Raw genomic sequence first — 57,671 nt, forward strand, 5'->3', positions numbered from 1 at the left:
TGAGTTTAATAACATCCTCCGGTGAATACGGTCTTTCTACCCCTTGAAAGCGGCTGCTTTGCCACTCCTGTGTTAACGTTTCTGCCTGCTGATTTGTCTTTGTCATCTTTTCCATCTCCCTTTTGTATTAATACAATATTGATATTTAATTAATGTTATATAACAGTTCCACCAAAAAAATTAATCTACGTCTGCACAGCACTCGATCGCAGCTTTGAATGATTCATGCTCCATTCCACAGGCACGGCAGCTATTGTAAGGAATCGTCTCTGCAGGCTGTCTGAAAACAACGACCTCCGAGATTTCTTCCGGTACAATTTCAAGTTCTCCTGTCGGATGGTGATGCAGGCGATGTGCTTCATTCCCATACACGAAAAGCGTTCCAGCCATTTCTTCATGCCGCTTACCCTGAAGAAACTGCTGCGTCATCCACTTTTCAATCAGTTCACGATTGGTTGTTCCCATGATTTGTGTTGTCATGTAAATCCCTCCAATTTGTTTGATTGATATTAATATATAACAGATTATATTTATATGCAACTGTTTTATAACAGTTGCATATATTTTTTTTAAAAACCGCCCTTTTTTCAATAATCAGGCTTATCTTTTAGCTGATAAAAGACTCTTTCGCTTAAACTCCAGTCTTTTGCGATGAAGAACCGGCTCCGTATAACCGGACGGCTGATTTGTTCCATTAAATACAAGCTCACAAGCTGCCTGAAAAGCCACTGATTCATCAAATCGGCCCGCCATTGGAAGATATTCAGGATCACCGCTGTTTTGCTGATCCACAACCTCCGCCATTTTTTCAAGCACTTCCAATACCTGCATCCTTGAACAAACGCCATGCTCAAGCCAGTTTGCAAGATGCTGGCTTGAGATTCTCAGCGTCGCACGGTCTTCCATCAAACCGACGTTATAAATATCCGGCACCTTCGAACAACCCACACCGTGTTCCACCCAGCGGACTACGTAACCCAGCAGCCCCTGTGCATTATTTTCAAGCTCCTGCTGAATCTCTTCTTTTGACCATTCATTAGCTGCTAAAGGAAGCGTAAGCAAAGCTGACTTGCGGTCTGATCGTTGATTCTTCAGCTCCTCCTGAACAGACTTCACATGAATCTGATGATAGTGCAGCGCATGCAACGTTGCGGCCGTTGGTGACGGAACCCACGCTGTATTCCCGCCTGCATGAAGATGTGCTGACTTTTGCTCCATCATTTCTTTCATCCGGTCAGGCATCGCCCACATACCCTTTCCAATCTGAGCACGCCCCTGTAAACCGGATACAAGTCCATTATCGACATTGGATTTCTCATAAGCCTGCAGCCAGACAGACTGCTTCATTTCACCTTTCCGGATCACCGGCCCCGCCTGCATGGACGTATGGATTTCATCACCCGTACGGTCCAGAAAACCTGTATTAATAAACACGATCCGATTTTGCACTTCCCTGATACAATTTTTCAGATTTAATGATGTCCGGCGCTCTTCATCCATCACACCAATTTTAATCGTATACCGGTTTAATCCCAGCAGGTCCTCCACCCGGTTGAACAACTCATTGGCAAAAGCCACTTCCTCCGAGCCATGCATTTTCGGTTTAACAATATAAATCGATCCTTTGTCAGAATTCGGCTGCAGCTCTTTTTCACTGCGATCATGCAGCGCAACGAGGGTTGTAATCACAGCATCCGCAATCCCTTCGTACACCTCCTGGCCATTCTCATCAAGCAGCATTGGATTCGTCATCAAATGTCCGACATTTCGAATCAGCAAAAGCGATCGGCCCTTTAATGTGACGGGCTCACCATCAGGCTTAATGAGGGTCCGGTCTTCTGCCAGCTTGCGTGTCATCGTTCTGCCGTTCTTTTCAAAAGATGCTTCCAACGTGCCATTCATTAAACCGAGCCAGTTGCGATAAACCGCCACTTTATCTTCTGCATCCACCGCTGTAACTGAATCCTCACAGTCCATAATCGTTGTGACAGCCGATTCAAGCAGGATATCCTTAATCCCCGCCGCATCTGAACTGCCAATTGGATGACTACGATCAATTTGAATTTCCGCATAAAGATCATGGTGTTGTATTAGTACAGCATCCGGATGATCAGGAGCACCACGATATCCGGCAAACAGCCCCGGGTCCTGCAGAGTCGTATAAAACGATCCTGTATTCACTAACAGTTCTCCGTCCTGAATGAAGTATTGCTCGGCTTTCTCATGAGATCCTTTCGATAAAGGGATCACTTCATCAAGAAATTCCTTTGCAAAAGCAATGACCTTACGCCCGCGCTCAGGGTTATAGCTACCGCCTTTTTCCGCACCGTCCTCTTCACTAATCACATCCGTACCATATAAAGCATCATACAAACTCCCCCACCTGGCATTCGCGGCATTTACGGCATAGCGTGCATTATTAACAGGCACTACAAGCTGGGGGCCCGCTTTCAAGGCGATCTCGTCATCTACTGACTCCGTTTGAACCTGAAAGTGGTCTGTTTCTTTTTCCAAATATCCGATTTCACGGAGAAAGTCCTCATAGGCTTCTCTTTCTGTTTGCCAATCATGGCCCCGGTGCCACTCATCAATCTGCTGCTGTAGCCACTCACGCTTTTCAAGCAGCTTCGTATTCTGAGGGGTAAGCTCATGCACCAGATCACTGAAACCACGCCAAAATCCTTTTGCGTCAAGTCCCGTCCCCGGCAAAACCTCCGTTTCAATGAACTCAACTAAAAGCGGATCAGCCAGTAACTTTTCTTTTTGAATCATGCCAGTCACTCCTTTTTGTTATATAACAGTAAGATAAATATAAAATTATTATATAACAAAATTGTCGTGAAGCAACCTTTTTCTTCACTTTTTATGGAAAAAGCTATTCAAAGTAAAAAGCATTGTGTAAACTTATATTTGATTAAAGTTAACCTATTTAGGAGGAATGAAGATGTCGTCCAGTCGTTTAAGAATGTTATTATTCAGCAGTATGATGGCTGCAGTCACAGCCATTCTGGCACAGGTGGAAATCCCCCTGCCACTCGTTCCAATCAGTGGCCAAACACTGGCAGTCGGAATCGCCGCCACTATTTTAGGAAGCCGTTATGGGGCATTTGCTATGATCATTTATATGTTTCTCGGCATGACGGGACTTCCGGTTTTCGCAGGCTTTGCAGGTGGCGCACACGTTGTCGCAGGACCAACAGGCGGATACATAATCGGATTCATTGCAGCTGCCTACCTTACAGGACTGTTTCTTGAAAAAACATCCTTTACCATCAAAATGGCCATCATCGCCAACCTGATCGGCATGATCGTCACACTAACCTTCGGAGCCATTTGGCTTAAGGTGTTACTCGATCTGTCCTGGCCGGCAGCAATGGCCGCTGGTGTATATCCATTTTTGGTTGTAGGTGTAATGAAAGCACTGATGGCTGCGTGGATCGGGATTGCGGTGCGGAATCGTCTGGGGAGATCGCAGATGCGGTTTGGGGAGGCGGCTTAGAGCCGGTACTTTTATCAAAAGCACAGACTCTTGTTATTCATCTTCAGAGTCTGTGCTTTTTAATGTGATCAGGTTAATTTCTGGCGGGTTGAAGAGGCGGAAGTTCAGGAAGGATACGGCATTACTGCTTCCAAGTCCTGCACTGACGTACTGTTTATACCCCTTGTATTCCCAAAATCCTTTCACCCGGTTTTGTGGAGGGAAAAGAGGTGAAGGATACCATGCTTCAGGAACAACAAGCGCTCCAATAAAGGGCAGTCTGATTTGTCCTCCGTGATAATGCCCCGCAATAATTAGATCGTAGTTACGCATTACATATCTATCCGGGTGCTCCTCTAGATAATCAATCTGTGGATCTGCTACAGGATAGTGAGTAACCGAAATTAGGACTCCTTCAAATGTTCTGAGTGTTTCAGCTAACTCATTCAGCTGTTGCTGTTTATAAAGCTTATAACTTTGCATATTCTCGTAGGGCATTTTAGGCTTTCCCTCTACGTAAGTGAAGGGCTGATCCGGGTTTAAAACGGACAATTCATGATCAGTTAACACAACGTCCTGTCCGTTTAGTTTAAATTGATCTGAACTCTCAAGGAATCTCACCCCATGCTTTTCCATCACCTTGATATATGGAGCTTTCTCAACTGAATCGTCTGTTACATCGTATGGATAAGGGTCAGTGTTTCCAATGACAAAATAAGCATTGGCGTTGTTTTCAATGCCCTGGATTAAGTCGAAAAACGGACCCGTATCACCATGATCAATCGAATTCATCATGTCTCCTGTAAACAGGATAATGTCGTATTCAAGCTGGTTAATTCGTTTAATTAATTTGGATTGACGGGCTCCAAAATCCTTCTCATGGAAATCAGTGATTTGCAGAATCCGGATTTCTTGTCCGGCAGACATTTTATCTAAATAAATATCCTGTTCTATTACAATAATTCGCTGATTATCCCACAACACATACATGATCAGGATGAAGATTAAAAGAAGTGAAAATAACAAGAAACGTTTCATTACTCTCTTCAATTCCTTCACCCCATTTAACTATTTAAACGCTCCAGTTAGCCGCTTATAGTAAAGAGCACGAATACCTTTAAAATAAGAAACGGCTTTATACTTTAGTTCTGTATTCAGATCTGATTTACTTGGAAAGAGCCATCTTTTAATTTCGTATAATGAATGGAGCGGCCGGTCATAGCTGAAAAACTGATAATTAAAGAAGGCACGATAAGATCCTTCAGGTGGAAGTTTTTGATGGATCTTAAACTGCTTCAATTTATTTTCGTTTAAAATAAATGGGGCAGCTTGGGACAAACGGTTCAATACAAATTTAATTCTTTTATAAGTTTGATCGTTTCGTGCACGTTCAAGTAAACGCTCCAATTGAATCGAGTGTGGAGATGCTGCCAGAATTTGAATCAGATCCAGATAATATTTAACAGAGTCCATATTGTGCCGCCAGCCATGAAGACACATGAAATAAAAAGCATCTTCATCTGATAGGCGATATAAGCATGGAACATCCTCCCGTTCAGCATGATCCCAAAAATCCTGTATATCAATATTTGCCGTATCTTCTCTCATCATTCCCCAATGCACCTCAACACTGAAGGGAATTTCCGAGCCGGGGATAGATCTATAGAATGCCGTATGGAAATGCCCTTCGATCTCTTCGTCTGTCCTTACAAACCCAACAGAAATTAGATATTGTTCAGCTCGAATAAAATCATGCTGATGGATAAGAATATCAAGATCTGAAGTCGATCGTGCGCAAACATCTCCAAAATATTGCCTGGCAAATGTTCCCCCTTTTAAAGGAATTATTTTTATTGCTTGATCACTAAGCTCTTTCATGATTTTTTGACTCTCTAATGACAGCCATTTTAAAAGGAAAATATGTTTTTTAACTCTATTTTCAAAGTCAATCTTTATATAAGCCGGAAGTGCTGCCCATTTTTCAGAATACCTGAGCAGAAAATAGACCTGAGGCAGTACACCTTCTGCTTCTGAAAACTGCACTAGATCGATATATGATTTCTCTTCTACCTGCAGTTCTGTATATAACAGCTGCAATAATTCCGAACGGTTCATGATCCTGCCCCTCCCCTCTTAAATCACATGCTTTTCACTATGATTTCTTCGCGTAAAAAGGTCAGCTTCAATCAGCTCTTTATAAAGCCCTTCATTCTTTAGATCCTGATGCATACCTGACTGAACTAACTGCCCTTCCTTAAAAACAAAGATGACATCAGCATGGCGAATCGTAGAAAGCCTGTGAGCAATCATAATCGTTGTCCTTCCCTCCATTAGACGCTGTAGGGCTGTTTTCACAAGCATTTCTGTTTCGCTATCCAGTGCAGACGTCGCTTCATCAAGCAGCAAGATAGGAGCATCCTTTAAAAGCGCCCTTGCAATCGCAATACGCTGACGCTGCCCACCCGATAAGCGGATTCCTCTCTCGCCAAGCTCCGTTTGATAACGCTCCGGGAGGGTGATTATAAAATCATGAATGTTGGCATCTTTAGCAGCCTGCACCATTTTCTCATAGGGTATATCCACTGCTCCTAGTGTTAAATTCTCAGCAACCGTGCCACTAAAAAGAAACGTATCCTGCGGAACATATGAGATCGCACTTCTTAACTCAGCAAGATCCCAATCACTAATTGAACGTCCCTCAATTTTAATTGCCCCTTTTTGGACATCATAGAACCTCATCAATAATTGAAAAAGTGTTGATTTTCCTGCTCCACTTGGACCAACGAATGCTGATACTTTTCCCGCCGGCAGTGTCAATGAAAGATCTTGAAACAATCGGTTATTTTTCTCGTAGGAAAAGTCTACTTTTTCAATCTTTATATCTTCCTTTAGTTGTATCGTGTCTTTTTTGTAAGGAAGCTCATCTGTTGTTTTTGATTGATCAAACACTTTAACCACTCGTTCAAGCGCTGTAATAGACCTTTGGTAACCTGCCCATTGCCCTGCAAAGCCTGTTAGCGGTGTGACAAGTAGATTTACGAGGTTAACAAATGTAAGCAGCATCCCTGCTGTTATGGCTCCCTGGCCTACAAAATACGCACCCATCAGCAAACTGATCAAAAATGTCAAACTTGCAATGGCTTGTCCACCAGCAAAAAAAGTGCCTTGTATTTTTGCTTCTTTCAGTTCTAATTTATATAAGTCTTCCGTTTGCTTTCGATATTGAGTGTTAAATAGATTCTCCAGAGTAAATGACCTTATCACTGTCATTCCGTGAAACGTGTCATTTAATTTTTTCGTCAGTTCACTTATTGTTTCATGAATTTTAGCACCATTATTTTTCAGTAAAAGTCCAAATACTCCTCCGGCAACTAATGCAATTGGAGCAACAGATAGAGTTATTAATGATAGTTTCCAACTGATTGACATTAGATAAATTAATGCGGCTGTAATCATAATAGGAAATTGAATAAGGTTTAATAAACCACGACCTACGACCGCATTTACACTTTGAATATCATTTGTAAAATGAGACATCCATTCACCTGAATGAGCACGATTCAAATCATGGGGTGAAAGCGTTAATATATGCTTGTAAAGATCCTGATTCAAATCTTTCTTAATATTATTCATTGATGTTGTTTCTACATAAATCCAGATGAAATTCGATATAATCCGATACCCTGAGATAAGCAGACCAATGACAATAAGATTACTTAATCTCTCAAAATCCCCACTTATTGCAGCATCAATGACATTCCCCATAAACCAGGCAAATATTAGAGTAACCCCTATTCCTGTCAGTAATAGCAGTACCATTACTGCATAAGACTTTTTGTACTTCCACACATAAGGAGCGAGAAGCTGAAAGATCTTATTGAATTCTTTTATAGAAAGATATTGTTTGATCTCCTGCATTCTTTCAGCTGTTATCCACTTCATGGTATCCCCTCCTTATGCAGTACGTTTTGAAAATCGAACGTTTATTTTTCTGAACGCTTTGCTTGTCATTAGTAATTTTCCGAATGAGCGCCAGGGAAATGATGAAGGATTCACCCACTTATGGTTTTTCTTCACTCTGACCAACTTTGCAAGCACCTCATCTATTTTCACAGCGGGATCTACACCTAAGTTTGCATCTCCTTTGAAAAATAAAAGTTCTCCGCTCTGACCAATCAGCCTGTGCGTAATGAGACGATTTTCTCCATCTCTGTACAAATAGATATCTCCAACTTTAACATTGACATCCATTAAAATGGTAAATAAACACATTTCTCCTTCCCTAATCAGAGGGTGCATGCTCGTTCCTTTACCCTTCATTTCAAGTGTCCCACTCATTTCAAGCACTCTTTTTACTGCCTGAAAGCCTGCTTCATTCAGATGCATTTTTGACCAATCCCTTTCGCTCCAAATCCTGCATAAAATCTATTAAATCTTGGTTGATCTGTTCAGGTGGAGCATCATATCTGACATAAAGTAATGTCCTGATTTCTTCAAAAGATTTTCCTTGATTCAAAAGTTCCCAGCAATATAGTCCTGTGTCATTTAATGTTGTAACTGTGAATTGCTCAGCATGTAATATAACTGCTTCATCGTTGAATGACATTTTTTCCTGCTCACCTGTTAAAGAATATTGTCTCATGAGCTCATCATCTCCCAAAAAGTAGGATCTTTTTTAAAATGCAGGTGATATACATCTGTATTTTGAATCACTTGTTGAAGAATTTTAGAAATTATTTGTACATCTTTTTTATTCATTGACCAGTAAAATACTTTGTCCATCAACAAAAGAAACGCCTCAGCCTTTCCCATTTTCGATCTGCGGTTATCCAGTGATTGATGCAGAAGATTTAGACTTTCAAGCTTAAATGGTCCCTCTCCTCCCGATTCCATCATTTCACTCCTAAATGGGGAATGGTAAACCACTACTCCTTTTTCAGGGTCAACTCTAATAATCGACGCTTCATCAGAAAGCAATGGTCTTGGTGCTGAAAGCTGAGCAGCCGTAGACTTTCCCGCACCAGATCTGCCAGTGAAAATATGAGCAGCTTCACCTTCAAGTACACAGGAAGAATGAAGCAGGATTCCCCATTCTTGATGGGTAATCAAACCACTAAACAAGGTCATAATTGAGTGTTTTAGTGCCAGAGAATTATGGACGGTGATTGAGGCTTTTTCATAGTGTTCATCCGTAATAATGTAAAAGTCTTCCCGATTGTAAACGACACCTTTGTCATTTTTTGATACTTGAACCTGGTAGGAAGTGAACGGTTTTTCTACACCTCTTATGAGATTGATATGCAGGTCTGCTCTTTTAGGACGAACCTGATTAAACGAAAAAAGAGATTTGCATTCAGCGATCAATGCATCATCCGATGAAGTGATACAAACTGTGTGGGCCCCTATCTTTGACAGGATCTCCATTAGTCGCCCCTCCTTAATAAAAAAATAGCCGGTTTCCTTCGTCGCCAAAAATGCTCGGGGGCAACCGGCTTACTATAAAAAGTTTTTCTATCTGTTTTGTCCAGGAGGAGTACCAGGACCACCCGGACCATCCCCAGGGCCGCCATTTGGATTACATGCGTTCTCAGGGAAGTTGCTTCCATTACCATTGTTTGGCGGTACTCTTCCTTCACCACAGTTCCAGCTTTGTGCCGTTTCAAATTGAATCATTTGATGCTCTTTTACTTCCGGTGCTGCATAGGCCATCTTCATCTCTTTCACCTCCTTTCATATTTTCTTAATATTCAATTGTCCTTTATTAAGAACAACCGGATATGAATTAAGAAACACCCATTTGCTTTTGGAGCAAATGACTAAAAAGATTGCTTTTTTCCTGTGATAGTTGTTTAAACCCTCCCTGCTGGACCACCCGTCCCTGATCAAGCACAATCACCTGATCTGCGTTTCGGATGGTCGACAGTCTATGTGCAATTACCAGGATTGTCATTTTACCTTTTAATTGTTCAATAGCCTTTTGGATACTCGCCTCACTTTCACTGTCAAGTGAGCTTGTCGCTTCATCTAAAACCAATACTGATGGCTTCCTTAAAATGGCTCTTGCCAATACAAGACGCTGTCTTTCTCCTCCTGATAGCTTAATCCCCCTGTCTCCAATCAGCGTATCGAGTCCATCAGGCAGGCGTTTGATAAAATCGGTAGCCGCTGCAAACGATAAAGCTTCCCATAGATCGTCATCATTAGCATCCTCCTTTACGAGCAACAAATTATTACGAATCGTTGTATTAAATAGAAAAGGATCCTGAGGAACATAGCTCATTTTTTTTCTCAGTGATTGAATTTTTTCTGCTGTCAGCTTTTCCTGATCAACCAGAATTTCACCATGATCTGGAAGGTTCAATCCCATCAGCAGATCAACAAGAGTACTTTTCCCTGCCCCGGACCTTCCAACAAACGCAGTCATTTCATTAGCATTAATTTGTATTGAGATGTTCTTTAACGTGAATTCACTGTTTTCAGATTGATACTTAAAGGAAATATTGTTACATGTGATTCCTTCAGTTACTGGTACTGCTGGCATATGACCTGTAGCATTTCTGATCTCTGCGTTCGCTTTGCACTCCTCCTGGAGCCTCTGAATCCCCGTAAAAGACGGCAGTACCGTGGCAATTTGCTCAAGAGAGGATTGAATACCTGCCACCCTTGGCCATAGCCTTGAAAAAATCAGCATAATTAAAGCCAATTGAGCCAGTTGAGCATTAAACATCATAATGGCTATATAAATGAATCCCGCAATCAGAATAGCTGAAGCCAGTTTATAGTACAGTTGAGATGTGGCTTTCATTGCTGTATATTCTGTCTGCTCATTTTTCATCTTTTCTGTTAGATCAGAAAACCAGCTAATTCTTGAAGTTTCCAATGAATTGCTCTTAATCTCCTTCATTCCATTAATCTGATCTGTAATCCCTGCCATATACGCGCGCTGAAGATCATAATTTCTTTTCCCCAGAAACAGGGATTTTCTTAAGAATTTCCGATTAAAAAATACGAGTGCTCCTCCAAAAACGAGTACGAAGGTTGTAATGACAGGTGCTAAGATAAATGCAAGTGTGATTTGGAAAATAGTCGTAATGAGTGAAGAGGCAAACTGTAAAACAGCCTGCGTTCCCGCGCTTGCTCTCATAACCTCACCTGCCAACGCATTAACAAGGTCCGATCTCCTGTTTCCAATAAAGAAAAGCCAGTTGGATCTGATTAAAGCTTCATACGTATTGGTTCTCAGGTGACGCAGAAAGCCCTGATGGATCACTGCATTTCTGATACTGACTTTGCGATGAAGGATATATTGTAATGCCGCTATTCCCACGAACATACCTAACACCATAAGAAGGGACCACTGGATATTCATTTCACCCAAAAAAGCGAAAGAAGTAGCGAAAGGGATTTCTGACGTGTCAAATGAGATAATGCCCGTCAGAGCAATCATTGGGATTAACAAAACAACTGCCGCTCCCTCAAGTAACCCAATCAAAATCATCGCTGAAAGATTCAGATATAAAGTCCTTCCTGCAAACTGGTTCATTTGTTTGATAAAATAGAGCATTGCTTTCATATTTTCACCTCGTCTGTCAGCACCTGCCCTCTACTTTTCCTCCAGATCCACAAAGCGGGTCTAAGAGGAAAATAAAGCACGTGTAATGATTTAGGAAGTGGCAATGTACGTGCATCTTCCGGGTAAGGATACAATGTACTTACAGCAAAAAACAGTTTCTCTGATCTCGACATTAGTGAATACAAGTGTTTTTTATGATAAGAAGAAACTTCTTTTTCCAATGGCAAGTCATGAAGGTTAATCATTCTTTCCAGATAAAACATGGTATCATCAGCTAGTTTTATTGGCTGTCTACCTCTTGTAAAAGACAACGTTTCTTTTGGAAGTTTTGTATGAAATAGACGCTGAACCAACGTAAGTGCCTGCCCTGCTATGATTGGTGAATAATGCTGATATTCCTTCGTTTTCATCTTTGTCCAGTCCGGCTGCTTTTCAATAAACCTTTGGATATCCAGTAGCCATCTAAGCCTTGACCATCCGTGCCTGGCTCCATGATGCACCAGAAAATAAAAATAGTCTTCTTTTCCCAGGAAATGAGTACAATGATTTTCCGAACACTTTCGGGACCATAACCTTTCAAATCCAGGCTCTTTAGAAGGACCCGGATTCAGCCTCCAATGAAGTTCTACTTTGATTTTCTTAGCCGGGTGAAGATACGCAACATGATGGTGTCGCCATTTCCAGTCGCCCAGAACTGTTTCAATATAGTCATCTTTTTCATATCCCATAGAAGACAACAGCACTTCGGCCTGCTTAAGCTTTTCGATCGGTACCATAATATCCAGATCACCAGACGTTCGTAATGACAGGTCGCCGTATAAGTATTTTCCCATCTCCGGCCCTTTCAATTGCATCATCCGAATCTTATTCTCATGAAACAATTGATTCAGCTGATTCATTTCTGCTGCAAGATGAAGCATCTTGAATACGTTTTGTTTGTACCACAATTCCAATTTTAGTAACACATGATCAGGAATATCTTTTCTTTGCTGATTCATTATTTCTACATACAAAATGGGATATACCCTGTGATGCCTTGCTTCCTTTAAAAAAAGTGACCAATCCACTTTGTTTGCTAAAGCAGAAGAGTCACGGTTAATAATCGATAGCATAAAGATAAATTCCGTTGTCAATCTGTTACTATTGTTCATCGCACCCGACTCCTTTTCCGAAGATCAGGCAGCTCTTTCGCAAACATTCCAACAACCGTATATCTGCTTCTTCCCTTCGCACCGGTAATGATGAAGGGACCGCTGCGAAGCCAGGCGTGCGCAGCCAGTTTGCCGGATTCATCTTTTCCTGTGCCAAGATACAATGTACTTGGAATGTCTCTGCGAGAGAGCATATTCATTGCGGCTACTGCCTGAACAAGACACATACTTTCCCACGGGGTATAACGGCTCATAATTTGAACGGCTTGCGAAACAGCTGCCAGTGTTTGACGATCCTGATCTTTCAGTTCATGTGACGTTTCCTTCATTCGTTCTCCAAGTTTTAATGACGCTTTTTCAAATGGAAGAGCCTTAAATAGTCTTCCATAGGCTAGCTGAATGTATGCTTCACCAAGCATCCATTTGAATTGGGGATCCATCTCACGAAATAGCTGAAGTCTTGCTATCATCGCTCTGCCTCCTTTCACTCATGTTGAATCAGATTTTCCTTTAATAGTTCGTTAATAAAATGGAGGACTTCTTTTTCGCATTGCGCCCGTTCCACTTCATACCGGATTGTCAACTCATCAACCATGCCAGAAACTGTGATAGGAGAGGACATCAGTGTCCAGATTTCCCCACCAATCGAACCAAGGTTATAGTACTTTCCATTCTGAATACTTAACATGACTTTCTCACCGTTCATATCACTTACCATATGCCCGGGCTGTTGTGAAACAACTGAATTTATTGTTAGTTCATTTTGCTTTTGCATAACTGGATCTCTCCTTTTGAGCGGTTTTTGTTACGTAATCAGCCAGTTCTTCTGCAGTAATTTTATGCTGCGGACGATTAAGCTTATAGATTTGAACCGAAGCTGCTAATTGAGCCGTTACATTAAAATGCCATTCGGTGAGTCCCATACGTTCAAGAAATGACTTACGGTACGTATGTTGAAACAGAACCGGAAAAGTCTGCAGTCCATTAATTTCTATTAGTGTAATGTCAGTTCTTTCAGATTTCGATAACTCAAAAATACCAGCAAGTTCGACCTCCCCGTCATAAAAGTGATGGCCAGCCGGGACGTTGTATTTCGTTTCGCGCGCCATGATGGATTCATATGGTTCTGTATCCATTTTGAAAAGATCCAGGCTTTCCACCCACAATTTTTGCTGCGCGTAAGAGGATGTAATGTAAGGCACACCTTCTTTAAATTGAATGGGAAGGATGTCATCACTGATCAGCTTATATCCTCTTTTCATTAAAGCTCTGGCCAGCGTGGATTTACCGGCTCCTGACTCTCCCACAACTGCATAAGCGAGGCCACCGATGATCACTGCGCTGCCATGAAGAGGAAGCACTTTTCTTTGCATCAAAATAGCTCCCATACACGTTCCGAGTAAAAAGAGTTTGAGCTGACGATTTTCAATCATTGGAAACGGGTCATATAAAATCGTTTGCCCTCCTCTCACTCTGAACACTCCAACATTTTTGATTTCAAAGAAAAGCTCTTCTTCAGAAACAAGAAAACGGCGATTTCCAGGTTTGATATGAAACCACTCATCGATTAAATCAGCACGCATAATACTGACATCACTTATCTGGTTCGACTTTGTCAATTCTTTCATTTCGATATCACTTGTAATCCCCATACCAAAGGCACGATAAAAGTGTTTATTTGTTGTCATAATCAACCCTCCTTTTTAAAAAGAGCCCTTATACCATAGCTCGCATATAAGGGCGGCGATAAGTATCATGGTTTAGCTGAAGTGATCTGCTTCTTCTTCATCTGGATCATCGTTAAATTCATCAGGTGTTCTTAGCCCCGGACCTGCAAAAGTTTCTTCCACATCAAGGCTGTTCAGCCATGGAGTTGACCAGTTCTTCTTCATTCATTTCACCTCCTTTCAATGGTTTAAGATAAAGCGTGAAGCGATCAAGCTTCGCATCAGCACTTTAAATTCATAATCGGTTACAAGAGAAGGAATCGGTTGATCAGGCAGGTTATGTGCGATCTTCTTCAGTTTGTTAAGATCAATATATTTTTCAAGTATCGGGTTTCCGGACAGACCTGTTAATTCATTTTTCAGCTCTGGCCAGTTTCTTTGAAGCCTGAAAGATGTATCCGCACTCTGCAGCCCTCTAACCTTATAGTTGAGCCTGACTTCATCTGGAAGGATCCCTTGCATTGAGCGTCTGATCAGTGCGCGATCCATTCCTTTTTTCACAAATTGATTCTGAGGAATAGATAAACAATAATTAATAATTCTAAGATCATTTGTTGGATCTCTTGTCCAAATTCCATATTTCAAAGATAACTTTCCGGCAACAGCCGCATTCCCCATATAGAAGAGGTGTCGGAAATAGTTCTGCCTTTTTTCGTGATTATTGGCCACAATAAAATCATGTCGCATAAGAGGATATTGACTAAGTGTTTCTTCAACTTTTGTTTTGTCAGCCAGACTGTCACTGATCAACACTTCCATTGCAGGTGCAGCTTTTTGTGAGCTGAATGCGCTTCTTCCTATCTGCTGGATGATTTTTTTGCGCCCTTTACCAGTCATGAGATGATAATGCTGTACTTCCATTCCCAACTTGATTAGATGCCCCTTTTTCAACAAGTCAGCATAATAACTAAGTGCGTTGCCCCATGACACTGTATGATTCCCTCGACCTCCACTCAGCAAAATGCCGGCTCCCATGGATGATGCCTTTTCATTAATCCCCCTGATCCAGTGGGAGTTCTCGAAAAATTTATAAGGTGACTCCATAATATCAAGCCATTCGTCGATTCCTGTAAAGCTGTTTTGATCAGGGAATGATTCAAAATATCCCTCCATATTTCCGGAAAAATCAATGGTGTGTTTGATAAATTCACTTTCATCCGCAATTCGGCTTCCCTTTATCCAATTTTGAAAGCCTGGAACCGGAACTGAACTGAATGTTAATAGCTTTTTTTGCTGGATCTTTAACTCTCGTGCTGCGATTGATGCGACAGATCCCGAGTCGAGGCCACCACTCAAGTAAGAGCTCACCCGTTTAAAGGTTCGAAGCCGGTCCTTTATGGCACGTCTATAGATTTCAAGGAAAGCTTCTTCATATTCTTCGTCTTTTTTAAACTTTATTTGCTTCTGTTGAGGAAGCGTAATGTATTGAGTAAGTTTTACATTTCCATCCTTCACTGTGATTGAGTGAGCGGGTGGAACCTGATAAATATGTTGATAAGCTGTTTCTCCTATACTCACTGCCGGAACAAATTCCGGAATAGCAAGAAATTCAGCAAGCCAGTGATCATTTAACTGTTTAGGTACATCTGGTATTGCATGTAGCGAAGCGATCGTACTGCCAAAATAAAATCGTTCCACGCTGCGTGCATAATAGAGCGTTCTAAGTCCCGAAAAATCTCTAGCACCAAATAGACGTCTTTTATTCTCATCCCAAATCATAAAAGCAAAGTCACCAATTAAATGAGCCGGTAAGTCCTCTCCCCATTTCAGGTAAGCTTCAACGATCAGGCGGCTATCCGTCATTTCCTTTCTTAATCCAGGATCGATACCCAACTCATTGAAAAGTTCAGAACGATTATCAATAATCGCGTCTGCTGTGATAACAACTCCAGATTTCGGACATCGATAAGGCTGTATCTCTCCGATCGATTCCGGTGTAATCCATTGAGCATGATTTCCGAAGAAGAGTGATTTTTCCTGAAACACGCGCTGATCATCATAAGGGAATCTTTCCAGCGATTGCATCATCCTAAGACTATATTCAACAGGGATGGTGCGATGCTGCAGATCAATCATTCCAACAATAGCGCTCATCAGGCTCACCTCCTCTTTTTGTTCTTTAAAAAGAACAAACGCTTTATAAAAATAGAGACACCGATATAATTTTTTGGTATCCCAATCCATTTGTTCTTTATAAAGAACTTCATAATTTGATTTTACTCCTTTTTTTCAACAAGTCAATACTTTTTTTACTAATTAAAAATTTTGTTTAAAAATATCTAAATTTGGATATTTATTTACTTCCAGCGACTTTAAATACGCCTCTCTATCAAGCGGAAATGAAAAATGATTCACTGAAAGTGTAGTCTTGTTTATCTCTAAAACTGCAAAATGGCCCTTGCTGCTTTGATCCAAGGGCAAACCAATACTCCCGGTGTTAATAATGTGTTTTTTATTGACCTTGCGATAGAAAGGATCATGAATATGTCCATAAACATAAATGTTTGAATTGTTGTCATTCATATCGAAACTCTCATTAAATTGCTCATAAGATGACGATGCCGGAACAACATCAAATAGATTGACTGGTGTTGCATGAAAAAAATTCAGTTTATACCCTTCAGCATCCAGGCTTCCGGTAGTAGGTAACTGTTGTAAAAAAGAAAGGTCCTGATGGGTCAATTGAGATAACACCCAATCCCTCTCCATTTCCATCAAACTACGCGTACTTTCATTTATTTCTCCTTTGTTGAACCCCCTTACGATCCATTCATCAGCATTTCCTTTAATCACTATATCAGGCTTCAGGTCATGAAGAATTTCGAGCACTTTGGACGGATCAGCACCCCGGAAACACAGATCACCTAAAACAATAATTTTGTCAGGTTTTATTGTTTTGATGATGCCGATTGATTGTTCAAGAGCTTGTGCATTACCATGAATATCAGATAAAAAGACAATTTTCATTCATATTCCACCTTTCACGGTCCAACCTGCTTACATTGCTGACTTAACTCCACCTTTGTGAGTATTGACAAGCTTTCCATCATTCATTGTAAACTTGATATCACAACTCTCGATAGTTGATAACCGATGGGCAATCATGATCAGTGTTTTTTCACCCTTCAGCTTATAAATAGCTTCCATAATTTCTTTCTCAGTTTCATGATCCAATGCGGATGTTGCTTCATCCATGAACAACACCTCAGGGTTATAGTATAAAGCCCTTGCGATTCCTATTCTCTGGCGCTGACCTCCCGATAGCCTTACTCCTCTTTCTCCTACCATGGTATCAAGCTGATCAGGTAAGCTTAAAACAAAGTCTTTTAACTGTGCTTTTTCCAGTGCATTCCAGACCATTTCATCCCTGATTTCTTTTTCATCCAGACCAAATGCTACGTTGGATCTGATCGTATCGTCAGACAAAAAAATCACCTGAGGAATATAACCGATTGTTTTTTGCCAGTGGTCTTTCTGGTGCTCAAACGGTAAGCCGTTTATTTTCAGGGTTCCATTGGAAGGTTGCAAAAGACCCAGAATAATGTCGACAATCGTTGTTTTTCCTGCACCGGACGCACCGATAAACGCAACGGATTTTCCAGCAGGAATGGTCAGGGATACATCCTGTATCGTTGCTTTTGTCTGATTAGGGTAAAAGAATGAGACATTTTCAAGTGTAATTTCATCAATTTTACGTTCGTACTGAGACCCTGTTTCCTTATTGTTCCGTACTTCAACCGATAGTTCCACCTCAAATAAGTCCTCATACACCGCATCTAATGAAGGCTGACTGTATCGAATTGTTGTAATTAGAGCAACAACTCTGGTAATAGACGGCATAAGTCTGAATGCAGCCATTGCGAATAGAGCCATTGTCGAGATAAGCTCTGCTGTATTTTTCCCTTGAAACACAATAATCATTAATGTGACGAGCACCACGATCACGAGCATCGTCTCAATAAAGAGCCGCGGAACCTGCTCAAGTACCTTCATATACCTGCTGTTATTTGCCTTGACCTGACTTTGGCTCGTATATTTACGAACAAAAAATTGTTCTTTACCTGACACCTTAACCTCTTTGGCCGCCCCCAGTCCCTGATTCACCCATTTTATTAATTGCCCTGACACCTCTCTTTGTTCCTTTCCGAGACTGCTCACCTTATGGCGGAATATATAATGAAAAATGCTCATACTTCCACCGAGTAGCACGGCAGCCGTCAGGGTTGCGATTGGAGATGTGTAAAACAACAAAGTCAGGATACAAATAATGACCAGCACTTCAGTAGCAAGCTGAAAAGCAGATAACAGTATTCCCTGTAACACTTTTGGAACTTCTTCATTCACATTTCTTAATAAGCCTGAAGTATTTCTCTGAAGATGAAAAGTGTAAGGTTTTGTTAAATATACATTAAACAAGTCTCTGGAAAGTTTAACCTGATGATTCAAAACAACTTTAAACTGCACGTACTGATATAAAAGAAGGTAGGTGTTCTTAAAAAAGAACAAAGAAAGCATAAAAATAACTGCTGCAAAAACAAATTGATTGTAAGCAGTGAATCCAAACTGAGAATACACTGAGCTGATGATTTCATTTTGTTCAATGATATCCGGCTGTGTGATTATGCCGATCAAAGGTACGATTAACCCTATTCCCAGTGTTTCAAGGAATGCTGCAATGACCATCATTCCCAGCAGAACCATAAATTTTTTCCGCTCTTTAGAAGTAAGCATATGATTAATTTTTTTTATCGATTGAATCATTTATGTCGCCTCCTGTTTTAACTCTGTCGTGACATTCTTTTCTTTCCACAGCGCTTCCACTCTTTCACAGACTGTATCGATGAATTCCTCTGTATCTGTGTTTGAGACGATTTGGCCTTGTCCATAAGGGTTTAATTGTTCCTTTGCGCCTGTAAAGTCAGTAGCAATGATCGGAACATTAAACACTTTAGCTTCTGATAGCGTAATACAAAACCCTTCATGCTTTGATGGTTGCACATATAAATCACACTCTCTCATGAAAGGATAGGGATTCAATTTTGCCCCTAACAGGATCGCCTGATTTTCAAGACCATATTTTTTTATCTGAGCCTCATATGTTTTTCGCTCCGGACCTTCCCCAATAAAATACCACTTCACAGGTATGTTACGGCTCACTAATCTATTTAAAACAGGAAATGCTCTATCCTGTCCTTTTTCATTACTTAAGCGCCCGACTGTAAGTATTCTGATTCCTTTGAAATCAGTTAAAAAACCTGTTTCTTCTCCTAAATGTTTAATCAGCTCGGGCGACAGTCTATTTTCGCTCACATCCAGCTTCTTTTCAAGAAATGGAAAACGAGAGGTCATTTTGGCTTTTCCTTCTTTTGAAACTGTATAGATTTTTGTAAAAGATGGATAGATCGTCTCCACTATAGAAGTGCTGAATCCTATTTTATCGACATCAAAATGAATCCACTGATATTTTGTTTTAGCATCCACTTTCTCAGCAATATAAAATGAAATAAAGTCCATCGGCCCCGCGTAGGCCACGGCTACATCATAGACCTCCTGACATTGACTGACCTGTTCAGCATAAAATTTCATTTTAAACTTGTCATTTCCAGTGATTTTAGTCGCAATAGATGCGGCAGTATAGTGAAGTAAATCTTTAAATTTATTTGACTTGATAAGGACTTTAACATTACTTTTTATTCCCTGCTGTATATATGGCTTTATTGTCTTATATCCTTCAAGAGACTCGATTTTTACGTGATGCGGTACCTCACTGAGCAGTAATCCGCTTTTTTCCAACAATAGAAGGGTAATATCATGTTCTTCCTTATTGAGGCCGTGAAGAAGATTTAACAGCGATTTTTCTGTACCTCCTAGATTCATATTGATCGCCATAAATAACATTTTCTTTTTCAACCTTCACGCCTCCTTTAACTGATTAGTTCATATATTTTCTCTATTTCTTCTATATTTCCTTTTTTTTCATTCCAAAGATTTTTTACGATTTCATTTCTCAATTCCGGGTTGGCAGCCAGCTTTAAAATTCCATTTGCAACAGCTTCTCCACTCATCTCGACTACAAGTCCATTTTCTCCATGTATCATTTGATCGTATACCGCATCAAATTCTGTTGTAACAACTGGTATATTGAGCATTCTGGCTTCAGCAATGGCTAATCCAAACCCCTCAAATCTTGAAGTTTGAACATACAGATCAGCCTCTTTAATATATGGATAAGGATTAGCATGTACGCCCAATAAAATAAAATGCTCCTCTAATTCATTCACTTTAATCATGTTTTTAATATCAGCTTCAAGCGGTCCCTTGCCAAGTGCATACCAGCGGAATTTCAATCCTGATTGCTTTAGTTTTCTGCAGGCTTCGATGGCAATATCATAACCTTTTTGTTTAGCAAGCCTGCCAATCGTCAGGATACGAAGTCCGTCGAACTGATCATCATAGGCAACACCGTTCTCAGCCATTTTAGAAATGAATTCAGGGTGATTGATATCATAAATCAATCTCATTTTGCCTTCAAACTCAGGATAGTTTTGTAGAAAGATTTCTTTAGATGATTCTGAAACGGCAACGATTTGATCCATTTTTTCATAGTACTGACGTTGAAATACATGGTCTTGACCTTCCAGCTTATAGCTGACATTCACCCATGCGATTTTTTTTGCTGCCTTGACTTTATCAGCTGTAAAAAACGTTGGCACACCTTGCGCATAAGCAATCGCCACATCATAGGTTTTCGGAAGATTTTCAATCACCTTACCAATAGTTTGCCAATAGAGCCTCGCTTTTTTTATATTTCCCGCCTTCTGATTTCTCAACTTGAAAGAATAAGCGGATCTGGCACTTAAAAACCGCACTTCTCTAGCAGTTCTCGTATTTTTAATCATAGATGTTAATGGCAACTCCGCATATTTCGAATAAGCCAGCGGCGGAAGGATCGTCACTTCTCTTGGTACCAGCGTCTCAAGTTCATGCCCATGGGAGAACAGCATTAGGTCCACTTCCACTATTGTATAGTCCAGTAATCCCAACAGAGTCACGAGACTTTTTTCGGCTCCTGCACATGCAAGAGAATCAATAGTAAATAACAATTTCTTTTTCATCGCACTGACCTCCTTTCACAAAATTTCTATTTTCTTTTTCACAATCGTCGAAGAAACATGTGGCGTGTATGGAAAATATACAACCTGAACACCGAACTCACGAAACTGCATCTCCGTTTTCAGGAATAAACTATTTCCTTTCCAATCATCTCCGACAAACATGACATCAAAACCCAGTTCATGCCACGCTGCTAATTTATCACGTGTCACTTGTGGAACTACTTCATCCACATACTTAATACTCTGGACAATCGCCATACGATCCTCATGTGTAATCACAGGCGTTTTGTTTTTATATTGCTGCACGAGTTCGTCTGTACTGACGCCAACAATCAGGTGATCACATTGTTCCTTTGCTTGCCGTAAGATGTTCAAATGCCCTACATGAAACAAGTCAAATACACCCGTTGTATATCCAATCTTATACTGCTTCATCCAATTCCCTCCTCTTCGATTCAAAACAGATCTTTTCAATCCGCTCATACAACTTTTCATTGGCAATCCCTTCATCAAATGAACCAATGCTTGTGGTAAAATCTTTGATCTTTTTCTGATACAGTTGATCATCGAATTGATCAATCTGTATTAGCAGGTGCCGCATATCTCCAGCTGCCGGGAAAGGAAGCTGGTCCAGTTTGAAGTAGAGTGATCTTTCTTTAAGTTGATATTGTTCAGCATCCGGTACAAATAAAAAACACGGTTTCTTCGTCACCATGTAATCGAACATGAGAGAAGAATAATCCGTGATTAAAAAGTCGGAAATATTTAAGAGTTCTTGAATATCTGGATAGGCTGTTACGTCTTTCACCTGGTACTCTCCTAAAATAGAAGAGGAAAACGGCAGTAAATGTGGATGCAATCTTGCTAAAACAACCCATTCACCCGAATAACGTTTCTTCAGTGCATATTTTAATCTGAGAAAATCCAGCGCATAAATTTCAGGTGACAGTTCCTTTCTAAAAGTAGGTGCATATAACACGACCTTTTGTCCTTCTGACAGCCCGAGGCGAAGCATTGTTTCTTTTTTCTTTGTATTTTGTCTGCTTAATAATAAGTCGTTTCTGGGCATTCCATGTTCAAAAATTTCTCCTTCATACCAGAATGCTCTCTTGATCGTTTCTGAACTGAATTGACTGCCTGATAATATAAGGTCCGTATGATTGGAATCTCTTCTTGCCATTTTCAAATAACCTGCAGGAAGGAATTCTTCAGCATCCTGTTCAACCTGTTTCAATCTCAACGAGCTATGCCACGTTTGAATATAATACTGGTTTTCTCTTTTTACAAAGTAAGTCGGCATTCGATAATTTGTAATAATGATTTTTGATGTTGCGATCGCATAAATTGCACTTAAAGAGAAAAGCTTAACTTTTTTTATTTTCGGATGAACTGGCACTTCGTTCATGGATCTGGTGAACCCCCAGATCAATTCAAATCGACCTTCTTTATCTTTTTTTCTGATAAATTCACTGATATATTTAGGATTACAGCCATATTGCTGGCCATAATAGCTGATGAAAAAAATACGGTTATGCTTTACAGGAAATACTCTGAAACAAATCAAAAGCAGCCTGACTAAAACATCTTTCATCTTCATTCCCTTCACCCTTTCCCCGGTTCTGCCGGTTGCAGCCCTTCAGGAGAAGGGATCAGCTTGAGCTTTCGAAACCCTTTTCTCAGTCCAAGAAAACATAGATTTAAAAAGGGATGATAATGAAAAAATTTGAGTTGACGATATAAGTGTGGCTCATCTGATGCTGCCTGTTCAAAAGACGAAAAGCGTTCATCAATAAATCGTCTCAACTCTTTCCGATGATAGCCTTTCTCATCTTTTTTACGATGAAAAAATAGCAGATGATAATGTAAAAGACTTGCTCTCAACAGCTCCCGATTTGAAGCATCCGCAAGCCCCGGATAGTTTACTTTCATCATCTCATGTCTTTCGGTCAGCCCTTTTATAAAGTCTAAATTTCTTGGTGTATAATCCGCAGTGATACTCGTGCTGCGCTGCATGTAATAATATAAAGGCTCTGAAACCAGCACAAGAAGTGATACATTCTCCATAACGCGATATGCCCAGACAACATCTTCAAATAATCGTCCTTCTTGAAAAGGGATGTTTTTGATAAGCGTTGTCCGATACATTTTCCCCCACGCAAAGTTTTTAACTTTTTTATTTGAAACAAGCTCACGTACCGCCTCTTCATTGGACAGCACTGTTGGGGACCGTTCTTTTTGCAAAAAACGATAATCAACCATATTTCTGTTTTCATATGCGTAATAGAAGTTTGATTGAACGATATCCGCCTTCGTTTCGAGAGCTAAATGTAACATTTTTTCGACAGCATTAATTTCAATCCAGTCATCACTGTCTACATACATGCTGTAAAAGCCATGTGCATATTGAATGCCTGTGTTTCTGGCCCCTGAGAGCCCTTGATTGAGTTGATGCACCACTTCAATCCGGGAATCAAGTCGTGCATACTCTTCTGCAATTTCCCCACTTTGATCTGGTGAACCGTCATTGACAACTATAATTTGAAGATGAGGGTATGTTTGATTACTCAAACTGTCCAGACATCTTCGAATATACGCTTCCACCTTATAGACCGGAACAACAATACTGACAGTTACCGGTTCATTCATCGCTGTTCCTCCTATACAAGTTGGTAGAGTTTATTAAGTTCATGACTGTTTCCGTAATCTGTTTGCAGACAGTTACGAATAAGAGACTTCCGGATGTCCGGATTGTGATACAGATGTAATACAGCCTCTGTCATTCCTTCAATTGACTGTGGACAAATCCAGCCATCTATGTGATTACTTACCTGACTTTCTGCTGTTGGATAATTTGTAATCAAAACAGGCTTGCCAAGAATTTGAGCTTCTCCTACTGTGACCGCTTTCCCCTCATATCTGGAAGGCTGAACGTATAAGTCTCCCGCCTGTATAAACGGATAGGGATTCAGCTGCTTGCCGAGCAGATGAAAGGACTGTTGCAGTTTGTATTTTTCAATGAGCGACCTGACTAATCCCTCATCTCCCCCGTAACCGACTACATACCAGGAGATGTTTTTGTAGCCATTTTGATGAATCTGATGAAGTACTTCTACCGCACGATCAATCCCTTTAGCATGTGACAGTCTTGCCACTGTTATCAGCTTGAACGATGGATCTGACACCATTATGTCCGCAGAGCCAGTTGCTGCCAGTGACTTAACCATTTCCGGTGATGTGATATTTTCAATCAGCATGACAGACTTTGTGAGTGAAGGATACTTAGCTATAAATGCTTCAGCACAGCTTTCTGAAATGGCAGCGATCGTTTGATAGGTGCTCCAAATTCGGAGATCTTCTTTTTCATCAGTTGGAATAGATGAGAAGTCAGTATGAATCCAGGCTATTTTATGTCTGGCTTTTACTTTTTTTGCTACAAAATGATGAGGCCATAAATAGCTGATCGCAAGGTCATATTCACCTTGTAAATCCGGGAGAAAAGGAGAAGCATATCGCCACATATATTGCATTTGACGGACGCCTTTCTCTTCTCCCGGCTTCAGAAGCGCCCTCAGACGGGCAAAACCCCTGGCCACAGCAAGAGCAACGTGGCCTTTTTCAGCTGTTTCCCTGACAGACATACGAAAAGTTTTATATAGTGGGTTTTCATCAAGTAACCTGATCGTATCTGGAAGCATACTGAGAAATTCTCCCTTATGACTGTAAAGCATCAGGTCCACTTCGAATTTTGTATAATCGAGCTTTTCCAGTAAGCTGATTAAGCTTCTTTCCACTCCGCCTATTTCCAAATCATACGTAGCGATTAATAGCTTTTTCATGAGAATCCTCCTTTCCTTCCTGATATACGTCCAGTAGCATTTGCATCGCATGCTCTTCTGTATAGTGCCTTTTTTGAAATGACTGATTAATGGATGCAGCATTCGCTTCTGTCATTCTGTTACTCTGAATAATCTTGTGGACCCATTTTATTTTTGGTGCATGCAGCGCAACAGGGTGAACTTTCTTCATACCAAGATCAGCTTCAGGCTGGATGGCTTCAGATACGACACAGGTAAGTCCTGCTGCCTGAGCTTCAAGGAGCACGAGCCCTAATCCTTCATATAAGGATGGCAGAACAAATACGTCCATTGCCTGAAATACTCTTTCCATATCCATACGCAGTCCTGCAAAAAGAATCAGTGCTTCGACTCCTTCAGAACGCGCAAACTCTTCCATTTCCTTTCTTGTATCTCCGTCTCCTATTAATAATAGTCGGGCGTCAGGCTTTACTTTGTGTATCTCTCTCATTAGTTCAATTAAGAAACGCTGGTTTTTAGCAGGAATAAATCTGCCTGCATGACCAATTACGAAAAATGATTCTAATCCAAACTCCTTCCTGACCTCTTGTCTTACTGCTTCATTCGGAAGAAATTCATGAAAGGGGATTGTATTAGGCAAAAATAAAAAAGGTGTTTTCGAACCAAATAAATAGTCCGCAGCACCTTTACTGCAAGCCATAAGATGAGTGGATTGAGAAACAATCGCTTTTCTCATGGTTCTAATATAAGTCTTTTTAATAAAAGAACGTTCACTATCCGAAGTCGTGTGAGCATGGGAGATGCGAATCGAAATTCCAGCCATACGAGCTGCTGTGATCGCAATGCCACAATGAAACAATGTATGGGCATGGATCGCTTCAAATGGACCATATGTTTTATAAATCTGGACATGTTCTTTGATGGAAGAAGCATGATTGATGCGAAATACTCTCCCTCCCATAGACAGGATCTCTTTTTCGTAATCCGCTTCTTCTTGACTATAGAAAATAAAGTCAAACTGCCATTGTGTTTTGTCTATTTTTCTATAGAGGTTCATCAGCATGGTCTCTGTGCCAGCCCGATTCATCATACCCGTCACATGCAAGATCCTTTTTATCGCCATGAAATTCGCCTCATTCTTTTAAGATTCCGTACCATTGCGCTGTTCATTTTTCCATTTAATGTATTCCAAAATCATCCGGTATTCTTTAAGCTGATTCTTATCAACACCGTGATCCTTCAGCTCCTGAATGAACTCTGTCCATTCTTTGTTTTCTTTTGAGGAAGACGGCATATTTAGCAGTCTTTTCACATCAACCTCAAGTACTTTGGCAATTTTTTCAATGACTTGAATGGATGGGTTTTGTTTAAGATTACGTTCAATGTTGCTTAGATAAGATTTGGATACCCCTGACCGTTCTGCAAGCTCTGATAATGTCATGCCTTTTTCCCGTCTGATTTTGTAAATGTTTTCTCCTATCATCATCGCTCCCTCGTCTCTTCCATTTACAGGACTCTTTTATTCATTACCAATGAAGGTAATGCACGTCTGATTGTATTTAATACTCTGTGCTGTTCCTCAGTTGTTAAACCCGAACCGGATGGGAGACAGATCCCCTGATTAAAGAGTTCAGTTGAAACATCCTGATCTTCAAAATGCGGATAGTATTGTGCATCTTTAAATAATGGCTGTAAATGCAACGGCTTCCATACTCTTCTGGCTTCAATATTCTCTTTCTCAAGGATGTTAATTAAGTTTTGAGCAGACACTCCAGTTTTTGAATCGTCTATGGTTAAAGCTGTCAGCCAGCGATTCGAACGGGTTCCTGTTAACTCAGGCATCATGTCAAACCCTTCAACCTGTGAAAGCTCCTGTTCATATTTTTCAAACACTTTTCTTCTTGCTGCGACTCTTAATTCGAGTACTTCCAGCTGAGCTCTGCCAACCCCGGCTAAAATATTGCTCATCCGGTAATTGTATCCCTTCAAAGAATGCTGATAATAAGGTGCTGGGTCTTTCGCCTGGGTTGCATAAAAGCGAGCTTTTTCTATGGCTTTCTCATCATCAGATACAATCATGCCCCCTCCTGAGGTTGTAATAATTTTATTACCGTTGAAGGAGTAAATGCCAAAAGCTCCGTGAGTTCCACTTGGCTTATAATGATACAGTGAACCGAGTGACTCAGCAGCGTCCTCTACTAGCGGTACACCGTATTGATCTGCCAGCCGCTTAATTTCTCTAACTCTTGCAGGCTGCCCATAAAGATGAACCACAATAATCGCTTTTGGAAGTTTATACTGTTGGTCCGCTTCTTTTAATGCTCTTTCCAAAGCAATAGGTGACATATTCCAAGTATCAGGTTCAGAATCAATGAAAACCGGTGTGGCCCCCTGGTAAAGAATTGGATTAGCACTCGCTACGAAGGTGAGTGAGGAACAAAAAACAGTATCCTCCTTTCCGACGCCGAGCAATTCCAGTGCCAAATGAATAGCAGCCGTCCCTGACTGAACAGCTAATGCTGCCTGGACACCGAGCAACCTGGCTGCTTCTTTTTCAAATGCGTCAACATTAGGGCCGTTAGGTGCAATCCAATTTGTCCGAAAAGCTTCTTCAATATAAGTTTCCTCTTTACCAGTCATGTGAGGCGGCGATAAATAAATTCTTGATTGCACCGTCACTCCCCCTTATTTATTGGATTTTTCTGAAAGGATGTAGTACCCTTGCCGGATTTCCCACCACTGTCTGATTTGATTCAACAGAATGAATAACCACCGCTCCTGCTCCAACGGTACACCAGTTTCTAATTTTAACTCCCGGTATGACTACTGAAGATGCTCCCATATGCGTCCCTTCTCCAACCATGACGTTACCCGTTGTTACAGCATGAGGCGACATATGAACAAATGAACTGATTTTATTATCATGTTCGACGATTGATCCGGAATTTAATATGACATGATGGCCAATATCCGTCCCCTGATTCACAATTACTTTTGCTAAAATCACCGTTCCGGCACCGATGCTGGCCGTCGTACTAATTTCAGCAGAGGGATGTTTGATCACTGCATATTGATCTTCAGCTAACTGAAACTGTTCTGTCAGTTGTCTTCGGATCCGATTATCACCTATTGCCACAACCACCTTCACATCATTCTGTAAATAGTGTTTCAGCATCCGGATAGGAGCGAAGCTGATTTGTTCCTGAAGAAAAGGGACTTGGTATTGATCATCAAGAACAGCATGAATTGTCCACCCCTCTGCTTCTGCTGCTTCTTTGACGACTTTTCCATGTCCTCCGTCTCCTATAATGATCAGTTTCACTTTGCCACCTCGTTTCCCGCTCTCGTAAATTTCTCTACCGTGGCATATCCTTCCTGACAGATACCATCTCTTCCTGCCACTCTCAGTACCGTAAGCCAAATGATTTTCAAATCAATCAGGAGGTTTCGGTGTTTGACGTACCAGACATCTAATTCGAATTTTTGTTCCCAGGACAGCTGATTCCGTCCATTTACCTGCGCCCAGCCAGTCATACCCGGCCTGACCTGATGACGTTTCATTTGTTCTTTTGTGTAGAAAGGAAGATATTCACTTAATAAAGGGCGAGGCCCAATGAGACTCATATCTCCTTTAATGATATTAATCAGTTGAGGAAGTTCATCCAGGCTCAGACTTCTCAGCATATGTCCAAACCGGGTCATTCTTTCTTCATCAGGCAGTAAATTGCCTTCATCATCTTTTTCAGATGTCATCGTTCTGAATTTATAAAGCATAAAGGGTGTCCCGTGTAACCCTGCTCTTTCCTGAATAAAGAAAGCAGGCGCGCCAAGTTTTACAACAATAGCCGCCCATAGGATGATAAAGAACGGAAATAAAATGATGAAGGCAGCTACAGCAATCACAAGATCAATTGACCTCTTCATTATGTCATCTCCTCTCACATGATCATTAAGCTCCTGATGCTTTTTTTGTTTTCATTTTACTTTGAGGATGATAGCCAAAAGGATTGCTGCTCTGCCATCTCCAGGTATCTCTACACATATCGCTCAGCGTACGCACTGCCTTCCATTCAAGATGCTTCTCAGCTTTCTTCGGATTAGCAAAGCATTCAGCAATATCTCCCGCGCGCCTGTCGACGATCTGATATGGGATAGGAATTCCGGTCACCTGCTGGAAAACATGTATCATCTCAAGTACGCTGTACCCTTTTCCTGTGCCAAGGTTAAATGTGTGACAGCCTTCATTATTTTCTAAAAATTGAAGTGCTTTTACATGTCCCGCTGCCAGATCCATAATATGAATGTAATCTCTGACTCCCGTTCCGTCTTTTGTAGGGTAATCACAACCAAAAACGGATAAGTGAGTACGTTGACCAACTGCTACCTGAGATAAATAAGGCATCAGATTATTTGGCACTCCACCTGGATCTTCTCCAATTTTTCCACTTTCGTGTGCTCCCACAGGGTTAAAATAGCGAAGGATAACCGATTTCCACTCACGGTTTGACGCCGAGAGATCTTCAAGTATTTTTTCCGCCATCAACTTTGTCTGCCCATAAGGATTTACTGCTCCGGTGTGTGTCTCCTCTTTTAAGGGAGAGCGTCCGTTATCTCCATAAACAGTTGCTGAGGAACTGAATACAATTTGCTGAACACTGTACTGATCCATAACATCTAATATATTCAGAAGAGAAATAAGATTATTCTGATAGTAAAGCAGGGATTTTGTCACTGATTCTCCTACTGCTTTAAGAGCGGCAAAATGAATGACCGCTTGTATGTTAAATTGCTTGAAAATATCTTCAACATCTTCCCGATTTCTCAGATCCACTTCAATGACAGGAAAAATTTTACCCGTTATCTCTGAAACTCTTTTCAAAGATTCAGGCTGACTATTAGAGAAATTATCAATGACGACAATTTCATAATCTTTTTCCAAGAGCTCTACACACGTATGACTGCCAATATATCCAGCTCCCCCTGTTACTAAAACAGCCATTGTATCCCTCCTTTTATTTCCATATAATAAAAAAGCACGGCTAGCTAAGCTGTGCTTTCTCATTCCATCATTAAAAAATTAAATAGTCACTCTTATAAATGATATTGAGGCTGACCACATTTTCGTAGTAATAATAAAACAGATAGCAAATCAGGATCAGGTAATAAATCAATTTTTCATCCTTTTCCCTGAACAATTTAATAACCCATGACAGCAAAATCAGCTGATAAAGCGAAAAGTAAAGTGAGAATCTTGCAAAAATCCAGCTTTGTGTAGATACGATAAGAAATACAAGACCTAACAGTGTCATATTAATGATTACATCACTGCCAGGCATAATTTTCTTTAATTTTCCCCTTCCGAGATAAGCTATGATTAATGGCGGTAACGCAACCGCTACACGCAGCATATTCGCTCCGCCTTCATTGAATTCTTTATAATCAGCGTACTGTGTATCTTCAATCGCCGTAAATAAAATAGAGGTGAACTGTTCGAAACTAAATACAATAACCACTGCGATTAATATTAAGCCCACTGTTGCTTTTGACCATGCCCTTGCCCCAACAATAAAATATATGGGCAACATCACCAGTGCGGTCTGATGAAAAAATGAAGCGAAAACAATGATTAGTGCATAGGGTAAAAAGCGTCGCTCGATCAGAAACTTGGTTGCTGTGAACATAATGGCAGCTGCCAGTGTCTGTCTGATGCCGTTCATAGAGACAAGATAAAATCCTCCTGTTATATACACGAACAGGCTGATTTCAATCATTCTGGAATATTTGAACAGAATAAGCACGATCAGAATATTAGTGATGATTCCTGTTGTGAACAAAAGGATTTGAGGATCCTCAGATAGCAGTTTTAAATACCTTTGCAAAATACCAAATCCGTAATCCTTCTCACTGAAGATATATTCCCATGTGAAATCATTACGTTCATATATATCCTTATAATTAAATGTATCTCCAATATTTGAACGTAACCCCGATACGAGTGCTAAAATCAATGCTGCAATCGCAATCAGAAAACGATTTGGGATGACCGGAACAGGAGTATAATGAATACCTCCTGCTGGCACAGCCGCGTATCGTGCAAAAAAACCAAGGATAAAAACGGATGCCAGTGTCAGCCAAAAAATCGTCATTCTGATCTCACCCTTTCTAGCCGGTTGATAAAGTTTTTCTTCTAATGTAAATACTCAAGCCGATCCCAAAAGGTAATGCAGCTAAGGTCATACATTTTTTTGGTGTTTCTCTAAGAAACTGTTTATTACGGCTGATCATACTGCTTGATACATAATGGATGGCCTGCCTGTACTTAAATACCGGACTGGCAAATGGCAACTTCATTAATTCCTTACGATAAAAAGCGAAGCCCTGGGGATTACTCAAATACTGATGAAGCATATTGGCAGATGATCCATCCGGCATATATTCAACGACACATAATACCTCATTCATTAAAAGCATTTTGTAGTCACGGTCCAAACAATAATATTTGTATGCCAGTCCCACATAGCGTTCCCCCTTAAAAACCGGATAAGGGAATCGTTTCGTCAGTTCCGTCCGATATACAAGCTTTTTATCCCCCTTGACTTTATATTGTTCATACAGGTCAAATAATGTTGATTCTTTCAAGCTTTCAGGCATTTTCGTTCCAACGATCTCTCCATTTCTGAATGCATCTAATCCGATAAGACCACTGACTTTTTCATTACCATGTTTTCTCCAAAACGCAATGATTTTTTCGACCGCATGATCTGCCATTTCATCATCTGAATCGATACAGACATTTAATTCAGTTTTCATCAGACGGTAAGCGGTGTTATGCGCGCCATGCATACCCTGATTCTCTTGATAATGGTAGTGTATTAAGACTCTGTCTTCTTCCTTCCATCGGCTGACGAGTTCGGCTGTATGATCCGTAGATCCATCATCAATAATGAGCCAGATAAAATCCTGACTGGTCTGCTTCTTCAGGCTTTCATATACTCTTCCAAGACAGTAGGCGCGGTTATAGGTTGGTGTAAAAACAGTCAGCGTTTTCATCCTGTACCTCCCAGTTGCAAATATATCGTTGCTGTTTGTTCAGCGGTATCCCGAATGTCATATCCCTGTTTTTTGATCTGATCAAGGTCAGAATTTCTGACTCTTTCCATTTGATGAATATGAATCAATTGATCTATCCACTCTTCTGTTGTTTCTATTGAAAGAAATGAAACGAGGTTCATACCGAGATCCACTTCTGTTGAAATCCGGTTAGAAATCAGACAGGGTATCCCTGTACTTTGAGCTTCAACAAGTGTGACTGGTAAACCCTCGTGAAATGATGGAAAAACAAAGACATCCATCGCCTGCAGGAGTTCATTCACATTTGAGCGTACACCTAGAAACGTCACATTTTCTCTTACACCTGCTTCAGTAAAAAGCTGCTCTGTTGCCTGTCTGAGATCTCCATCTCCAACCAATAACAAATGAAACCTCGGATCAACCTGTATAAGATCTTTAAGAAGCTTGACCAAAAACGCATGATTTTTTTGCTTTTGAAAGCGCCCAATATGCCCAAGAACAAAGTGGTTGGGCTTCAGACCGAGGTCCTTTCTTATCGATTCCCTGGTCCATTCTGAATACTTAAAAAGGTGCGCTTCCACACCATTTTTGATGACCAGTGCCTGATGTGATGTTTTCTTGAAAAGCCATCGTGAAGCTTCACTTGAGCAGGCAAAGCGATGAGTTACACTGCGTTCAATGAAAAGTCCTGCTAATTCCTTGTAAAGCCTGGCAGCAAACCCTCCTTCACTGCTCGTATTATGGCTGTGTGCAATACGAATAGGCACTCCGTATTTTTTTGCTGCATGTAATACAAATCCACTCATTTTATCCATATGTGCATGGACAACTGAATAACAATTTTTCTGAAAAAACGCTCTTAGTTCCTTTTGATATTGAAGGTGACCTACATCGGTCATATACGGAATCCGATGAACCTTTCCTCCGAGTTTCTCTATTTCCTCATCAAATTCACCAGGCTTCGAAGTTAAAAAATCAAATTGAATCAATTTCCTGTCCATATTACGATACAAGTTCATAATGAGCGTTTCCGCGCCGCCTCTATTCATGTTGACGACGGCATGAAGAATTCTCAGCGGGCGATCCATTCAAACGCCTCCGTCTCTGTCATAAAACTTTTATAGATTTCTGTTTTTTCCTGTAAAACACGTTGAACACTATAAGTATTGATGATTTTTTCTCTGGCGTTAAACCCAAGCAGCTCTCTGCGTCCCGTTTCTTTTTCAAGGTAAATAACCTTACCTGCAAATTCTTTTACCTGATCAGATGATAGTAAAAATCCTGTTTTTCCATTTTCGATTAATTCATTATGGCCCCTGTTTTTAATGGCAATCACAGGAAGACCTGCTGCCATCATTTCCATCACATTAACCGGCAGCCCCTCTCTTAAACTTGAAGCAACGCCAACATCAGAGGCCTGGACCAGCTCTTTGATATCTTTTCTAAATCCCAGAAATGCGACACTGTCTGAAAGATTTAATTTTTCAACAAGAGCCCTGCATTCCTTTTGACCATCCCCTTCTCCGGCTAAAAGCAGCTTTGCATGTGGTACTTTTTCTTTGACGAGAGCAAAAGCATTAATTAGAAATGATTGATTTTTATTACGGTTAAATTCTGCTGCGTAAAAACACAAAAAATCGCCTGGCTTAAAACCAAACGATTTCTTTAAACTGTCCTTTTCATGTTTTGCCGGAGGATGGAAGTACGCTGTGTCTACTCCTACTCCATGCACCTTCAAAATCTTTGCTGCATGAAACTGATTTTTCGATAGCTGATAATCCTCTTTATTTATGGTAATGATGGCATCCGTTAAAAACGACATGCCCCATTCAAGAGGGTAGTAGATCAGCCAGTTCATAAAGGGAGCACCTTTACAAAAATGGTAGCCATGAGCTGTATATAAAACCTTCGTCCCTTTTTTACGTGCGTTTAAGGCTGCTATTCTTCCTAGCATTCCTCCTACAGGCGTGTGACAGTGAATCAAATCATAGTCAAATGTGTCAATCAGCTTTTTCAACTGAAAATAAGCTCTTACATTTTGTGTTGAAAAAGGAGATCGCTCAATAGGTAGAACATGCTTGTAATCTGTATACGGTAATGATCGGTCACCGGACGCAGCCACATGAACCTCCCAGCCCTGCTCTTTGAACCATTTTAAATAAGGCAAATGAAAAGCTTTAAAATGATAGTCAACGGTTGCGCAAAACAGTATCCTTTTATTCATTTCACACTCCCTCCTATTGTTTAGCAATCTGATACTCATTAACTTTCTGAACAAGATACTCCAGCAAACCATCGTGCAATTCTTCGTTTTTCAGTGCAAAGTCAATGGTCGTTTGAATAAAGCCCATTTTTTCACCCACGTCATAGCGTGTGCCCTCAAATTCGTAGGCATAGACTGCTTCAGATTTATTTAAAGCAGCAATGGCATCCGTCAATTGAATTTCATTGCCTGCCCCAGGCTTTTGCTCACTGAGCAGATCCATAATGCCCGGTGTCAGTATGTACCGGCCAAGGATCGCAAGGTTTGATGGTGCCAGGTGAATTTCAGGTTTTTCAACAAGTTCTTCGATATAAAATAACCTGTCATTCACTGGTCTTCCGTCTACTATGCCGTACCTCGAGACTTCCTGTTCCTTTACTTTCTGCACGCCTACAATAGAGGCATTGTACCTTGCGTACACATCCAGAAGTTGCTTTAAGCAAGGCGTTTGGGCCTGTACAATGTCATCTCCCAGCAAGACTGCAAATGGTTCATTTCCAATAAACTTTCTCGCACACCAGATGGCATGACCAAGCCCTTTTGGTTCCTTTTGACGAATATAATGAATATCAACGAGTCTTGAGGAATGCTGAACGACATCTAAAAGATCGAACTTACCCTTTTCATATAGATTTTGTTCAAGCTCAAATGAATGATCAAAATGATCCTCAATTGCTCTTTTACCTTTGCCTGTGACGATGATAATATCTTCAATCCCGGCTGCGATTGCCTCCTCCACAATGTACTGAATGGTTGGCTTATCAACAATTGGAAGCATTTCTTTGGGCATCGCTTTAGTTGCGGGTAAGAACCTGGTTCCCAATCCGGCTGCCGGAATAATAGCTTTTCTCACTTTCAATTCCATCCACCCCTATCCTGATATTGGCAAACTCGAAATTTTACGGTTAGAAATTTCAAGTAGTGCATGTCTGATTGCATCCGGATGCATCGTTTCATAATGCAATATCAACTGATTAATTTCTGTAAGATACAATCCTGACGTTTTCCCCGTATAGATTTTCGGGTAGACTTGATCCGGATTCACTTCATCTTCATTTAACAGTTCTTCGTAAAGCTTTTCACCCGGTCTTATTCCAATGAACTCAATTCCAATCTCTTCTATTGAATAACCGGAGAGCTTAATCATATTTCTTGCCAAATCTACAATTTTAACCGGATCGCCCATATCAAGAACAAATATTTCTCCACCTTTGGCTAATGCTCCAGATTGGATAACGAGCCTTGAGGCCTCAGGGATGGTCATAAAATATCGAATCATATCAGGGTGAGTAACTGTCACCGGCCCTCCCTGTTCAATTTGTTGCTTAAAATGCGGAATGACACTACCTCTGCTTCCAAGAACATTTCCAAAGCGGACAGCGGCAAAGATGGTTTCACTTCCCTGATTCATTTGCTGTACGATCATTTCTGCAAGTCTTTTTGAAGCACCCATTACACTTGTTGGATTCACTGCTTTATCAGTTGAAATCATAATAAATATTTCAACACCTGCCTGGTGAGCTGCCTGCGCTGTATTTTTTGTACCTATGATATTGTTTTTTACAGCTTCCTCCGGATTTTTTTCCATAAGTGGAACATGTTTGTGCGCTGCAGCATGATATACGATGTCTGGACGATAATGGTTCATGATATGCAATATCCGTTTAAAGTCCTGCACGTCTGCAATCTCAGTGTAAAGCTGAATACCCGAAACCCTTAATGAACCAATCATTTCCATTTCGATTTTGTAAATACTGTTTTCACCATGTCCAAGAAGAATGATGGTGTCTGGTTGAAACTTCGCTACCTGGCGGACAATCTCTGATCCGATTGAACCACCTGCGCCCGTAACCAATACCGTTTTTCCATTTAATTTGGAAGAAATTTTCTCCAAGTCAAGTTCCACAGGGTCTCTTCCGAGTAAATCTTCCACCTGAACATCCCGGGCCTGATAAACAGATACTTTCCCCGAAACGAGATCTTCAATCATAGGTAAAATCTTAGTTTCTGCTTCGGTTTTTGCACACTGCTCGAAGATGACGTTCAACTGCCTCTTACTCAGTGAAGGAATGGCAATAATAATATTATCGATCATATATTCTCTCACGTTTTTTTCAATATCAGCTACGCATCCTACAACCGGAATTCCCAAAATGTCTAGATTCTGTTTTCTTGGATTGTCATCAATAAAAGCAACAGGGAGCATATCTCCGTCCTGACTTTGGATAAGCTGTCTTGCGATCATTGTACCTGCTGAGCCTGCTCCGATGATTAACGTCCGTTTTTTATCATCATGTCGGCGAATGACACGATCACGAAACAATCTCCAAGCAAACCTTGAACCACCGATAAAAAACAAGTGAAGTAACAAAGTCACTGCAAGCATTCTGAAAAACATTTCCTGAAACACAAATTGCTGTATCCCCCCAGCCAAAATGACTGAAAAAAATACAGTTTTACATATCGCAGAAAGTTCACCAATACTGGCATATTCCCAAGCTTTCTTATACAAATGGTAACGAAATGAAAAGATTAAGTGACCGCTTACAAGAACCACAGCTGTTAATACGATAGGTGCCGTCAGCACTTCAATACTGGCATTCACCAAAAAACCACTGAAGAATACTGACATTAAAACAATGGTCGTATCAACTAATATAAACAGTGAAAGTCTCTGTTTATAAGACATACTATTCCTCCTTTCCCGTCCATAAAAATAGAAGGATAATGACCGGATCATCACACTATCCTTCTATTTTTATATTTATAAATTGAAATAAATCGGGCATTTAACCCACCCTCACTCCATGCCAACGACGACTTGCGTCTAAGGTGTGTTTCAACCCACAGCATGATCGAGTGCCTCCATTGATAACAGTCAGGAGACATCACTGTTATTTCTTCCGTTACAACATAATTCTTAATAAAGAACAATTTATTCAAAAAAATTCATCGCTCATTCATAATGGCACCTATCACATTTGCATGTGCCAGATTCAGAATCCTTTTGACTTCCAGCGCATCCTGAAAGATAACCTTTCCTCTTCTGACAACGAGCAGAACGCCATCTGCAAGGTTAGTTAAAATCCGGGTTTCTGTGTAATCAAGTACATTAGGGGCATCAATAATAATGGCATCATATTCTTTTGAGACTTTATCAAGCAGTTGTTTCATCTGCTCACTGCCTAACAGTTCAGCTGGATTATATTCGTCCGGTCCGCTTGTGAGAATATCCAGCCTGCTGATTTCTCCTTTATGCATTACTTCAGCTAGAGACCGCCTGGATTTTAAGACAGTGGTGAGGCCGTGATGGTTGTCCAGATGAAAATACTGGTGAATGACCGGCTTTCTCAAATTAGCATCAATGAGAAGTACTCTTTCTTTTTGTTGAGATAATAAAGTAGCCAGGTTTACCGCTGCTGTAGACTTTCCTTCCCCTTTGGTTGAAGAAGTAAGAACAAATATTTTCATTGGCTGATCGGTCATCAGAAATTTAATATTGGTCCGTATCGTATGAAATTCATCAGCAAGCGCAGAGTCAGGATGTGTATAAGTGTAAACACTTCGTTTTTTATCAGCTGTGGTCTGCTGCCTTTTTCGTAATTTCAATCTGCTCACCCCTTATTTCGACTGCTTTTTTTCTTGGTTGCTTTAACACTTTTTTCTTTCTCGCATCCGGTACATATCCTATGACCGGGACACCAAAGAATTCTTCAGCGTCCTCCTCAACTCTAATAGCGCGGTCAAGCGTATCCAGAAAGAAGGCTAAACCGATTCCAAGTGCAAGACCCGCTGCTGCAGCCAAATAAACGAATCGGTTACTCAAAGGATTAACTGGATTAAAATTTGGCATTGCTTCTGTAAGTAGTTGAACGCCTTCATACGCGAGAATGCTTCTTGCTTCTTCTTTGAAATTCAAAGCTGTTGCATTGGCAATGTCTGCAGCAATCTGAGGATCAGAATCTGCTACTGTTATACTGACAACCTGAGATTCCTCTAATCTTTCAACTGTCACCTGAGAAGCGAGTGCCTGAGGAGAACGTTCAATTCCAATATCTAGAGCAACCTGAGTCATAACTGTAGGGTCTTTTAACATCACCATTAAAGTTTCCATAGGAACATCAGGAGACGTCAAAATAACCCTCGTTGATGTTTGAAACATTGGTGAATAAGTCAAATTATTATAGTAGTAAGCCATTCCACCTAACAAAATTGTTAAGAGTAAAATGAGGATTAACCTTTTCTTAATCACTTTTACATATTCCATTAAGTTTATATCTCTGGATCCTGGCGTATAGGAACTTACTCCTTTGCCTTTCACTGTGTTCACCCTCTTCATTCATTTTATTCTTTATAAAGAACATGCAGTGTAAAAATAAGATCCCTATGCGAGGAACAGGGACTTTTGTTTTAAAAAATAATTCAAGTGTCTTCTTTATTTTAGTTCTTTATAAAGAACATGTCAACCTGTTTTTTTTGCTTTTTTAACTCCTGACCAGTGGAGAATAAATTTTTTATATTGTGTGTTTAAGGAATAAAAATAAATCTTTATAAGGTACACATTTCTTTTAGTACCGGCTACCGATCTGACAGGGAAATACACAGGAACCAGTTTTGTTGTCGGACCATCCAGGTTGATCCTGTTACCTTTAAATCTTCTCCTAGAAATCGTTTTGCACGATGAAAAAATTTGTTCTCCATTAAGCCGATATAGCCTTCCGGAAAGTATGTTTGATAGTGTTCACGGAATATCTGATAAAAATATATGTCATTTTACCTTTTCTCTGATAATCTCGTAATAGAGATAATCGATCCACTTCCCATAATGTCTCTATTTGAATATTGTCTGTTCTGTACCGCTTGGATAAGGTTTCGATTGGTATAATTGATGCAGGAGTAAATTCAACTGTGCCAATGGGCTTTTTGTATTTACGATCATATATTAAATAACGGATAGACTCTTTACGATAGGGGGCATCGAGCCAATGATTCTTATTAATTGTATGCTCCCAGATATCTTTAAATATTTTTCCTTCCTCCATTGTTGAAACGTGCTTAAACATATCAGATCACTTCTTGTTAGAAAAAGCTGAAGGAGCATACCCTTCAGCCGATTCTTGCTCATTTACATTCTATGATGACGCTCCGGATACATCATCCTCACAGTCATCATCTTTTCCACCATGATCTCCCCCACCATAATCAAAAAAGTTCATTTTCAATGAAACGTCCAAGTTCTCCAGATGCAGCGAATGCCATTTTTCTTTCATGGTAACCCTCCTCGCACTCAGGTTGTTCTTTATAAAGAACTATGTAAATTTACCATATATTTTAAAATAATGTCAAATGACATCACACTTGGAATAGCTCAAAAAAGCCAGATATTTCTACCTGACTTCTTTAAGTTGCTTATTTTACTGGATCTGATGTTTTGAGTGAAGTTTCACCAGGGCATTTTCTACTTTGACATTTTCCAATCGATACGCTGGAGCATCTGTTCCGGCATTTTTCGTATCAAGACCGGTAACTGCACTAGCATTCGCTGGATTACCTTGAATCTGAACGTTTTTCATACTGACATCAAATATTTTCGTCGGAGCTGGAGAGCCATATGGACCAAACTTCATGATTGGAGTATGTGTAACCGTATTATTTTTCGCTGAAATTACAGAATCATTGATAGATAGCTTTTTCGCTCCGAGCACGTAAAATGAAGCACCGTAACCAATGTTCTTGTTAACGTTGAATCGGCTATTTGAAATGGCTACGGAAGGTGACCCTTTAATGGATAAAACGTTGCTATCGGAAGTAAAGCTACAATCTTGAATAGAGTAGTTTCCTTCTTGACTGATTCCCACCGCACTACCATTTCCTGAAGTAAATGAACATGTTTGATATTGACCTTTTGGTAATGAGAGGTTTGTGTAATTTTCAACCTTTAAGTTTTTGTAAATATTTTGATCATTTCCTGGTCCAGTAATTGCGGATTTCTCACCTTTTAAAGTGACCTGACTGAGATTCACTGGATTACTGCCAATATATATTGGACTATTTTCTATGAATAGATTCTCCATCTTGACTGTAAAAGGCTTTTTGTTATCCAGACTGACTGGTGTATTGTAAAGTTCATTATCTTTAAACGTAATGGCTTCGCCACTGAAACCAACTCGACTGTTTTCAATTATATTTTGATAGAAATCTGCATTGTTCCCCACTACCGTTATCGTTGCATGATTAAATTCATTATTTCTAATGGTGGCGTAATCAAAAGGCTTTGAAATTGCCAACCCGATTGCTTTTGACGCCATGACATTATTTTCAACTACAGCTGTATTGCCATCAAATAATATCACGTCATAACCTGCGTTATCTGAAAAGTAATTTTCTGCAATGGTGACATCATGGTTTAGGAAATAACCACCCTCTAAATCGATTCCACTTTGTGGCGCCGTTCCCTTGACGTGATGTATATGATTGTTTCTTACGGTCACATTTTCTCCGCCAACGACACTGATTCCCTGTCTTCTGCTATAGCCGAGATCAGAGTTTTGGATGGTCACATTTGTACTTCTTTCAAGATGCATTGCATTTATATTCACCTTGGACGGATCATCTGCATCCATGACAAGGTGATAATAAGCTGCCTCTTCAGGAATTTCAAGCAATCCTGTAAAGAACTTCAGCTTCTTTTGAGAGCTGATAAATGTTCCATCTGCATTGTAGTAATAAATATCAAAATAATTTGTTCTGACTCCTTGGGGCAGCCACATAAATAATTCTGTTCCCTGATATTTACTCTGTTTTAAATCGGTCACTGAGCGATTATTTGTACGGACTTTACCATTTTGAGCTATAGGCTGGCCCTGATCATTGTAAGAGCCTTTTTCAAGCATACTCCCTTTAATGTAGTAACCTCCTACTGTATATCCACCAACTTCAATAGAGTCTCCAGCAAAATTTTTCATCTTTACATTATTGATAATGACATTTTCAGAACCCTTTAAGTTAATACCATTTCCCCACTCATGTGTGCCAAGTAACCCTTCACCTGTCACGTCATAATTGTGGGTTTCACGATCTCCTAAAAATTGTCCACCTTCAATAATGACATTTTCGATGTTGCCGACATACAGAAGGCTATAGGTCTCCCATCGATTCGTTTCTTTTTCAAGAATAACATCTTTATCAAGAGATAATTTCATATTGCCAACCATATTGATTCTGGCAACCGGATCATGCTCCCGTGTTCCCTTTGCTATTAAATAATGCCCATCTTCTACACGAAATGTAGTATACCCCTGCTCAGCGGCCCACTTTAAAGCCTTATTCCATCCGGCAGTTGTTTCAACAGGGTTAGAACGATTATCGTTGATTCCCCATCTGCTCTTTTCACGGTCCGTTAATGTGTAGACCTTCTCTTCAACTGAAGACACAAGACCTTCAGCTGATGCAGCAATTGGAAATGCAGCTGCAATCGCACAAATCATCATGGCTACAAATAATTTAATTTTCATCTTCGCTCTCCTTTTTAAAAAATGCCGTGACCGACCTGCAAACATTTATTACTATTACAGTATCGAATAAAAGAGCAGTAAAAAAGGTGACAAATACACATTTTGAAGTCTTTTAAATGGTATTTTATTATTATTAATTATACATATATATGTAATTAAAAAAGAACATGTGACTATTAATTATTCTTTTATAGTGAATTTTTCCGATTAATTATTTTGAATTCGAGATAGTTATCCAATAGAAAATTATTTTTGCCTTTAACAAAGACTTTTCAAATGATTTCTTAAATATCGTGCGTTTGAAAGAATTGAGATTATTATTGTGTACAAATAATGCCTCTTTATTCAGTTTTTCCATTTTTTATAGTCTATACACCCTTGAAAATTGAAAAATGCTCTGAGTATTGAACCAATACCCAAAGCATTTTTTTCATTATGAAATAAACCCATCAAAAAACGCCAGCACTTCCTCATACACCTTCATCTCATTCGCCTTTTTAGAGAACCCGTGTCCCTCATCCTCAAGCACCAGATATTTCACGTCTCGGCCCTTTGCCCTCAGCGCTTCTACGATCTGATCTGACTCAGCTTTTACAACGCGCGGATCTTTAGCACCCTGGATGACGAACATTGGCTTTGTCATCGTATCGAGATACTGAATTGGTGAATCCTCTGTCAGCTTTTCTTTATCCTCTACAGGATCCCCTACCCACTGCTTCATCACCGGCTTCCAGTGCTCGGGAACCGATTCAATAAAGCTGAATAAGTTGCACGGACCGAAAATATCCACAACCGCTTTAAAATAATCTGCATGACGGCCGTGTAATAGAAGTGCCATATAGCCGCCGTAGCTGCCGCCCATTAACAGTACTTTATCGCGGTCGGCCAGTCCTTCTTTAAATAAAAATTCGAGCCCTTCCATGTTATCAAGACGCGGACCATGTCCCCAGTCGCCTTCCACCATTTTAGAGAACGCCAGTCCGTAGCCTGTGGATCCACGGAAATTTGGTGTAAAAATGCTGTACCCCCTGTACACAAGGAATTGGAACAGCGAACGGAATGTTGCACGTTCTGCAGCCTGCGGACCTCCGTGCGGCCATAAAATAACGTGCCCATTGTCTTTATCAGGCTTAGCTTTAAACAGCTGCGCTTCAATTTCCAGACCATCAAACGATTTGTACGTAAATAGCTCCGGCTCCACCAGCTCCTCTTCCTTTACACCCGGAACATTATAATTCGTCAGCTGCTTCCAGCCGTTCTCATCTCTCACATAGAGATTAGGCGGTCTCACAGCCGTTCGTCCCATCAGATAAAGATTCCCTGACTCCGCTACCTTCAGGCCCGCGATCTCAGAAGTGGGAATTTCAACTTCCTTAAGCGTTTCAGTATCGAGACTGTATTGATACAGCTTGTCCCGCACACCTTTTTCAGCAGTGATGTAAAGGGAATTTGTCACTTTATCAAAAATCACCCGGTCAAAGCCTTCCTGTTCAACACCAGTCACCTTTTCAAACGTCTCATTATCAACATCAAAGCGTGCCAGATATGAAAAATCTTCATCAAAATCAGTTGTAAAATAGATTATATTATCCGATACGAACTCAATCCCTGAAACCGTATGCTGCTTATCTGTTTTCGGCGTCAGCATCACTTCCTGTTCCCCTTTTTTAATAAAAGCGAGAACGTATGTATTGGCATAATGTTTCACATAAGCAAACGTCTGTTCATCAGGGCTTTTCGCCGTTAAATGAGTAGACGCTCCCTTGCCGTGTTGAATAATCGTTTCTGTCCCGTCATTTAAATTGTATTCATATGACTTCAGATACGTTGAGTCATCTTTTGTAGAAGTGTAATACAGTTTTTCGCCATCCTTTGACAGGCGAAGCCCCATATGTCTGGCACCTTCATATTGTCTAAGCGGCTCAAGACTGCCTCCTGATGTTGGCAAAGCATACACCTGACCGTTTTCATCGCCATCCTGATCGATGACAGCAAGCAGGAATCGGCTTTTCGGATCAAAAGTGATTTCAGAGCAGCTCTGATTATGAAAGCTGAGCGGGTATGGGAAAGTGTCGGGCAGGTCCATCGCCCATAAATTATATTTACCATTCAGGTTTGTACTGAATACGAGCTGTGTTTCGTCCTTGTTGACTGCAAATGACTGAATACCGAATGTTTGAAAAAAGTTTTCTACATCCGGCTGCTTGAATTGAATCATATAATAAAAGCCTCCTCGAAGTTTGTTTCGTTCTCCGTAATATTCGACTTTTGAGTCAGAAAATCCTTTTGGCAGGTGGGTATATTTTCACTAAAATGACGAACTGTGACTGGAAGCTCACGAAAGTCATTGCTGAACTCATATACTTTCTCTTTAAACTCACGAATTCCTTCTGCACCTCACAAACCCACTAACCAAGCTCACAAACATAAATATTGAATCACCATTCATTTTACGGTATACTGAAGTCCTACTAAAATTTAATATCGTTCCATCTTCAGGGCAGGGTGTAATTCCCGACCGGCGGTAAATCTTAGATTGAGCCCGCGAGCGAATAGGGAGCTATTTGCTGACTCCGTGAAAACCGGAGGCCGACAGTATAGTCTGGATGGGAGAAGATGGAGGCAATGAATGGGACGCGTGTATAACGTGACCTTTATTTCGTGCTACATTCTCCCTGCTGACCGCGCCAGTCATGCAGGGTTTATTTGTGTACGATTCATTGCTAAAACTTCTGTAAGTGGGACGAGGACAGGAGCTACTCATGTTAAAAAACACGCAATTACTCGTAAAGCTTTCGATGTTCAGCGCCATCGCATTTGTGCTGATGCTGCTCAATTTTCCGCTTCCGTTTTTACCGGATTTCCTAAAAATTGACTTCAGCGACGTACCTGCACTTTTAGCAGCACTGTTGTTTTCGCCAATGGCAGGAGTCATCGTGGAAGCACTGAAAAACATTCTTTATTATTTATTCCGCGGCAGCGGCATCCCGATCGGGGAACTTTCTAACTTTATCGCAGGCTGTGCATTCATCCTGCCGGTAGCTTTTTTCTATCATAAACGCAAAACAAAAGGCGCACTCGCAAAAGGACTCATTTCCGGAACATTACTGATGGTTACCCTACTGGCAGTTCTGAATTATTTCTTAATTCTTCCGGCATACGCATGGTTTTTCGGCATGGACTTCATGCTTGACCCAACCGTAAAACTTTCAACAACACTTGGCGCGATTATCCCGTTTAACCTGATTAAAGCAGCATTCGTTTCTGCTTTATTTATACCAATATTCGTCAAATTAAGACCATGGATTAAGCAAAATCAGCTTCATCCTGAAATAACCTAACGTTATCAGATCCGGAACACGCGTTTAACAGGCGTATTCCGGATTTTTTGTTGGGGAGGATGAGCGCGGCGGCGGAATTCGTGAGGTTGTACGGGTAGTTTGTGAGGTTAGCTGTGGGGTTTGTGAGGTTATGAGCCGAGTTCATGAGGTTACATCACACTTTCGTGAGTTCCTGGGGAAATTCGTCAGTTTAGTGTAAATAGACCTATACATTTTTCGCCAACACTAACCGATTTCCCGCACATTCTTGCTCTAATTTAATCAACTATCAACCTGCCATCATATAAAAGCTATTTGTACAGTTTTTGCCTAATAAAGTCGTTATAAGGCTGGGCCGTATCCACAGATTCCAGCGGCAGTGAAGCGACAGCTGTGTGCAGCATAGCTGGCTCACTGCGCGGCCTCGGAAAAGCTGAGGCGACTCGTCCAGCCCCGATCAGCATAAGGCGAAGATGACAAGAGGGCTGACCTTTGCCCTCGTTCAGCTTTGACTTATGACCTCGAGGGGCTAGTCGCCGCAGCTAGACATCAAGAAAAGTTTAGGACGCGTCCCAGCCCGGTTTGTCATTCTTCTCAGTATCCCCATCTTTACTGATCCATCCCCGAAAATGATATACTAAAAATGAAGAACTCAGTACTCACTACAGGAGGAACAAATCATGAAACATGAATTAATGGACCGTTTAATTACATATGCAAAAATCGATACACAATCCAATGCCGCATCTGCCACCACACCATCAACTGAAAAGCAGTGGGATCTGCTGCGCTTACTTGAAAATGAGTTAAAGGATATTGGGATGGAGGAAGTAGAGGTTGATGAAAACGGCTATTTAATGGCAACTCTTCCTTCTAATACGGATGCGGATGTACCAACCATTGGTTTCCTGGCCCACGTGGATACGGCAACCGACTTTACAGGAACAAACGTCAATCCACAGGTCATTGAGACCTATGAAAGCGGCGATATCACGTTAAACGAAGAGCTGAATGTCGTTTTATCACCCCGTGAATTCCCTGAGATCAATAAATATAAGGGACATACCTTGATTACAACAGACGGTACCACTCTTTTAGGTGCTGATAACAAGGCTGGAATTGCTGAAATCATGACGGCCATGAATTATCTGATTCAGCATCCGGAAATTAAGCATGGAAAGATCCGCGTTGCCTTTACACCTGATGAGGAAATCGGTCGTGGTCCCCACAAGTTTGATGTTGAGCGTTTTGGTGCTCAATATGCTTATACAATTGACGGTGGCCCACTTGGAGAATTACAGTACGAGAGTTTTAACGCTGCAGGAGCAAAGGTCGTCATCAAAGGAAACAACGTACACCCGGGGACAGCAAAAAATAAAATGGTGAATTCACTAAAGATCGGAATGGAATTTAACCGTCTTCTTCCATTAGATGAAGCTCCTGAATTCACATCAGGCTATGAAGGATTCTTCCACCTCCTGCACATGTCAGGTGATGTGGAAAAAACGGAAATGGAGTACATTATCCGTGACCATAGCCGCGAGAAATTTGAAGCCCGTAAAAAGCTGCTGCAACGCGCTGCAAATGAAACAAATGCCAAACATGGAGAAGGCACTGTTACGTTACTTGTGGAAGATCAGTATTACAATATGCGTGAAAAAATTGAACCTGTGCGTTTTATTGTGGATATTGCACAGGAAACGATGAATGACCTTGGCATTGATGCCATCATTGAGCCAATTCGCGGCGGCACCGATGGGTCTCAGCTATCCTTTATGGGACTGCCAACACCCAACATCTTTACCGGCGGAGAGAATTTCCACGGTAAATTTGAGTATATCTCTGTGGACAACATGGAAAAAGCAGTTCAAGTCATCGTAGGGATTGCTAAACGTTTTCCACATGTGGATAAATAAAAGCATAACCTGACCTATTCACATGTTTATAAGTGCTGAGCTAAGAAAGCGGGGACTGTTTTGGACTTACGTAAACTAGATTTGTTTTTCAGTATTATTCTTCTGATCAATTCGTTCCGGATTTTTTATCTGATCATTAACGATCCTAACCCGGAACCCTTTAATTATATGATTCTATTTTTCTCCACTGTAGGCGCAGTGATTCTGTTCATGAATAGCCGCAGAATAAAAATGAAGAATAAGGAACAAAATGATATTTAATTAAAACAAAAAGACATCTATTTACAATAGATGTCTTTTTATTCATTTATTTATTCATTTTCTCGAGGAAACTCCCGAGCAAATCATCGAGGGTTTCTTCTTTTTCTTCTTTTTCTTCTTTTTCTTCTTTTTCTTCTTTTTCTTCTTTTTCTGCCGGTTCAGACTCTTCTGTTTTTATATCATCCCAGTTCAGATCCATGAGATCGTCATCTGAAAATGATGGCTTAGAAGGCAGTGTTGCTCTTTCTTCACGTTCATACGAATAATCCACAGCCTGTGGTTTTTCTTCTTCTTGAAGATAAAGAGCGTCATCCACAGATAAAGAGTTGCTGTTCATTGAAGCAAGAATGGCGGTAGCTCTTACCGGGTCATTCAATAGCTGATAAACAATATTTCCAAGTAAGGCTTCTGAATGTGCGTGTCTGAGCCATGAACGCTGCTCTTTGGACAGCTGCTTAGGAAGGGGAACAGTAATCGTTTCTCTTTCCTTTTGAGCGTTGCGACCAAGTCCCTCAAGCGCATACTCAGCAATTTTACTGGAGAAGTTGCGTTTTTCTGTCTCTTTCAAACGCTGCAGTTCCCTTAACAGATGGTCCGGAGTATCAGAGGGGAGGCGAAAGGTGATCGCCTGTCCCCTCTTGATTGAAGTAACGGATCCCCCACTCATCATTTACACCTTATTTAGAGACTGCTTTTGCTTCTTTTTGATCTTTAGCAGCTGCAGCTTCCTTTGCAGATGAATTTTTGCGTACAAAGTCACTGATCAGCTTGTGGTAAGCATTAGCCATCATCCAGATGCTTTCTTTCTCATCCTCAAAGAAGTCGATGTTGTAGCCATCGAGGTTGTTATTCAGCGTCTTCAGATACTCTTTTAACACCATCGCTCCGCCGCCGACAAAGTAGCAGATTTCAGTCTGAGAGTTTTTCTGCCAGACGTTGCGCAGATGACGGTATTCTTTCTTCGCAAGGTCAAGGAGAATACGGTCCGTAATGTCATGGACACTTGTACGGCTTCCCTTAACCATGATGTGATTGCGGTCATTTTTCTTTGTGATAATGTCGACTACATCACGGCGTGAATCGAGCTCAACCCCGTGTCTTGAGCGGATTTCTTCACGAATCTGTTCAAGTGATTCAGATACACCCAGGTTGAAGCCCTGCGCTTTATCGTCATCCACGTTACGGTTACGGATCACGGCGATATCCGTTGAAAGTCCACCGATATCCTGAATCAGAATCTGCTTATCAATGAGGTCGCGGTTAATAATTTTCCCGTCGTTATCCATTACGAGATTAATAAACGCCGCAAATCCTTCCGGATAAACTTTTACTTCCTCAAACTTGATGTTTACTTTTTTACCCTGGTATTTAGGTGTAACGAGGAACTCAACCTGGTGTACTGAGCCCAGTAGCTGAGAACGGAACCCTACGTCCTTACCTTCCTTCACTTCACGTAAAGGCAGGCCTGTTCCTAATGTATAAGTTGCATCAACTACATTATTTTTATCTTTAAATCCTGATTCCTCACGAACGGCATCAAGTGCGATCGTTGCGAATAGCATAACAAGAGACTGATCTTCTTCTGACTTACTACTTCCCGGATCAAGCTCAGTGGCGTTATCACTCTTTGTTGCCAGGTCGCCAACACGGTAAATGACGTTGTTGTCCTGCAGGGCAGGGGAGTGTACACGAATATGAAGGCCATCGAGCGGATCCTTCTGGTGAAGGTCCTCAATCCCGATGACAGGACGGTCTTCGCGATCACGGGCAATTACGTTTGGAATACTTACTTCATAATCTGATTTTCCAAAAAGCGCTTTTATTGAATCGTTACCTACATCAACTGCTGCAATTCTTGCGTTTGTCATTGTTACCTCCTGAATAAACTATGTATTCGAGTCTGTTAACCAAAAACAAACTCATGTTTCCACTTTAATGAAAGCTGAATAGTTCGTCAATCAATCTTAAGTACCGAACAATCTGATTTCATGTGTACAATTCCGTTTACAAGTAAACACATTTGTACACATCCAGTCAAATCAACATGTATACATATTTGTACACATGTTTACTAATTTGTATACTTCATGTTTACATTTTGTTTACATGTTTACAATAACGTACACACTCTTTCCCTCCCCTATTTTCAGGAAAAATATGAAACCTTTTATATAAGTATTACGTACCTTTTAGCAGGAAGGAGCTGGTATAATGAATCCATTTTTATCTGTCTGGTTTAAACCGAAAGCGACAACCAGTTATATGATTGAACAGAATAAGAAGAAATTATCTTTAATTATTTTGATGATTGCAGGCATTGGAGGACTGTTAAATGCGTTGCAGGAGACGGGAATCAATTCTGTTGTATCCCCTGCCCTCATAGCAATTATTGTACTGATTGGTGGTCCGATCATTGGCTTGGGAGGCTATTATATTGGCAGCTGGCTCTACACGGTGGTTGGTGGCTGGTTAGACGGTTCTGGTACTGTGCAGGAGATGAGAAAAACCTTTGGATTAACGGGGGTTACAAATCTCGTCCTAACAGTAGTAGTGGTAATATATGTGATGATCTATGGAGAGCTGTACTTTCAGCGACCGGGGTTTATGGAGATATCTGTTTTACCAGAGGGATCGGCATTACTGTTAGGCGCAATAAGCTTTATCTTAGGAATTTGGAATATGATTATCACTAGCAAAATGACCGGTGTCGTGCATCGCTTCTCAAGCTGGAAGGGGTTTCTCGTTAACATTATCCTGGGGGTAGCGATTGCCCTTATCACCATACCAGTCGTATTTTTCATTACTGCATTTTCAATCTTGTAAAAAAACGCTCCTGCATGTAAATGTAGGAGCGTTTTTATGTAGTTATTTCCATATTTTTTTATTCGAATGTTCCTTTAACAACAGCTTCACCTTTGTGTACCATCAGTTTCCCCAGTGCAAAAACAGAATCAATGCTGTAGTCATCGTGCGATAAGAGCACCACGTCGGCGTCCTTCCCGCTCACTAGCTCCCCTTTTTGAGTAAGCTTTAAGATTTTAGCAGGGTTTTGAGTAACCATACGAATGGCCGTACTTAAAGGCACCTTTTCTTCTAACACAGCATCTCGCACCTCTTTATAAAGAGAAGTCACTTTTCCGATCTGCAGGCCAATGAGTTCTCCATCCTGATCGAAATCAGGAAGGCTTGCCTGACCATCTGACGTAAAAGTAATTTGTGAAGCCTGTACGCCAGCCTCAAGCATTCTTTTTAAGGCGGTTGAGCACTTTACCTCTCCCTCTTCTAAAAACTTTGGAATGGAGCTTGTCGTGAAATCAACATAACCTCCACGCTTTGCATAAGCAATGCCTGCCTCAAATAGATGCGGATTCCGGTTGATGTGTGTTGGATAGAACTGCCTGATTGGAATGTCTGTTGTTTCAACGACCTGCTCAATGATTTTCAGATGATCATAGCTGTCTCCAACATGGACGTTTATGATACCTGCTTTACCCGATAACATGCCACCAATCCTTGCTGCAGAAGCAATCTTCGCCATTTCTTCAACGGTCGGCTGAGAGGAACGGTGATCGGCAATCGCTATCTCTCCCGCTCCAATGACTCGGTCAATCAAAATGAGGTCATCCTCGATTTTACCTGTGAGCGTTTTGACTGGCACCTGATAGGAGCCGGTGTGAACGTAACATGTAATGCCTTCCTCTTCCAGCGCTCTTGCTTTTGCAATCAGTGAAGGCATGGTGCGGGTTGTGCCGTCTGTTCCGATGACACCCACGAGCGTCGTCACACCTCCAAGCGTAGCATCTGTCAGCTGAAGTTCTGGCGTTCGGGTTTTGTAGCTGCCTTCTCCCCCGCCTCCCATGATGTGGACATGTGAATCAATGAAGCCTGGTACGGCTATTTTATGCTCAGCGTCAATGACCTTGAGACCCGGTGTCTCCTCTGGGAGATCAATTTGGTCCTCAATCGCCGCGATACGTTTATCTGCAATTAAAATATCCTTTATACCAATGGATTCAGGCGTGTACACATCTGCATTTTTTATTACCGTTAACATACTGTTCCTCCTCGACGCGTGTGGTTATCAGAAGTTTATCACAGAGGCGATGATCATAAAAATTGTAGCCATACCAATTAACAGCAGCATAAACTTCCAGATAAAACGCGCCCAAGTGCCCCAGTCAATTCTGGCTGCACCAAGCGTACCTAAAAGCGCAGCAGAGGTAGGAACAAAGATGTTTGTTAATCCATCCCCCAGCTGGAAGGCAAGGACAGCTGTCTGTCTTGTCACGCCAGCAATATCTGCAAGAGGCGCCATCAATGGCATCGTTAAGGCTGCCTGACCTGAGCCTGAAACGACGAAGAAATTAAAAACAGATTGGAATGCGTACATAAACCAGGCCGAAAGCGCTGAAGGTAAATCTCCAATCGCTTGTCCTGCTCCATATAGCATCGTATTCAGAACAGATGGTGCATCAGGACTGTCGCCGCCTAAAATGATGACAATTCCTTTAGCCATTCCAACGATTAAGGCAGCCGGCAGTAAATCTTTCGCACCTTCGATAAATCCTTCAGCAATGTCATCAACTTTCATGTTATTCAACTTAAACATGACACCAATAATCCCGGCTACGAGCCCCATCGTAAAGAATTGTGAGGCAATTTCAGGAATATAGTAAGCACGTTCAATTACACCCCAGATCACCCAGCCAATCCCGGCAATCAGCGTTAATACAACAAGTGCATGGCCAAATGTGAAATTCGCCTGCAGGTCTTTGAGATCGCCGTTTTTTCTGAAATAAGCATCCGTCTCATAGGATAAGGATTTCTTCGGATCCTTTTTAATTTTTGACGCGTAAATCCAGGTGAAAATAATCCCAACCAGTGTAAAAACAAGCCACATGGCAATTCGGAATGGTGCACCTGAAAGGACCGGTACATCCGAAACCCCCTGAGCAATCGCTACACTGAAAGGGTTCATCCATGACGTTGCAAAACCGACCTGCGTAGCTACATATGTAATCATGACACCCGTAATCGCGTCATATCCGAGTGCAACCATCAGCGGAACGAGAATAATGGCGAACGCAATCGCTTCTTCACCCATTCCGAATACAGCTCCACCCAGCGAAAACAGGAAAAACATTACCGGAATAATTAAAATTTCACGGCCCTTTGTTTTATCAATCACATTTAAGATTCCCTGCTCTATGGCACGTGTTCTTAAAATAATGCCGAAAGCTCCTCCAATAATCAGAATGAAGGCTACTACACCAACAGCTGAGCCCCATTTATCTCCCGAAACGAGTCCTTCAAATACATAGTTCAGGAAGCCGGCACCTCCGCCATCCTCAAACAGCGCTGTTCCCTGTCTGACCTGGTCCCCATTCTCGTTTGTAACGTAGCTGAAACTGTCAGGGTCCAGAACAGTTCTCGTGGACTCCTCTCCATCCTGTGTATACGTGACTTCCTCGGTTTCAAACTGCCCTGCAGGCACCACATAGGTCAGCAAAGCAGCAAGCAACACTACAAAGAAGACAATGACAAACGTATGGGGTACTTTCCATGCTTTCTTCTCTTTCACATCATTACCCTCCCTAATAGTAAGAATTTTTCAACTCTTTTATTCTATCGGGGACACTTTCAAACTTCAAGTAATTCCCTCTTTTAGAAAAGAAGCACCTGCTTTCCGGGTGAAAGCAGGTGCTAAAATTGAATGGTATTAAGATCGGGATAGCATGAGCCTACGAGAAATCATTATTGATGTGGATATCAACTTTCTAATGTCGATCACTCGATGATTTAAGTTGATAGACAAGCTATTTATGTTGATAGGCTGCTTCAGCAAGCTCAAATTGTTGATCGCACACCAATTCATGTTGATCGATGCTTCATTACTGTCGTTAGCGTTGCTGTAAATGTTGATAGCACCTTGAAATCTGTCGATAGACAACCTGTCTTCTTTGAGCACCCGGATCGTCAAAGAAATTCATTATTTTTTCGCCGGATGTACCTTCAGCTTTTTACCTTTGATTGTTTTCTCACGCAGCTCGTCTATAACGAGAGGGCCTTTGCCGTTTAAAATTTCGATAAATGAGCAAGTCGGTTCGATCGTGATAATTCCTATATCTTCAGCATTAACGCCGTCAATCGATGTAATCGTGCCGACAAAATCAACGGCTCTCAGCTTTTTCTTTTTGCCGCCATTCACGTAGATCTTCTGAATATCTGTGCTGACTTTTTCAATGGCTGCTGTTTTCCGCTCCTGCTCTTCTTCCATTTTCTGATGAAACGCTTCAGGATCAGGGGTGAAATTTGTCAGACTGACTTCTTCAATCGGTGCATTTCTATATTCAATGATGCCTTGAAGCCTCTCCTGTTCTCTTGCTTCCACCAGGGAGATGACTTTACCTGTGTTTCCTGCACGACCTGTTCTACCACTGCGGTGCACGTAAGCAGGCATTTCAAGCGGAATATCATAGTTAAGAACGAGCGACACATTGTCAACGTCAATGCCTCTCGCTGCCACATCTGTTGCCACGAGATAACGGAATTCACCCCGCTTAAATTCGTTCATGACATCAAAACGCTCTTCCTGCACCATGCCACCGTGGATTTTGTCACATGGATAGCCTGCCTGATCGAGCTGTTTAGTCAGAATATCCGTGCGCTCCTGTGTGCGGCAGAAAATCATACAAGTATCGGGATTTTCCGACATGGTAATCTGCTTGAGGGCAGACAGTTTGTCTTCATCATTCACCATTACATACTGATGGGTGATCAAATCCTCGACCTTCACACGTGAAGCAATTTCGAAGCGCTCAGGAGACGTTAACCACTTTTTGCTTACCTGTTCCACCTCTTCTGAAAAAGTCGCTGAGAAGAGCGCTGTGACGCGTTTAGAGGGCATGAACTTCATAATGGCCTCCACCTGCTCAATAAATCCGCGATTAAACAGTTCATCCGCTTCATCAATGACGACGTATCGTAAATGGGAAGGGTCAAACGTTCCCTTCTCTAAATGGTCGAGTAAACGGCCCGGCGTTCCTGCTACAATATGTGTTTTCTGCTTTAATTCAAGCTTCTGTTTCGCAAAAGACTGTCTGCCGAAAAGTGCAACCGCCTTGATCCGCTTAAAGCGTCCAATGGCTGAAGCATCAAGCCGCACCTGATCAGCCAGTTCTCTTGTTGGTGTGATGATTAGCGCCTGTGGTTTGTTTTCTTCCCACTCAACCGCTTCACATAATGGGATCGCATAGGCCGCAGTTTTCCCGCTGCCAGTCTGTGCTTTTGCCATCACATCTTTTTTGCGTTGAAGGGCAGGAATAACCTGCTGCTGGACCTCTGTCGGGGATGTAAAAGTGAGTTTTTCAAGTGCCTCAGTAATCGGTGCACTAAGATGATAGTCTTTCCAAGTTGTCATATCCGTTCTCCTTAAGTTTGCTGTTGTTAGTATACCAGTCACAGTCAGTTTTAAATAGGTAACAGCGGAGAAAAGTAACCTTTTACTTAACAAAAAACCTGAACAGGACGCGAGTATCAGCGCCTGTTCAGGTTTTATCATGTCTCTTACATCACATCGCGATCCCAGTGTCGATGTGCCGTTACAGCTTCAATATAAGCATCTGCAAATATTGCCGTATCGTCCGCATAAATGACACCGGCACTCTCTGCAATATCATTCGCCTCAAGCCACTTCTTCCCTTCATGCGTGGCACCAATCGGTTTGAAATGCTGGTAGGCTTCGTTTAAGAAATAAGATGTATTCTGTACAAATTTACGGCTTGGATCCTTTGCTCCTGCTAAATACAATCCATCGAAAATGACGGAATCGGCCGTCAGGAAGGTATGATCTACCTCCAGACTTGAACCATCCGCTCCCGTCACATTGCCAAACGTTTCGCTGACGACCTCTGTGGTAATCCCTTTTGCCTTCAGCTCTTTCAGCACGGCATTGACGTCTCCCGCAAAGCCTTCACCGGCAATGACCGCCACTTTTCGGGTAGCGGGTGTTTTGACTGTGTTTTCCTGACTTAATGCAGGAGATGATTTTGTCACGCCGGATTCTTTACCCTGCGGCACATCCACCCCAATATTTTTGGCAACCTCAGTAGCAAGCTCCAGACTGACATTCGCAAACATCTCAACGACCTGCCTGCGAATCGACATCGTGTCACATTTACCAAGCTCAAAGCTGAAAGCCTGTATGATATGTTCTTTTTCAGGCTGGCTCATGCTATTCCAGAAAAGAGTCGCCTGTGAGAAATGATCCTTGAAGCTGTCACTTCTCGCCCGTACTTTGCGACCCTCCATTTTCTCCTGATAATGAGCAAAACCGCCCTCTTCTTCTGTAGAGGTTTCAGGTGTATTTTGCGCAAGGGAATTTTTATGGTAGCTGACCTGTCCCTTATTGATGGTCTGGCGTCCGTAACCGTCACGCTGGTTATTATGGAATGGACACACCGGACGGTTGATCGGAAGCTCATGAAAATTCGGTCCGCCAAGACGGATTAACTGTGTATCCGTGTAAGAGAACAGTCTCCCCTGTAATAGCGGATCATTGGTAAAATCAATACCTGGTACTAAGTGACCCGGATGGAACGCGACCTGTTCTGTTTCAGCAAAAACGTTATCTACATTTCGATTCAGCGTCATTTTACCGAGAATTTTAACCGGTACGTCTTCCTCCGGCCAGAGCTTCGTGGCATCGAGCACATCGAAGTCGAATTTAAACTCATCTTCTTCAGAAATCAGCTGTAAACCGAGTTCATACTCAGGAAAATCTCCATTTTCAATCGCTTCATACAGATCACGGCGGTGAAAATCCGGATCTTTTCCGTTCAGCTTTTGTGCTTCATCCCAGACAACTGAATGCGTCCCAAGAATCGGCTTCCAGTGAAATTTCACGAAATGAGCCTTACCTTCGTTATTAATAAAGCGGAATGTGTGGACACCGAAGCCTTCCATCATCCGGTAGCTTCGCGGAATCGCTCTGTCAGACATCGTCCACATGACCATATGGGCTGACTCCTGGTTATTTGCAACAAAGTCCCAGAACGTATCATGGGCAGAAGCAGCCTGAGGAATCTCATTGTGCGGCTCCGGCTTTACAGCATGCACAAGGTCAGGGAATTTTATGGCGTCCTGGATAAAAAACACCGGAATGTTGTTTCCGACCAGATCATAGTTCCCTTCGTCCGTATAAAATTTCACAGCAAAACCACGTGCATCACGGGCCACATCCGCTGACCCTTTAGAGCCGGCAACCGTTGAAAAACGCACGAAAACAGGGGTCTTTTTTGACGTGTCAGTAAGGAAACCCGCTCGTGTATAAGCTTCTGCTGATTCATATAATTCAAACTCGCCATGCGCACCGTATCCGCGTGCATGAACAATCCTTTCCGGGATCCGCTCATGATCAAAATGCGTCATTTTCTCCCTGAATTGAAAATCCTCAAGAAGAGTCGGTCCTCTAACACCTGCTTTTAGTGAAAATTCATCTTCTGATACCTTAAGACCCTGATTGGTCGTCATCTTTTTACCGGAGTCGTCTGTGCGGAACGTATCTAGCTGCTCGTGCTTTTTGTTCGATTTGCCTTCGTTGCTCACTTCCATTCCTCCTCAAAATATGTAATGAACTTCCTTATGAGTGTTTCCCTATCGAAGGTTGGAACAAACTTGATCAGCTGATTTTTCCTGGAAAATAAGAGGGTGTTTAAAGGCACACACCATTAGGAGGAGAGGGCTTTTGGGCAAACTGCGCATGAATGCCGCGGAGAGGTTTGGAGGTGGTGGTGGTGGATAGAACTTCGCGTGAAGCAGTGAGTCAATACAATCATCACGTGGAACGATACAACCGCTTTCTAGCCCCCTTAATACCTTGGACACGAATTGATGTTGGATTTACACTGATATCAAACAATTCCACAGGAAAGGGGGCACTTTTATGCGAAAGAAGGTTCAGGCGTTTGAGGAGATCAAAAAGAAATATGTCCGAATGGCACTTGAGACAAACAAGATTGTCACAACCGCCAAGACAGCAGGCGTCCATCGTAGTACATTGACTGCTTGGATTAATGAGTATGGAGATGAGATCCGAGAAGAGATGGAGATGGAGGCGGAATCAGGGGAGGTTCTTCCTCTTGAAAAATCTGGTGACTATTACAAGCAGCAGTACGAACGAGCCATGCGCCTGCTCGGTGAGAAAGAGTTGGAGATCGCGGTCTTAAAAGACCTCGTAAAAAAAAGACCTTTCTAATATCAGAATTGCACGAGATCGCAAACCAATGGATTGGTCAGGGATTCCAGGCCAAGAGAATCCTCTCTATACTCGGTCTTGGACGCTCGACCTACTACTATCAAGCGATGATGGGAGGGAACATCCAGATGAAGAAGAGAGGCCGCCCCTTTCCGGGAGTCTCATACACCATAGATGGCACGCCAGTCTCTGATGAAGAGATTAAAGAGTTT

General features: G+C 41.3%; 56 protein-coding genes and 1 riboswitch (2 of these 57 cut by a window edge). Of the genes, 7 read left to right on the forward strand and 49 right to left on the reverse strand.

Annotation, left to right across the window (positions count from 1 at the left end; genetic code table 11):
* The 3 genes from aceA to H7968_RS02975 form a co-directional block, all read right to left on the reverse strand.
* Nucleotides 1–106: the 5' end (the start) of an isocitrate lyase gene (aceA, locus tag H7968_RS02965; protein WP_227394744.1), read on the reverse strand. It extends 1,178 nt beyond the left edge of the window; the window shows 106 of its 1,284 coding nt (coding positions 1–106); it begins with the start codon at nucleotides 104–106; its stop codon lies beyond the left edge, outside the window.
* A gap of 74 nt (nucleotides 107–180) precedes the next feature.
* Nucleotides 181–480 carry a hypothetical protein gene (locus H7968_RS02970; RefSeq protein ID WP_227394745.1) on the reverse strand — a complete coding sequence of 100 codons (300 nt, stop codon included), beginning with the start codon at nucleotides 478–480 and terminating at the stop codon, nucleotides 181–183.
* 120 nt (nucleotides 481–600) lie between these two features.
* Entirely contained in the window at nucleotides 601–2,772 is a 2,172-nt protein-coding gene (locus tag H7968_RS02975) for a malate synthase G (protein WP_227394746.1), read from the reverse strand.
* A gap of 172 nt (nucleotides 2,773–2,944) precedes the next feature.
* Here H7968_RS02975 and H7968_RS02980 point away from each other — a divergent pair, with 172 nt between their 5' ends.
* On the forward strand, nucleotides 2,945–3,499 hold the full coding sequence (locus tag H7968_RS02980) for a biotin transporter BioY (protein WP_227394747.1): 555 nt from the start codon (nucleotides 2,945–2,947) through the stop codon (nucleotides 3,497–3,499).
* 33 nt (nucleotides 3,500–3,532) lie between these two features.
* On the opposite strand, the gene H7968_RS02985 is transcribed toward H7968_RS02980, so the two are convergent.
* The 40 genes from H7968_RS02985 to H7968_RS03180 all read right to left on the reverse strand — a co-directional run bounded on the left by H7968_RS02985 (nucleotide 3,533) and on the right by H7968_RS03180 (nucleotide 43,925).
* A complete protein-coding gene (locus tag H7968_RS02985; protein WP_227394748.1) occupies nucleotides 3,533–4,528 on the reverse strand; it encodes a metallophosphoesterase in 996 nt (331 codons plus the stop codon).
* Nucleotides 4,529–4,546: 18 nt separating this feature from the next.
* Nucleotides 4,547–5,593: a nucleotidyltransferase family protein gene (locus tag H7968_RS02990; RefSeq protein WP_227394749.1), complete on the reverse strand. Its 1,047-nt coding sequence runs from the start codon at nucleotides 5,591–5,593 to the stop codon at nucleotides 4,547–4,549.
* An 18-nt stretch (nucleotides 5,594–5,611) separates the two neighbouring features.
* Entirely contained in the window at nucleotides 5,612–7,420 is a 1,809-nt protein-coding gene (locus H7968_RS02995) for an ABC transporter ATP-binding protein (protein WP_227394750.1), read from the reverse strand.
* A gap of 12 nt (nucleotides 7,421–7,432) precedes the next feature.
* The gene (locus H7968_RS03000) at nucleotides 7,433–7,864 is read right to left on the reverse strand and encodes a S24/S26 family peptidase (RefSeq protein ID WP_227394751.1); all 432 of its coding nucleotides are present in this window, start codon (nucleotides 7,862–7,864) and stop codon (nucleotides 7,433–7,435) included.
* Nucleotides 7,851–8,120, reverse strand: coding sequence for a PqqD family protein (locus H7968_RS03005; RefSeq protein WP_227394752.1), 270 nt, complete (start codon nucleotides 8,118–8,120; stop codon nucleotides 7,851–7,853). The genes H7968_RS03000 and H7968_RS03005 overlap by 14 nt, the downstream gene beginning before the upstream one ends.
* On the reverse strand, nucleotides 8,117–8,902 hold the full coding sequence (locus H7968_RS03010) for a hypothetical protein (protein WP_227394753.1): 786 nt from the start codon (nucleotides 8,900–8,902) through the stop codon (nucleotides 8,117–8,119). The genes H7968_RS03005 and H7968_RS03010 overlap by 4 nt, the downstream gene beginning before the upstream one ends.
* An 87-nt stretch (nucleotides 8,903–8,989) precedes the next feature.
* A complete protein-coding gene (locus tag H7968_RS03015; protein ID WP_227394754.1) occupies nucleotides 8,990–9,193 on the reverse strand; it encodes a hypothetical protein in 204 nt (67 codons plus the stop codon).
* Between the two features lie 67 nt (nucleotides 9,194–9,260).
* Nucleotides 9,261–11,051 carry an ABC transporter ATP-binding protein gene (locus tag H7968_RS03020; protein WP_227394755.1) on the reverse strand — a complete coding sequence of 597 codons (1,791 nt, stop codon included), beginning with the start codon at nucleotides 11,049–11,051 and terminating at the stop codon, nucleotides 9,261–9,263.
* Complete coding sequence (locus H7968_RS03025; RefSeq protein WP_227394756.1) at nucleotides 11,048–12,202, reverse strand: nucleotidyltransferase domain-containing protein; 1,155 nt, start codon at nucleotides 12,200–12,202, stop codon at nucleotides 11,048–11,050. Before H7968_RS03025 ends, H7968_RS03020 begins: the two co-directional genes overlap by 4 nt.
* Nucleotides 12,199–12,672 (reverse strand): lasso peptide biosynthesis B2 protein, encoded by a 474-nt coding sequence (locus tag H7968_RS03030; RefSeq protein WP_227394757.1) that lies wholly within the window; start codon nucleotides 12,670–12,672, stop codon nucleotides 12,199–12,201. Before H7968_RS03030 ends, H7968_RS03025 begins: the two co-directional genes overlap by 4 nt.
* A 14-nt stretch (nucleotides 12,673–12,686) precedes the next feature.
* A complete protein-coding gene (locus tag H7968_RS03035) occupies nucleotides 12,687–12,977 on the reverse strand; it encodes a lasso peptide biosynthesis PqqD family chaperone (RefSeq protein ID WP_227394758.1) in 291 nt (96 codons plus the stop codon).
* Complete coding sequence (locus tag H7968_RS03040; protein ID WP_227394759.1) at nucleotides 12,961–13,890, reverse strand: aldolase; 930 nt, start codon at nucleotides 13,888–13,890, stop codon at nucleotides 12,961–12,963. The genes H7968_RS03035 and H7968_RS03040 overlap by 17 nt, the downstream gene beginning before the upstream one ends.
* A 72-nt stretch (nucleotides 13,891–13,962) precedes the next feature.
* Complete coding sequence (locus tag H7968_RS03045; protein WP_227394760.1) at nucleotides 13,963–14,094, reverse strand: paeninodin family lasso peptide; 132 nt, start codon at nucleotides 14,092–14,094, stop codon at nucleotides 13,963–13,965.
* A gap of 15 nt (nucleotides 14,095–14,109) precedes the next feature.
* A complete protein-coding gene (locus H7968_RS03050; protein WP_227394761.1) occupies nucleotides 14,110–16,023 on the reverse strand; it encodes an asparagine synthase-related protein in 1,914 nt (637 codons plus the stop codon).
* Nucleotides 16,024–16,185: 162 nt separating this feature from the next.
* Entirely contained in the window at nucleotides 16,186–16,896 is a 711-nt protein-coding gene (locus H7968_RS03055) for a metallophosphoesterase family protein (RefSeq protein ID WP_227394762.1), read from the reverse strand.
* 30 nt (nucleotides 16,897–16,926) lie between these two features.
* Nucleotides 16,927–18,690 (reverse strand): ABC transporter ATP-binding protein, encoded by a 1,764-nt coding sequence (locus H7968_RS03060; RefSeq protein WP_227394763.1) that lies wholly within the window; start codon nucleotides 18,688–18,690, stop codon nucleotides 16,927–16,929.
* A complete protein-coding gene (locus H7968_RS03065) occupies nucleotides 18,691–19,839 on the reverse strand; it encodes a glycosyltransferase (RefSeq protein ID WP_227394764.1) in 1,149 nt (382 codons plus the stop codon).
* Nucleotides 19,840–19,853: 14 nt separating this feature from the next.
* Nucleotides 19,854–21,044 (reverse strand): glycosyltransferase, encoded by a 1,191-nt coding sequence (locus H7968_RS03070; protein ID WP_227394765.1) that lies wholly within the window; start codon nucleotides 21,042–21,044, stop codon nucleotides 19,854–19,856.
* Nucleotides 21,045–21,059: 15 nt separating this feature from the next.
* Complete coding sequence (locus tag H7968_RS03075; RefSeq protein ID WP_227394766.1) at nucleotides 21,060–21,479, reverse strand: adenylyltransferase/cytidyltransferase family protein; 420 nt, start codon at nucleotides 21,477–21,479, stop codon at nucleotides 21,060–21,062.
* Nucleotides 21,466–22,641 carry a CDP-glycerol glycerophosphotransferase family protein gene (locus H7968_RS03080; protein WP_227394767.1) on the reverse strand — a complete coding sequence of 392 codons (1,176 nt, stop codon included), beginning with the start codon at nucleotides 22,639–22,641 and terminating at the stop codon, nucleotides 21,466–21,468. The genes H7968_RS03075 and H7968_RS03080 overlap by 14 nt, the downstream gene beginning before the upstream one ends.
* Before the next feature lie 5 nt (nucleotides 22,642–22,646).
* The gene (locus tag H7968_RS03085) at nucleotides 22,647–23,690 is read right to left on the reverse strand and encodes a glycosyltransferase (protein ID WP_227394768.1); all 1,044 of its coding nucleotides are present in this window, start codon (nucleotides 23,688–23,690) and stop codon (nucleotides 22,647–22,649) included.
* Between the two features lie 11 nt (nucleotides 23,691–23,701).
* Nucleotides 23,702–24,880, reverse strand: a complete 1,179-nt coding sequence (locus H7968_RS03090) for a glycosyltransferase (protein WP_227394769.1) — start codon at nucleotides 24,878–24,880, stop codon at nucleotides 23,702–23,704.
* Entirely contained in the window at nucleotides 24,852–25,982 is a 1,131-nt protein-coding gene (locus H7968_RS03095) for a glycosyltransferase family 1 protein (protein ID WP_227394770.1), read from the reverse strand. Before H7968_RS03095 ends, H7968_RS03090 begins: the two co-directional genes overlap by 29 nt.
* An 18-nt stretch (nucleotides 25,983–26,000) precedes the next feature.
* Nucleotides 26,001–26,342, reverse strand: a complete 342-nt coding sequence (locus H7968_RS03100; protein ID WP_227394771.1) for a helix-turn-helix domain-containing protein — start codon at nucleotides 26,340–26,342, stop codon at nucleotides 26,001–26,003.
* Between the two features lie 23 nt (nucleotides 26,343–26,365).
* Entirely contained in the window at nucleotides 26,366–27,499 is a 1,134-nt protein-coding gene (locus H7968_RS03105; protein WP_264476624.1) for a DegT/DnrJ/EryC1/StrS family aminotransferase, read from the reverse strand.
* 49 nt (nucleotides 27,500–27,548) lie between these two features.
* A complete protein-coding gene (locus H7968_RS03110; protein WP_227394773.1) occupies nucleotides 27,549–28,181 on the reverse strand; it encodes an acetyltransferase in 633 nt (210 codons plus the stop codon).
* Entirely contained in the window at nucleotides 28,178–28,783 is a 606-nt protein-coding gene (locus H7968_RS03115) for a sugar transferase (protein WP_227394774.1), read from the reverse strand. The genes H7968_RS03110 and H7968_RS03115 overlap by 4 nt, the downstream gene beginning before the upstream one ends.
* 25 nt (nucleotides 28,784–28,808) lie before the next feature.
* Complete coding sequence (gene galE, locus H7968_RS03120; RefSeq protein WP_227394775.1) at nucleotides 28,809–29,858, reverse strand: UDP-glucose 4-epimerase GalE; 1,050 nt, start codon at nucleotides 29,856–29,858, stop codon at nucleotides 28,809–28,811.
* Nucleotides 29,859–29,928: 70 nt separating this feature from the next.
* On the reverse strand, nucleotides 29,929–31,005 hold the full coding sequence (locus H7968_RS03125) for an EpsG family protein (protein ID WP_227394776.1): 1,077 nt from the start codon (nucleotides 31,003–31,005) through the stop codon (nucleotides 29,929–29,931).
* Nucleotides 31,006–31,021: 16 nt separating this feature from the next.
* Nucleotides 31,022–31,909 carry a glycosyltransferase family 2 protein gene (locus H7968_RS03130; RefSeq protein ID WP_227394777.1) on the reverse strand — a complete coding sequence of 296 codons (888 nt, stop codon included), beginning with the start codon at nucleotides 31,907–31,909 and terminating at the stop codon, nucleotides 31,022–31,024.
* Nucleotides 31,906–33,018, reverse strand: coding sequence for a glycosyltransferase family 1 protein (locus H7968_RS03135; RefSeq protein WP_227394778.1), 1,113 nt, complete (start codon nucleotides 33,016–33,018; stop codon nucleotides 31,906–31,908). The genes H7968_RS03130 and H7968_RS03135 overlap by 4 nt, the downstream gene beginning before the upstream one ends.
* Complete coding sequence (locus H7968_RS03140; RefSeq protein WP_227394779.1) at nucleotides 33,003–34,154, reverse strand: glycosyltransferase family 4 protein; 1,152 nt, start codon at nucleotides 34,152–34,154, stop codon at nucleotides 33,003–33,005. Before H7968_RS03140 ends, H7968_RS03135 begins: the two co-directional genes overlap by 16 nt.
* 13 nt (nucleotides 34,155–34,167) lie before the next feature.
* Nucleotides 34,168–35,058 (reverse strand): UTP--glucose-1-phosphate uridylyltransferase GalU, encoded by an 891-nt coding sequence (gene galU / locus H7968_RS03145; protein WP_227394780.1) that lies wholly within the window; start codon nucleotides 35,056–35,058, stop codon nucleotides 34,168–34,170.
* 6 nt (nucleotides 35,059–35,064) lie between these two features.
* Nucleotides 35,065–36,882 (reverse strand): nucleoside-diphosphate sugar epimerase/dehydratase, encoded by a 1,818-nt coding sequence (locus tag H7968_RS03150; RefSeq protein WP_227394781.1) that lies wholly within the window; start codon nucleotides 36,880–36,882, stop codon nucleotides 35,065–35,067.
* 260 nt (nucleotides 36,883–37,142) lie between these two features.
* Complete coding sequence (locus tag H7968_RS03155; RefSeq protein WP_227394782.1) at nucleotides 37,143–37,802, reverse strand: CpsD/CapB family tyrosine-protein kinase; 660 nt, start codon at nucleotides 37,800–37,802, stop codon at nucleotides 37,143–37,145.
* Nucleotides 37,768–38,532: a YveK family protein gene (locus H7968_RS03160; protein ID WP_227394783.1), complete on the reverse strand. Its 765-nt coding sequence runs from the start codon at nucleotides 38,530–38,532 to the stop codon at nucleotides 37,768–37,770. The genes H7968_RS03155 and H7968_RS03160 overlap by 35 nt, the downstream gene beginning before the upstream one ends.
* A 361-nt stretch (nucleotides 38,533–38,893) precedes the next feature.
* Nucleotides 38,894–39,256: a hypothetical protein gene (locus tag H7968_RS03165; RefSeq protein ID WP_227394784.1), complete on the reverse strand. Its 363-nt coding sequence runs from the start codon at nucleotides 39,254–39,256 to the stop codon at nucleotides 38,894–38,896.
* Nucleotides 39,257–39,325: 69 nt separating this feature from the next.
* Nucleotides 39,326–39,463, reverse strand: coding sequence for a hypothetical protein (locus tag H7968_RS03170; protein ID WP_227394785.1), 138 nt, complete (start codon nucleotides 39,461–39,463; stop codon nucleotides 39,326–39,328).
* Nucleotides 39,464–39,607: 144 nt separating this feature from the next.
* Nucleotides 39,608–41,707 carry a right-handed parallel beta-helix repeat-containing protein gene (locus tag H7968_RS03175; RefSeq protein ID WP_227394786.1) on the reverse strand — a complete coding sequence of 700 codons (2,100 nt, stop codon included), beginning with the start codon at nucleotides 41,705–41,707 and terminating at the stop codon, nucleotides 39,608–39,610.
* Nucleotides 41,708–42,140: 433 nt separating this feature from the next.
* Complete coding sequence (locus H7968_RS03180; protein ID WP_227394787.1) at nucleotides 42,141–43,925, reverse strand: S9 family peptidase; 1,785 nt, start codon at nucleotides 43,923–43,925, stop codon at nucleotides 42,141–42,143.
* A 269-nt stretch (nucleotides 43,926–44,194) separates the two neighbouring features.
* Nucleotides 44,195–44,329, forward strand: a riboswitch (FMN riboswitch).
* Between the two features lie 140 nt (nucleotides 44,330–44,469).
* Between H7968_RS03180 and H7968_RS03185 the strand changes: the two genes are divergently transcribed.
* The 3 genes from H7968_RS03185 (at nucleotide 44,470) to H7968_RS03195 (ending at nucleotide 47,204) form a co-directional block, all read left to right on the forward strand.
* Nucleotides 44,470–45,048 (forward strand): ECF transporter S component, encoded by a 579-nt coding sequence (locus H7968_RS03185; RefSeq protein ID WP_227394788.1) that lies wholly within the window; start codon nucleotides 44,470–44,472, stop codon nucleotides 45,046–45,048.
* Between the two features lie 659 nt (nucleotides 45,049–45,707).
* Nucleotides 45,708–46,943: a peptidase T gene (pepT, locus tag H7968_RS03190; protein WP_227394789.1), complete on the forward strand. Its 1,236-nt coding sequence runs from the start codon at nucleotides 45,708–45,710 to the stop codon at nucleotides 46,941–46,943.
* 60 nt (nucleotides 46,944–47,003) lie between these two features.
* A complete protein-coding gene (locus H7968_RS03195; RefSeq protein WP_227394790.1) occupies nucleotides 47,004–47,204 on the forward strand; it encodes a hypothetical protein in 201 nt (66 codons plus the stop codon).
* A 46-nt stretch (nucleotides 47,205–47,250) separates the two neighbouring features.
* Here the strand turns inward: H7968_RS03195 and H7968_RS03200 are convergent, their stop codons facing one another.
* Both H7968_RS03200 and H7968_RS03205 read right to left on the reverse strand, forming a co-directional pair.
* Nucleotides 47,251–47,871 carry a hypothetical protein gene (locus H7968_RS03200; RefSeq protein ID WP_227394791.1) on the reverse strand — a complete coding sequence of 207 codons (621 nt, stop codon included), beginning with the start codon at nucleotides 47,869–47,871 and terminating at the stop codon, nucleotides 47,251–47,253.
* Between the two features lie 10 nt (nucleotides 47,872–47,881).
* Complete coding sequence (locus tag H7968_RS03205) at nucleotides 47,882–49,072, reverse strand: ParM/StbA family protein (protein ID WP_227394792.1); 1,191 nt, start codon at nucleotides 49,070–49,072, stop codon at nucleotides 47,882–47,884.
* 343 nt (nucleotides 49,073–49,415) lie between these two features.
* On the opposite strand from H7968_RS03205, the gene H7968_RS03210 reads away from it, so the two are divergent.
* On the forward strand, nucleotides 49,416–50,027 hold the full coding sequence (locus tag H7968_RS03210; RefSeq protein WP_227394793.1) for a YIP1 family protein: 612 nt from the start codon (nucleotides 49,416–49,418) through the stop codon (nucleotides 50,025–50,027).
* Nucleotides 50,028–50,085: 58 nt separating this feature from the next.
* Here H7968_RS03210 and iadA read toward each other — a convergent pair whose 3' ends face one another.
* From iadA to H7968_RS03230, 4 genes are all read right to left on the reverse strand, one after another.
* A complete protein-coding gene (iadA, locus tag H7968_RS03215; RefSeq protein ID WP_227394794.1) occupies nucleotides 50,086–51,258 on the reverse strand; it encodes a beta-aspartyl-peptidase in 1,173 nt (390 codons plus the stop codon).
* Between the two features lie 27 nt (nucleotides 51,259–51,285).
* Complete coding sequence (gene yfcC, locus H7968_RS03220) at nucleotides 51,286–52,785, reverse strand: putative basic amino acid antiporter YfcC (RefSeq protein ID WP_227394795.1); 1,500 nt, start codon at nucleotides 52,783–52,785, stop codon at nucleotides 51,286–51,288.
* Nucleotides 52,786–53,193: 408 nt separating this feature from the next.
* The gene (locus H7968_RS03225) at nucleotides 53,194–54,624 is read right to left on the reverse strand and encodes a DEAD/DEAH box helicase (RefSeq protein WP_227394796.1); all 1,431 of its coding nucleotides are present in this window, start codon (nucleotides 54,622–54,624) and stop codon (nucleotides 53,194–53,196) included.
* Nucleotides 54,625–54,770: 146 nt separating this feature from the next.
* The gene (locus tag H7968_RS03230; RefSeq protein WP_227394797.1) at nucleotides 54,771–56,816 is read right to left on the reverse strand and encodes a catalase; all 2,046 of its coding nucleotides are present in this window, start codon (nucleotides 56,814–56,816) and stop codon (nucleotides 54,771–54,773) included.
* Nucleotides 56,817–57,147: 331 nt separating this feature from the next.
* On the opposite strand from H7968_RS03230, the gene H7968_RS03235 reads away from it, so the two are divergent.
* Nucleotides 57,148–57,459 carry a hypothetical protein gene (locus H7968_RS03235; RefSeq protein ID WP_227394798.1) on the forward strand — a complete coding sequence of 104 codons (312 nt, stop codon included), beginning with the start codon at nucleotides 57,148–57,150 and terminating at the stop codon, nucleotides 57,457–57,459.
* Nucleotides 57,460–57,467: 8 nt separating this feature from the next.
* Nucleotides 57,468–57,671, forward strand: the 5' portion of a protein-coding gene (locus H7968_RS03240; protein ID WP_227394799.1) for an IS3 family transposase. 741 nt of this gene lie beyond the right edge of the window; only the first 204 of its 945 coding nucleotides appear in the window; the start codon lies at nucleotides 57,468–57,470; the stop codon falls past the right edge of the window.

The sequence above is a fragment of the Jeotgalibacillus aurantiacus genome (assembly GCF_020595125.1).
Taxonomy (GTDB): domain Bacteria; phylum Bacillota; class Bacilli; order Bacillales; family Jeotgalibacillaceae; genus Jeotgalibacillus; species Jeotgalibacillus aurantiacus.

Coding starts and splice junctions, on each gene's coding strand:
- H7968_RS03035 (WP_227394758.1), bottom strand. CDS start 12,977: ATGCAAAAGCAAAATGAACTAACAATAAATTCAGTTGTTTCACAACAG.
- H7968_RS03175 (WP_227394786.1), bottom strand. CDS start 41,707: ATGAAAATTAAATTATTTGTAGCCATGATGATTTGTGCGATTGCAGCT.
- H7968_RS03210 (WP_227394793.1), top strand. CDS start 49,416: ATGAATCCATTTTTATCTGTCTGGTTTAAACCGAAAGCGACAACCAGT.
- H7968_RS03045 (WP_227394760.1), bottom strand. CDS start 14,094: ATGAAGAAGAACTGGTCAACTCCATGGCTGAACAGCCTTGATGTGGAA.
- H7968_RS03140 (WP_227394779.1), bottom strand. CDS start 34,154: ATGAATAAAAGGATACTGTTTTGCGCAACCGTTGACTATCATTTTAAA.
- H7968_RS03005 (WP_227394752.1), bottom strand. CDS start 8,120: ATGAGACAATATTCTTTAACAGGTGAGCAGGAAAAAATGTCATTCAAC.
- H7968_RS03100 (WP_227394771.1), bottom strand. CDS start 26,342: ATGATAGGAGAAAACATTTACAAAATCAGACGGGAAAAAGGCATGACA.
- H7968_RS03125 (WP_227394776.1), bottom strand. CDS start 31,005: ATGACGATTTTTTGGCTGACACTGGCATCCGTTTTTATCCTTGGTTTT.
- H7968_RS03075 (WP_227394766.1), bottom strand. CDS start 21,479: ATGAAGCAGTATAAGATTGGATATACAACGGGTGTATTTGACTTGTTT.
- H7968_RS03010 (WP_227394753.1), bottom strand. CDS start 8,902: ATGGAGATCCTGTCAAAGATAGGGGCCCACACAGTTTGTATCACTTCA.
- H7968_RS03070 (WP_227394765.1), bottom strand. CDS start 21,044: ATGAAAAAGAAATTGTTATTTACTATTGATTCTCTTGCATGTGCAGGA.
- H7968_RS03205 (WP_227394792.1), bottom strand. CDS start 49,072: ATGACAAACGCAAGAATTGCAGCAGTTGATGTAGGTAACGATTCAATA.
- H7968_RS02975 (WP_227394746.1), bottom strand. CDS start 2,772: ATGATTCAAAAAGAAAAGTTACTGGCTGATCCGCTTTTAGTTGAGTTC.
- H7968_RS03230 (WP_227394797.1), bottom strand. CDS start 56,816: ATGGAAGTGAGCAACGAAGGCAAATCGAACAAAAAGCACGAGCAGCTA.
- H7968_RS03095 (WP_227394770.1), bottom strand. CDS start 25,982: ATGGCGATAAAAAGGATCTTGCATGTGACGGGTATGATGAATCGGGCT.
- H7968_RS03050 (WP_227394761.1), bottom strand. CDS start 16,023: ATGAGCGCTATTGTTGGAATGATTGATCTGCAGCATCGCACCATCCCT.
- H7968_RS03060 (WP_227394763.1), bottom strand. CDS start 18,690: ATGATTCAATCGATAAAAAAAATTAATCATATGCTTACTTCTAAAGAG.
- H7968_RS02995 (WP_227394750.1), bottom strand. CDS start 7,420: ATGAAGTGGATAACAGCTGAAAGAATGCAGGAGATCAAACAATATCTT.
- H7968_RS03135 (WP_227394778.1), bottom strand. CDS start 33,018: ATGGATCGCCCGCTGAGAATTCTTCATGCCGTCGTCAACATGAATAGA.
- H7968_RS02990 (WP_227394749.1), bottom strand. CDS start 5,593: ATGAACCGTTCGGAATTATTGCAGCTGTTATATACAGAACTGCAGGTA.
- galE (WP_227394775.1), bottom strand. CDS start 29,858: ATGGCTGTTTTAGTAACAGGGGGAGCTGGATATATTGGCAGTCATACG.
- H7968_RS03180 (WP_227394787.1), bottom strand. CDS start 43,925: ATGATTCAATTCAAGCAGCCGGATGTAGAAAACTTTTTTCAAACATTC.
- H7968_RS03085 (WP_227394768.1), bottom strand. CDS start 23,690: ATGAATGAACCGGTAACTGTCAGTATTGTTGTTCCGGTCTATAAGGTG.
- H7968_RS03235 (WP_227394798.1), top strand. CDS start 57,148: ATGCGAAAGAAGGTTCAGGCGTTTGAGGAGATCAAAAAGAAATATGTC.
- H7968_RS03130 (WP_227394777.1), bottom strand. CDS start 31,909: ATGAAAACGCTGACTGTTTTTACACCAACCTATAACCGCGCCTACTGT.
- H7968_RS03200 (WP_227394791.1), bottom strand. CDS start 47,871: ATGAGTGGGGGATCCGTTACTTCAATCAAGAGGGGACAGGCGATCACC.
- H7968_RS03015 (WP_227394754.1), bottom strand. CDS start 9,193: ATGAAGATGGCCTATGCAGCACCGGAAGTAAAAGAGCATCAAATGATT.
- H7968_RS03225 (WP_227394796.1), bottom strand. CDS start 54,624: ATGACAACTTGGAAAGACTATCATCTTAGTGCACCGATTACTGAGGCA.
- H7968_RS03020 (WP_227394755.1), bottom strand. CDS start 11,051: ATGAAAGCAATGCTCTATTTTATCAAACAAATGAACCAGTTTGCAGGA.
- H7968_RS03040 (WP_227394759.1), bottom strand. CDS start 13,890: ATGACAACAAATAAACACTTTTATCGTGCCTTTGGTATGGGGATTACA.
- H7968_RS03115 (WP_227394774.1), bottom strand. CDS start 28,783: ATGAAGAGGTCAATTGATCTTGTGATTGCTGTAGCTGCCTTCATCATT.
- H7968_RS03185 (WP_227394788.1), top strand. CDS start 44,470: ATGTTAAAAAACACGCAATTACTCGTAAAGCTTTCGATGTTCAGCGCC.
- iadA (WP_227394794.1), bottom strand. CDS start 51,258: ATGTTAACGGTAATAAAAAATGCAGATGTGTACACGCCTGAATCCATT.
- H7968_RS03150 (WP_227394781.1), bottom strand. CDS start 36,882: ATGTCTTATAAACAGAGACTTTCACTGTTTATATTAGTTGATACGACC.
- H7968_RS03000 (WP_227394751.1), bottom strand. CDS start 7,864: ATGCATCTGAATGAAGCAGGCTTTCAGGCAGTAAAAAGAGTGCTTGAA.
- H7968_RS03055 (WP_227394762.1), bottom strand. CDS start 16,896: ATGAAAATTGTCTTTTTATCTGATATTCATGGTAATGCACAAGCTCTT.
- H7968_RS03105 (WP_264476624.1), bottom strand. CDS start 27,499: ATGACTGGTAAAGAGGAAACTTATATTGAAGAAGCTTTTCGGACAAAT.
- H7968_RS03030 (WP_227394757.1), bottom strand. CDS start 12,672: ATGATAGCAAGACTTCAGCTATTTCGTGAGATGGATCCCCAATTCAAA.
- pepT (WP_227394789.1), top strand. CDS start 45,708: ATGAAACATGAATTAATGGACCGTTTAATTACATATGCAAAAATCGAT.
- H7968_RS03025 (WP_227394756.1), bottom strand. CDS start 12,202: ATGAACAATAGTAACAGATTGACAACGGAATTTATCTTTATGCTATCG.
- H7968_RS03165 (WP_227394784.1), bottom strand. CDS start 39,256: ATGTTTAAGCACGTTTCAACAATGGAGGAAGGAAAAATATTTAAAGAT.
- H7968_RS02970 (WP_227394745.1), bottom strand. CDS start 480: ATGACAACACAAATCATGGGAACAACCAATCGTGAACTGATTGAAAAG.
- H7968_RS03080 (WP_227394767.1), bottom strand. CDS start 22,641: ATGAAGATGAAAGATGTTTTAGTCAGGCTGCTTTTGATTTGTTTCAGA.
- H7968_RS03160 (WP_227394783.1), bottom strand. CDS start 38,532: ATGAAGAGGGTGAACACAGTGAAAGGCAAAGGAGTAAGTTCCTATACG.
- H7968_RS03170 (WP_227394785.1), bottom strand. CDS start 39,463: ATGAAAGAAAAATGGCATTCGCTGCATCTGGAGAACTTGGACGTTTCA.
- H7968_RS02980 (WP_227394747.1), top strand. CDS start 2,945: ATGTCGTCCAGTCGTTTAAGAATGTTATTATTCAGCAGTATGATGGCT.
- H7968_RS03090 (WP_227394769.1), bottom strand. CDS start 24,880: ATGAAAAAGCTATTAATCGCTACGTATGATTTGGAAATAGGCGGAGTG.
- galU (WP_227394780.1), bottom strand. CDS start 35,058: ATGGAATTGAAAGTGAGAAAAGCTATTATTCCGGCAGCCGGATTGGGA.